Here is a 57,303-nt window from a genome sequence, read left to right as displayed (position 1 = left end):
CATACTTCAAAAGCATTTCCGCGTCCAGCAGTGTTTCAGCATTTTCAGCTGTGATCTCCACACACAGGTCCTTTAATACATCCAGGGCCATATATTCGTGATTTCCCACGATCGGGATGACATTAGGCCGGTACATCATGTCTTTGAGGACTTTGACAGAGGCGTAACCCCGGTCAATGCAGTCACCCAGAACGTACAGAAGGTCACAGTCCTGAAAATTTATTTTCTCCAGAGCTTCCCTGTATTCATCGTAGCATCCGTGAATATCACTGATCACATAGTGCATGGCGCTCCTCCTTTGCCGCTTTTTCTATTAGAACTTATCTCATTATAGCAGAAATGGAGAAATGGAAGAAGAAAAAGTAGAAAGTACATGGAAAAAATGTTACAATTCTTCAACACAACAAAGGAGTAAAACACTATGACGAAGTTTGAAGAATTCCGGCAGGTCATCGCGCGGCTTCGGGAGCCGGACGGATGTCCGTGGGACAGGGAACAGACACATGCAAGTCTTAAGAAGACATGTATAGAAGAAATCAGATTTCAAAGACAGATAATTTTCAGATAAGGAGCGATTATGACAGGTATGATCATAGTGGCGGGCCTGGTTGTTTTTACAGTCCTGGTTTCCGCCTGGAACCACCGTACAGGAAGAAAATGGAAGAGAGCAAGGCTTCTCTCCTCCTTCGGACAGAAGCCGGAGGAGGGGGAGCGCCCCTCTGAGCAGACCAGGATACTCTGGGAGAAGACAAAGGCAGAAAACGGGCTGGACGACATCACCTGGAGCGATCTGGACATGGACGACGTCTTTGCCAGGGTCAACACCTGCTGCTCCTGGATGGGGGAGCAGGTTCTCTACAAGAGAATGAGGGATATGGACACAGAGCCGGACAGGCTGGCGGCACTGGAGGAGGACATCACCTGGCTGGACCGGAACGAAAAGGAAAGGCAGGAGCTACAGCTTCGCCTGTTTGACCTGGGCAAAAGGGAAAACAGCTGCTATGTGCCTGAGCTCATCACAGAGCCGGAGATTTTTGAGCTGGAGCACCCCTGGGTCTACCAGGTGCTGCAGATCCTCCTCATTGCCAGCCTTCTGGGCGGCCTTGGGGCCGCCATTTTCTTCAGAAATATGGAGATGCTGTCGCCCTTCCTGTTCCTTTTTCTCGTCAACATGTGCGTGTACGCGCTGAAAAGGAGCAGCTATGAGATCAATCTGGAAATCATCAGCGCGGTTCAGGCTCTCACCTCACTTGCAGGAAATCTTGCAGAGAGTGACAGGATCTGCGGCGGACATTTCCGGGAAAAGTTCCAGGGGACAAAGGAGGCGGCCGCAAAGCTGAACAAGGTGCTCCGGGTTCTCCGCAAAAGGCAGCAGAGCCAGTACAGCACAGATCTGTCGGAGCTGGTCAGGGTGTATGTGAAGGGAGCCTTCCTGGTGGATTTTGTCCACTACAACAGGGCCATGAAGGAGATCAGCGCCCACAGGGAGGAGGTTCTTCGCATCCTTCTTATCACAGGAGAGCTGGACGTGGCGGTGTGCGCGGCCTCCTTCCGCAGGAGCCTCCCCCTCTTCTGCGTGCCGGAGTATTCCGGACACAGGGAGCTGGAGCTGCGTGATCTCTATAATCCCCTCATCGACGAGCCGGTGTACAATGACCTGTCCCTGAAGACCGGGTGCATCATCACCGGCTCCAACGCCTCGGGGAAATCCACCTTTATAAAGGCGGCGGCCATCAGAACGGTGCTGGCCGCGTCCGTCCACACCTGCGCCGCCTCCAGGGCCCGCCTGTATCCCTTTGACGTGTACACCTCCATCGCCATACGGGACAACCTGCTGGCGGGGGAGAGCTATTTCATCAAGGAGATAAGGTCCATGGAGCGGATCATCCGGAAGGTGGATGAGGGCCGGCCCGTGCTGGCTGTCATAGATGAGATCCTGCGGGGAACCAACACAAAGGAGCGGATCGCCGCCTCCACGGCCGTCCTTCAGTATCTCCGGGAGAAGGGCTGCCTTGTGATCGCCGCCACCCACGACCTGGAGATCGCGGAAAATCTGGTCAGCGGGCCGGCAGGGTATGAAGGCTTCTATTTCTGCGAGGAGGCCTACGAGCAGGGCCTCGCCTTTGACTACAGGATCCATCCCGGCATCTGCCGCCAGACCAACGCAGTGCGCCTGCTGGAGGTGTTCGGGTTCCCGGAGGAGATTACCCGGGAGGCGAGGAGGAGCCTGGAGGAGTAGGAACTGCTGTCAGCGCCCGTAAGGGCGTGTTGTCAGGGAGAGAAGGATCAGAAAGCGCAGGGACGGCGGGGAAAGGTAAAGAGTGCGGGCAGAGAAAAAAGAGAGTATGGCAGAGGTTTTTGACACCAGGTCCGGGTTGCGGGCCTGGTGTTTTTTGATGCCAAATATACATCTGAGAAGACGCAGAAAGGCTGCATTTTCTGTGGGGATGGACTATCCTTTTGGACGGTTGAGTCGTTATATATAATAGAGGGAAGGATAAAAGGCGAAAAGGGGGTGTGTGGACTTGGATCTTGTCCTGATCAGAAGGATGAAGCAGGGGGACGAGGAGGCCTTTGATCTGTTCGTGCGCAAATATTACAGGGATATCCTGGCTTATTGCATCTGCCGCTGCGGGAACAGAGAGGATGCCCAGGATCTGACCCAGGAGACCTTTACCCGCTTTTTCGCCCGGCTGTCTGCCTACTGTCACAGGGAGAAGGCAAAAAATTACCTGTACACCATAGCAAGGCATCTGTGCCTTGACTATCTGAAAAAAAGAAAGGAAATGCCGGCCCCGGAACGGGAGCTGACAGAAAAGCTGGAACAGACAGATCTGAACAGGGAGAGCTCTGCGGACAGGGAGCTCCTTCTGGACAGGATCGCCATAGAGTCCGCCCTGAAAAAGCTTCCGGAGGAGCAGAGGGAGGCGGTGATCCTCTACTATTTCAGCGGCCTGAAGCTCCGGGAGATCGCCGAGACTCTGGGAATTAAGACGCCGCTGGTCAAATACCGCCTGAGACAGGCGAAGAATGTGCTAAGACAGCTGCTGCAGCCAGGAGGTGAAGAGGAAGATGGAATTTGAAAACAAGCTGGAAAAGTACAGAAGTATGCTGCAAAAAGACGCAGAGGAGGAGAGACTGCAGGAGACGGTCAGGAGGTCAAAGGAGGCGTTCCTTCTGTCCGAGCAGGACAGGCTGCTGACCTTCCATGAATTTGTCTGGGGACAGCTGGCGCTGATACGCAAGAGGTGGTGGTTGTGTCAGCTCGCTCTGCTCATTTTGCTGTGGATAGCCCTTGTGCCTGTGGAGGATGACGCCTATGTGCAGAGAAGCATGGGGGTGGCGGCCACACTGTTTGTCATCCTTGTCATTCCGGAGATCTGGAAGAACAGGGCCTGCCAGAGCATGGAGGTCGAGCTGGCCTCCTACTATACACTGAGACAGATTTACGCGGCCAGGATGCTCCTCTTTGGACTGGCGGATACCCTGCTTCTCACCCTGTTTTTCGGCGTGGCTGTGTCCCGGCTGCATGTCCCTGTGACGGAATTGTTGGTGGAATTCCTCTTACCCATGACGGTCACTGCCTGCATCTGCCTGCGCACACTGTGCAGCAGCCGGGTAAATGAGGTGACAGCGGCGGCGCTGTGCATGCTGTGGAGCGCCCTGTGGCTGTTTCTTGTGCTCAATGACAGGGTGTACACGCTGCTCACGGTTCCTGTGTGGCTGTCTCTTCTGGCGGCGGCCGGGGCGTATTTTGGCCTTGTCCTGTACCGGATGCTGAAAACGAATATGTATGATTGGGAGGGAATAGCTGATGGAGCTGAGATTAAATGATCTGACAAAGACCTTTGGGGATTTCACGGCTGTGGACCATGTGGACCTTGCCATGACAAACGGAGTCTATGGACTGCTGGGAGTCAACGGCGCGGGGAAGACTACGCTGATGCGGATGCTTTGCACCCTTATCCGTCCTACAGAGGGAACTATCACCTACAGGGGAAGGGATATTTTTGACATGGACGGGGAATACAGGAAGCTGCTTGGCTACCTTCCCCAGGAGTTCGGGTTTTACCCTGAGTTTACAGTACAGGACTATCTGCTCTACATCGCCTCCATCAAGGGAATTCGCCCTGCTGTTGCCAGGAAGAGGACGAAAATGCTGATCCAGAAGGTGGGACTTGGAAAGGCGGCAAACAAAAAGATGAAGACTTTGTCCGGGGGCATGAAGCGCCGCGCCGGGATCGCTCAGGCAATGCTGAACAACCCGAAAATATTAGTCCTGGACGAGCCCACGGCCGGGCTGGATCCCAACGAGAGGATACGCTTCCGCAACCTGATCAGCGAGCTGTCCGGGGAGCGGCTCGTGCTTCTGTCCACCCACATTGTCTCTGACATAGAGTATATAGCGAACGAAATATGGCTCATGAAGGATGGCAGGATCATCCGGCAGGGCGCCGTGGATCAGCTCATCCGATCCATGCCGGAAAGGGTGTGGAGCTGCCGCGTGGAGAAAAGGAGAGTTCCGCCCCTGGTCGACAGGTACAGGATTTCAAACATGAAGACTGAGGGAGAGAAGGTGAAGCTCAGGGTCATCTCGTCTGAGAGGCCGCTGCAGGGGGCGGTTCCGGTAAAGCCGACGCTGGAGGATGTATTTTTATATTATTTCGGAGAAAAAGCGGGGAGTGAAGACTATGATAAGATTTGAGATTAAAAAAGTATTTTCCAGGACAAGGAGCAAAACAGCGGCCCTGCTCCTTGTCATCGTGCTTTTGGCCGTGTCCATGCTGACTATCAGCAGAGTGGAGTACGTGGACGAGAGCGGAAACCACAGGACCGGAATGGGGGCGGCTGGAAAGCTCAGAGAGGAGAAAAATGTCTGGGCCGGATATCTGACGGGGGATGTCTTTCGGAGTGTTTACCAGGAGAACAGCAGGATCAACGGGGAGTATTCGTCCGGCTCCGCGGAGGGCTCCACAGAGGCTGAAAACCGGATGTTTCAGGAGAAGCAGGGGATCTCGTCCATTGCCGATGTGATCAATCTGGCCAACAGCCCCTGGAGGGAGTATGATTACTACGCCATTGACAATATCACGGAGGACGAGGCCGCAAAGGTCTATGAAAAACGCATTTCCGGACTGGAGGAATGGTTTACCTCCGGGGATGAAGATTTCCCGGAGGCTCAGCAGGCCTTTCTTCTCGACCAGTACAAAAGTCTGGACACTCCCTTCTACTATGAATACTTTGACGGCTGGGGAGCGCTCCTGAAAAACATCTCCACATTTATGATGATCCTGGCGCTTTTTATCGGCTTTTTCGTGTCAGGCATCTTTTCGGACGAATTCCAGCTCAGAGCGGACGCTGTGTTTTTGTCGGCAAAGCTGGGAAGGAGCAGGGCGGTTCTGGCCAAAATTGCGGCAGGTCTATTGATGGCCACCGCACTGTTCGCTGCCTTTATCTTTGCGTACACCTTCATCGTGCTCTTCGTACTCGGCGCCGGCGGGGCGGGCAGTCCCATTCAGCTTGAGCTGTGGAGAGATTTTTACAATGCCACGTTCCTGGAGACCTACCTGCTCATCGTGCTGGGAGGCTATGTGGGAACTATGTTCGCCGTCTCCGCCGCCATGCTCGTGTCAGCCATCACCCGCTCCACTGTGATCGCCATCATGGCCCCATTTGTGGTGCTGTGCGTGCTTCCCTTCCTGAGTCGGATCATTACCCTGCCGACAATCTGCTCCTTCTTCCCAGACCGGCTCATGGATATCTACAATGCAGTCCAGGATTTCAGCCTGCTGGAGATCGGTGGAAAAGTGACGGGCCTCCCGCCGGTTTTGATCTTGGTCTACGCCATAGCTGTTTTCGCCATGCAGCCTGTGATTTATGGGGTGTGCAGGAGGGTGGAGGTTAGGTAGGGGATAAATGTTCCATAATGATCTTCGCTTTGTTTTGGGGAGTGGTTGGGGCAAGGGCTAGGTCGCAAGCGGCGCGCCGCCTTGGATAGAAAAATCAGTTGGCGGAACAAGGGGCAGGTTAAAGAGAGCAGTGATTACTTCAATAGTATTTTCACAATGAAACTACCCCACACAATTCCCATTTTCCTCAATTTTGCGGTACAATAATCTCAGCAAGACAAAGGAGTAAAAACACCATGACAAAGTTTGAAGAATTCCAGCAGGTTATTGCAAAGCTTCGGGGACCGGACGGATGTCCGTGGGACAGGGAGCAGACTCATGTAAGCCTGAAGAAGACGTGTATAGAAGAAGCGGCGGAGGTGATCGGTGCGATCAATATACTGGAGGAGACAGGGGATCCGGAAAATCTGAAAGAAGAGCTGGGCGATCTGCTTATGCAGGTGGTAATGCACGCGCAGATAGCGGAAGAGGAAGGCTACTTTACGATGAATGACGTGATACAGGGGATTACGGACAAAATGCTGCGGCGCCATCCCCATGTATTCGGAGAAGAGATAGTTTCCGATTCGGGCGAGGCGCTGACCAGATGGGATGAGATCAAAAAGCAGGAAAAGGCTGGCAAAGAATGGACAGAGGCCTATCTGCCGGACGCTTTTCAGGAATCAAAGGAGCTGATTGATGCGGCCGCAGAGAGAAAGCGGCTGCAGTAGTCTCAGTGTGGCGGGAACGGCAGGTCGGATTTTGGTAAATATCTGTTAGAATTAGAAAAATTTAAAAATGAGCAATAGTAAGAGGGTTGTGCAGGCGACAACAAAATGTAAATATGATAGAATAGAACATATATTAAACAATCTATGGCAGGGGTGACCATATGCTGATTTATGAAGGAACAAAAGACAATTTCTTAACAAGCGTAGAGCAGGATACAATTGCTGTGGAAATTGAAAACAATATTTATGAAAGAATGCATCGCCACACGGCAAAAAATGAATTTCGTGCATGGGAAAATTCCATGGAATATATGTATAAGGTTCTGAATGATCAAGATATTCCGTCGGATGCAGGGATTGCTATTGAATATAATATTCCCCAGACATCGAAACGTGTTGATTTTTTAATATCTGGTTATGGAAAAAAAGGAGATGCCAATGTTGTCTTGATTGAACTGAAACAGTGGGATGAACTGGAAGCGGTTCCGGGGCGGGATGGCCTGGTACAGACTTATACCGGAAATGCTGTGAGGCAAGTTGTTCATCCTTCATACCAGGCATGGTCATATGCTATGCTGATCAGCGATTACAATGCTTCTGTGCAAGAGGGCATGATTTCCATCTTCCCATGTGCCTATTTACACAATTGCAGACGGCATGAGCAGGATCCAATTGACGCCAAACAGTATGAAATATATCTGGAAAATGCCCCGGCATTTACACGCGGTGAAGTTACAAAACTGAGAGATTTCATTAAGAAGAGTATTCGGCTTGGTGATAAGAAAGAATTGATCTATAAGATTGATTCGGGACGTATTAAGCCATCAAAAAGTTTGCAGGACTCTATTGCCAAAATGCTGAAAGGCAATCGTGAATTTATTATGCTGGATGAACAGAAGGTTGTTTATGAGGAGATTTTGGATGAAGCAAGGCTTTCTGCCAAAGATGACAATAAGCGGGTCGTGATCGTAAAAGGTGGTCCTGGAACAGGAAAGAGCGTAGTAGCAGTGAATCTTCTTGCTGAATTGACGAAAGAGGATCAGTTCTGTCAATATGTATCTAAAAATTCCGCACCAAGAAATGTGTATCGAAAAAAGCTAAAGGGCAGTATAAGGAAAAGCAGCGTTGATAATATGTTCAAGGGCTCGGGAATTTATACAGAAGCAGAAAATAATATGGTTGACACAGTCCTTGTTGATGAAGCACATCGGTTGAATGAAAAATCAGGAATGTTCCATAACATGGGTGAAAACCAGATTAAGGAAATTATCCATGCAGCGAAATGCAGTGTGTTTTTTATCGATGAAAGTCAAAGAGTCACCCTGCAGGATATAGGAAGTGTAGATGAGATTAGAAAATGGGCTGAGGAGGAAAATGCTCAGATTACAGAAATGGAACTGGTGTCTCAATTCAGATGTAACGGATCAGACGGATATCTGGCATGGCTGGATCATATATTGGAAATTCGTGATACTGCCAATTTTGATATGGTTGATATTGATTTTGATATTAGAATACTTGATTCACCTGTGGAAATGCAGAAGATGATCATTGAAAGAAATCGGTCATCGCATAACAGGGCAAGGATTTTGGCGGGATACTGTTGGGATTGGAAGAAAGAAGGAGTGAACGATTCATCTGTATACGATATAAAAATCGGAGATTTTGAAATTAGCTGGAATTTGAAAAATACAACTACTTATGCTATAGATGAAGATTCCGTCCATGAGGCGGGATGTATACATACGTCTCAAGGGTTGGAATTTGATTATGTCGGAGTCATTATTGGAGATGATATGCGATATGAAAATGGAAGGATTGTTACAGACTTTACAAGACGAGCCAGAACAGATCAGTCGTTGAAGGGAATTAAAAAATTATATAAAGAAAATCCGTATCTGGCAGAGAAAGAAGCAGATGAAATCATAAAAAATACTTATCGGACACTGATGACACGGGGTATGAAAGGTTGTTATGTATATTGTACAGATCAACGTTTGTCTGCTTATCTGAAAAAATGTCTGGGCATGCAAAAAGCGAGGGTTAAAGATGACAAAGGAAACAATTGAGCAGGTATTAAAATTCAGAGATGAGCGTAACTGGAAGCAATTTCACAATCCGAAGGATCTGGCAATCTCCATTAGTCTGGAGGCGGCAGAGCTGTTAGAGGTTTTTCAGTGGAGCGCAGAAGATGTCAGGTGTGAGGAGAAAAAAGATAAGATCAGGGAAGAGCTTGCGGATGTGTTGAATTACTGCATTCTGATGGCGGATACCTGTGGGCTGGATATGGATGAGATTATCCAGGAAAAGATAAAGAAGAATGCGGAGAAGTATCCGGTAGAAAAAGCGTACGGACATAAAGAAAAGTATACGGAGCTGTGAGGATATGCAAGTAACAGTATTAGACGTTCGGTATATGGGTTGTTTTTCGAGCGGTAAAAGAGGTGTGTAAAGTAATCTGATGAAATATCCTATAGTAGAAAAAATCAATGACAGTATACAAGGATTAGAAGAGTTAGAGAGAAAACTGGATGTTAAAGATTTGCAGAAAGTCAAGGAAATTCTTTTAGAGTTTCCTACGGTTTATATTCATAGCTGGAAAGATACAGATGATTATGACGTTTATATAGGTGAGACCAATAATATTATTCAAAGAACAAGACAACATTTTGGATCAACTGGTATGAAGGAAAAATGGAACGATTCATTGAGTAAAAATAATGCCAATCTCTATATTATTGGTCATGAGCACTTTAATAAGTCATTAACATTAGATATTGAGAACCGATTAATGCTGTATCTCATGAGTTCGGAACATGTTCGCAAGATACATAATTTGCGTGGGAATCCACAAAGAAAATATTATCCTGATTTTGAAATGGATAGTATTTTTCAAAGGATTTGGAAAAAACTCAGAAGAGACAATAAAGAGCTGTTTCCCCAGGAGAGTGTTATAAAAGATTCTGCTGTTTTTAAAGCCTCACCACTTCATAGATTGACAGGAGAACAGGAGCAGATTAAAGATAAAATAATTGACAGGGTATTCAATGCATTGGATACTGAGATGGAAAATCAGCTGATATTTATTGAGGGGGAAGCGGGAACAGGTAAAACAGTTCTTAACAGCAGCACTTTTTATGACATCTATTCTTATGCGGAAGAAAAAGGAGACAAATCACTCCAATGTTGTTTGATTGTCAATCATGATGAGCAAATAAGAGTTTATAAGCAGATTGCGTTAAAGCTAGGTTTAGAAGACAAATATGGGGAGATTATTTGGAAACCAACGCGGTTTATCAATCATCACACTTCGGAGGCACCGATAGATGTTGCTTTTATTGACGAGGCCCATCTGTTATTGACTCAGGGTAAGCAGGCTTATAAGGGACGGAATCAGCTGCAGGACATTATGTGTCGAGCAAAGGTGACGGTTGTGATGTTTGATGAAAATCAAATATTAACTACGGAACAATACTGGGAATTTGAAAAATTAGAATATTTCCGGGCTTTATCAAAAAAACAAGGGAATTATTTTGTATTAACGAAGCAACTTCGTATCAAGGCGTCTGAAGAAATCATAGACTGGATTGATTGTTTGACTAAGAAGCAGGAAATCCATCCAATCCCTAAAGAAAAGGGGGGATACGAAATTAAAATATTTGATGATCCCTTTCAATTGGAAAAGGCGATAAAAGAAAAGGCCAAGAATGATGATCACAAATTATCCAGAATGATTGCAACATATGATTGGAGCTATAATCCTAAGCCCGTAGCGAAAAAAAGACTGTTAAAATACTGGGAAGTAATTATTGGAAAATGGCATAAACCATGGAATTACGAATTAGAAAAAGATTTGGATAAAAATACAAAAAGGAAGAATAAAAGTCTGGCTTGGGCCGAACAGCCTCAGACGATAGACGAGATTGGGTCAACTTTTACGATACAGGGATTTGATTTAAACTATGCAGGTGTCATTTTGGGACCGTCAGTCAAATATCGTAAAGGGAAAATAGTTTTTGATCCAGCAGAAAGCTGTAATAGAAAAGCAGTGCAAAATCGAACATTATCAGATGGCAGTAGACAAAAATTCGGAGAGATACTCCTTCGGCATGAAGTTCGTATATTGATGACACGAGGTGTCGAAGGAATTTATATTTATGCGTGCGACCCTGAATTACAGGAAGCACTCGTTCGAGCAGATGCTTAATATAAGATAGGTCATATGATTCTGTTTGGAAGTGTTGTATAGAAATTAAATGGGCTTTTTGAATAATATGTAATTGTCTTTAGAGAGATGTCCCCTCCTTTCTGGTTTTGTCCAGCAAGGAGGGGACATCTCTCTATCGGGCTTCAGTCCAGATGGGAGTATCATAAAGCATTGCAGGAGTAAATGCCACCCCATTTTTGCAGGGCTTACTGTAGGTACAAATTCAGGGGGACATTTTTATGTTATCCGTGACCTGCATTTACTTTCTCATTTAACCGTACAATAATGAAAGAGAAAAAGCTACCCCCAGATCAGGGAAAATGTAAGACTAACGTCTACCCATAATTACATAAAATACTTTACTCGACTAAAAAGGTAGAAATAAGTTTTTCATTTAACCGGGTCAAAAATTTTTTAAAAAAATTAGCACTCACCTCTTGACAGTGCTAACAATAAGTGTTATATTACATCTAGAACAAAGGAAAGGAAATAAAAAGATCCCCTTCCAGTAGTTCAAAACCAACACTCCGGTCGCACGGAGTGCCAATATAAATGAATGATCAAAGGAGAGATGACTTATGATGATGCCTAGTATTTTTGGAGAAGATTTATTTAATGACTGGTTTGATTTTTCCTTCCCGGATGTTGACAGAAAGTATTACGGAAGACGCTCAGCAGATCAGGTGATGCGGACAGATGTGAAAGAGAAGGACGACGCTTACGAAGTAGAGATTGACCTGCCGGGATTTAAGAAAGACGAGATCAAGGCAGAGCTGAAGGAAGGCTACCTGACCATCAGCGCGGCCAAGAATGTGAACAAGGATGAGAAGAAGGATGGCAAGTACATCAGGCAGGAGCGCTTCACAGGAAATGTGAGCAGAAGCTTCTATGTGGGCAAGAACCTGACGCAGGAAGATATCCACGCGAAGTTTGAAAATGGTATCCTCACCCTGGATATCCCGAAGAAGGATCAGAAGCAGGTGGAGGAGAACCGCTACGTGACCATCGAAGGATAATGAGATTTCTCCCCGGGCAGCCTGTCCCGGGGAGGTTTTATATGATATTTGGAGTATAGAAAATATTCCGGCTGAAGGGCCGTTCATATAGATTTCAGATATGACAGGTATATTCTATTAAATATATGAATTAGAAATTTATATAGATTTTGACAGTTTACAGATGTGGACGATCGGGAGGTGATAGAGATGGAAGCAAAGAGAGACTACTATGAAGTGCTTGGTGTTGACAGAAACGCAGATCAAAATGCGATAAAGAAAGCGTACCGGAAGCTTGCAAAGAAATATCACCCGGATACAAATGCGGGAAATCCACAGGCTGAACAGAAGTTTAAAGAGGTAACAGAGGCCTACACGGTGCTCAGCGACCCGGAAAAGAAGAAGATGTATGACCAGTTCGGGCATGCGGCCTTTGACGGGACCGGTGGCGGAGCAGGCGCAGGCGGCTACACCGGAGGAGCCTACAGCACCGGCAACGGCGGCTACAGAGAATTCCATTTCGAAAACGGAAATATGGACGATATATTTGATGACCTGTTCGGAGATATTTTCCACGGGAAAAACAAAGGAGGATTTTCCGGCAGCTTCCACACAGGAGACGGAGGCGGCTTCCACCAGTCCTACTACGGAGGAACCGGCGGCTTTGGACGTGGCGGCTTCGGAGGCGGCTCCTTCCGCCAGAAGGGCTCAGACCTGCGGGCGCAGACCGAGGTGTCCTTTGACGAGGCGGCCTTTGGCTGTGACAAGATCATTACCTTCCAGGATCCGTCCGGGTCGGGGAATCCCCAGACTTTGCAGGTCCATATTCCGGCCGGCATTGACAGCGGCAAGAGCATTCGCCTGAAGGGCAAGGGCATGCCGGGAACCGGCGGCGGTGAACCGGGAGACCTTCTCCTGAAGGTACAGGTGGGGACAAAGCCAGGCTTTGAGCGGAAGGGAATGGATGTGTACACTACCGTGCAGATCCCCTTCACGACGGCGGTATTCGGCGGCGAGGCCCTTGTAAACACGCTCTACGGAAATGTCATGTGCAAGATCCATGAGGGCACCCAGTCCGGCACAAAGATCCGGCTGCGGGGCAAGGGAATTGTCTCCATGAAGGATCCGGCTGTGCACGGCGACCACTATGTGACGGTCCAGATCCAGGTTCCAAGGAACTTAAGCCAGGAGGCCAGGCAAAAGCTGAGAGAATATGAGCGGGCAGCAGGCGGCTCTGGAAGCCGGGGAAGCGGCGGCCACAGCACAGGCACCCATGGAAGAAAAAGTGCGGCATAAGCCATTTTGAAATAGATAGAAGGCGTCTGAGTTTTCAGGCGCCTTTTTTATGTCCAGGCGTGCCTGCACATGTTGATTTTGGATTGCAAAAGCCTCACTTTACCTGTAAAATCATAAAAAGACAAAAGAGCGATAAGAGAGGAAGACTATGGTAACCGTTACAAAAGAGCATTTTTCCCCGGGGCAGATCCTGGCTTCCGGCCAGTGCTTCCGCATGGAGGAAGTGAAAGAAGGGATCTGGGAGCTTGTGGCCGGGGACAGGTACCTGAAGATAGAAGAGACAGAGGAGGAGCACGTTTTCCGGTTTCACTGCGGGGAAGAGGAGCTGCGGGATTTCTGGGCCCCCTACTTTGACCTGGAGGGGGATTACGGGGCGTATAAGAAGCGGATAGACCCGGCGGACGCCTACCTTGTCCGGGCGGCGGACTTTGGACGGGGGATCCGCATCCTTAAGCAGGATCTGTGGGAGATGATCGTCACCTTTATCATTTCCCAGCAGAACAATATCCGGCGGATCAGAAGGATCGTGCAGCTCTTATCAGAAACATATGGTAAGAAATGTGTTTCCGGTGAGGGGAAGGTCTACGATTCGTTCCCCGGCCCGGGGGAGCTGGCCCGGGCCACGGAGGCAGACCTGCGGGCCTGTAACCTGGGCTACCGGAGCCGGTATATCCGAAAGACCGTGGAAATGGTCCTTGGGGGTGAGGTGGATCTGAAGGCCCTGGAGGGGATGGACTATCCCGCTGCCAGGGCGGAGCTTATGAGGCTTAGCGGCGTGGGCGGCAAGGTGGCGGACTGTATCTGCCTCTTTGCCCTCCACCACCTGGAGGCCTTCCCGGTGGACACCCACATCAAAAAGGTGCTGGATGAGCAGTACCCGGAGGGTTTCCCCTTTGAGCGATATGCAGGCTTCCAGGGGGTGCTGCAGCAGTATATTTTTTACTATGACCTGCATGGGCGTCCCTGAGGCAGTATTGAGACGGCGCTGAGATGGCACCGGGTTGCGCTGAGACGGCGCCGGGATGGCGCTTCAGGCCGGGACTGTCAGGAGAGCTCGAACATGCCGTGGTAGAGCTGGTAGTACATGCCCTTCTGGTCCAGCAGCTCCTGGTGGTCGCCCCGCTCGATGATGCGGCCGTGATCCAGCACCATGATGGCGTTGGCGTTGCGGACCGTGCTGAGGCGGTGGGCGATGACAAACACTGTGCGGCCCTCCATGAGCCGGTCCATCCCCTTCTCGATGAGGCTCTCTGTCCTCGTGTCGATGCTGCTGGTGGCCTCGTCCAGAATCAGCACCGGCGGGTCGGCCACAGCGGCCCTGGCGATGGCAAGGAGCTGGCGCTGCCCCTGTGAGAGGCGCTGCCCGTCTCCGGTGATCATGGTATCGTAGCCGTCGGGGAGCCTGCGGATGAAGGAGTCGGCGCCGGCCAGACGGGCGGCATTTTCCACCTCCTGATCTGTGGCGTCCAGCTTCCCGAAGCGGATATTGTCGGCAATGGTGCCGGTAAAGAGATGAGTGTCCTGGAGCACCACGGCCATGGAGCTTCGCAGGGCCTCTTTTTTTATGTCTCTTATATCGATGCCGTCGTAGGTGATGGCGCCTCCGCTGATGTCGTAAAAGCGGCTGATCAGGTTGATGATGGTGGTCTTCCCGGCGCCGGTGGAGCCCACGAAGGCAATCTTCTGGCCCGGCTTGGCGTAGAGGCTGACCTTGTCCAGTATCTTTTTGTCCTCCCTGTACCCGAAGGACACATCGTGAAAGCGGACGTCCCCGCGAAGGGGCGTGAGGGCGTGGGTGCGGGTATCCTCCCAGGCCCATTTCCCTGTCCGCTGCGCGCTTTTTTCCAGGTTTCCCTGACTGTCCGCCGTGACGTTTGCAAGGACTACGTGGCCTGCGTCCTCCTCCGGCGTCTCGTCCATCATGTCGAAGATCCGCTCCGCGCCGGCCAGGGCGGCCAGCATGAAGTTAGACTGCTGGGTGAACTGGTTTACCGGCAGGGTGGACTGGCGCACAAAGATGAGATAGCTTGCCAGGGTGCCAATGTCGATGCGGCCCCAGATGGCCATCAGGCCGCCCAGGACAGCCACCACCGCGTAGTTGATGTAGGAAATGCTGACCACCATGGGGATCATGGTGCTGGAGTAGGCGGTGGCCTTTGTCCCCGCCTCCCGCAGGAGAGCGTTTTTCTCGTGGAAGGCCCTCAGACTGTCCGCCTCGTGGTTGAAGACCTTGACCACCTTCTGGCCCCGGATCATCTCCTCGATGTAGCCGTTCAGCTCGCCCAGGTACTGCTGCTGGTGATTGAAATAGTAGGTGCTCTTTTTCCCGCTGTAGCGGATGTAGAGGAACATGGAGGCGTACCCGAGGACAACCAGGAAACTGAGCTGCCAGTTCAGGATGAAGAGGATGGTCAGCGTCCCCACAACCTGGATAAAGCTCTGGATGATCATAGCAAAGCTGTTGTTGAGGGCGTCGGAGATGGTGTCCACGTCGTTGGTGAAGCGGCTCATGGTGTCCCCGTCCGGGTGGGAGTCAAAGTACCCGAGAGGCAGCTTTTCCATGGTGTGGAAGAGGTCCCGGCGGATGTCATAGATGATCTTCTGGGCGGCTTTTACCATGGTCTGGCTGTAGCCGAAGGCTGCGGCCGCCCCGGTCAGGTAGATGGCGGCGGTGACCGCCACGCCGAAGATGAGCCCCTTCAGGTCCCCCGGCACGATATACTGGTTGATGATGGGCTTTACCATGTAGGTGCCAAGCAGGTTGGCTCCCGCGCTGACGGTGACAAGAAGGGCCACCGCCGCCAGCAGGAATTTATGCATGCCCATGTAGGAGAGGAGCTTCCCAAATGTGCGCCGCAGGTTTTTGGGGCGCTTTCTGTTCGCTGTTGCCATGGCCTATCTGCCTCCTTTCTGTGACTCGTAGATTTCCCGGTAAATGGGGCTCTCTGCAAGGAGAGACTGGTGGGTCCCCACCGCGTGTATCCGTCCGTCGTCCAGTATCACGATCTTGTCCGCGTGCATGACGGACAGGATGCGCTGGGCGATGACCAGCTTTGTCATGGAGGGGATGGCCTCCAGAGCCTCCCGTATCCGGCTCTCTGTGGCCGTGTCCACGGCGCTGGTGGAGTCGTCAAAGATGAGGATCTTCGGCCGTTTTAAGAGAGCCCGGGCAATGCACAGGCGCTGCCTCTGCCCTCCCGACAGGTTGACCCCTCCCTGGTCCAGCCGGGTGTCCAGCCCCTCCGGGAGGGTGCGGATGAACTCGTCGGCGCAGGCGGCGCGGCAGGCCGCCTGCAGCTCAGCTTCCGTGGCTCTGGGGTTGCCCCACAGGAGATTTTCCCGGATGGTGCCGGAGAAGAGGACGTTTTTCTGGAGCACAATGCCTACCCCGTCCCGGAGAGCCTCCAGGCTGTAGGAGCGCACGTCCCGTCCTCCCACGCGGACAGAACCCGAGGTGGCGTCGTAGAGCCTGGGGATGAGCTGCACAAGGGTGCTCTTGGAGGAGCCTGTGCCGCCGATGATGCCCACCGTCTCCCCGGCCTCTATGTGGAGGTCGATGTCGGAGAGGGTGTACTCCTTTGCCTCTTTTTTATACTTGAAGGACACGTGGTCAAAGTCGATCTGTCCGTCCGGGATCACCTGGCAGGGATTTTCCGGGTCGGACAGGGTGCTTGTCTCGTCGAAGACCTGGTTGATGCGCCGGGCGCTGGCCAGGGACCGGGTCAGCATGAGGAACACGTTGGATATCATCATGAGGGAGTTGACGATCTGGAGCACATAGCTTAAGAAGCCGGTCAGCTCTCCCACCTGCATGCTGCCGGCCTGGATAAAGCCGCCGCCGAACCAGAGGATGAGCACGATGGAGGTGTACATGGTGAGCTGGAAGGCGGGCAGGTTCAGCACCGCGAAGTGGAAGGTGGTGCGGCTTGTGTCCGCCAGATCCCGGTTGGCCTTTTCAAAGACCTCCTCCTCGTACTCCTCCCGCACAAAGGCCTTGACAGCCCGGATGGCGGTGAGGTTTTCCTGGATGGCCGCGTTGACCCTGTCCATGCAGACCTGCAGCTTCCCGTACAGGGGCGCCACCTTGCGCACGATGAAAAACAGGATGCAGGCCAGGACAGGGGTGCAGATTACAAACACGAGGGCCAGGGCGGCGTTCATCCAGAAAGCCAGGAAGAGCCCCATGATGAGCATCACCGGTCCCCGGACCATGGGCCGTATGCCCCCTGTGATGGCGTTCTGCATGACGGTGATGTCCGTGGTCATGCGGGTGATCAGGGAGGAGGTGCTGAAGTGGTCCAGGTTGGCAAAGGAGTAGGACTGGATCCTGGAAAACTCAGCCTCCCGCACGCCGGAGCCAAAGCCCAGGGCGGCCCTGGCGGCGTATCTGGCGTAGAGGAGCCCTGTGATGAGGGAGAAGAGGGCGCAAAAGCCCATCTGCACGCCCTTCATGCAGATGTAGTGAATGTCCCTTGTCTGGACGCCCACGTCGATGATGTCCGCCATGATCAGCGGTATGGTCAGCTCAAAGCCTGTCTCAGCAATGATGAACAGGATGCTGAGGATAAATTCCTTCTTAAATGGCCCAAGGTGTGTGAAAACGCGTTTCAGGTCCTGCAAGATAATCCCCCGTTTCGTGTAAAATTTCTGTTTCTGTAAAAATCAGACTGCTCTCATTATAGCACAGTCCCGGGAGAAAGACAGAGGCGGATATGCTTGATTTTTCCTGAAACAGATGTGAAAATAGAGTTTAAAAGGGATTTCAGCTCTGGAAAGGAGAACCTGTATGCCGAAAAGCAAAACAAAAGCATCTGCCGAAAAAGCATCTGTCAGCCTGCCGCCCGGCTGTCTGGAGAGCCGGGAGAAAATGAGGAAGTATCTGGAGAGCCTGGGGGAGCCCTCCTATCTGCGGTTCGCCAGCTCCCTGATCCCGGAGCTGCCTGTGGAGCGGTTCCTGGGGATCCGTCTTCCCCTGCTGCGAAAAATCGCCCGACGCATTGCCGCGGACCGGTGGGAGGAGTGGCTTTCCCGGGCCGGGCAGGACAGCTTCGAGGAGGTGATGCTCCAGGGGATGGTCATCGGCTACGGGCTGGATAACATGGAACGGCGGGCAGGCGGAGCGCGCAGGCTGCGAGGCCAGGAGGAGCATGGCCGGGAGGAGCGCGGACAGGAGGAACTCCTGGGGGAGGCCCGGCGGCTGATCTGCTGGTTCCTGCCAAGGATTGACAACTGGTCTGTCTGCGACAGCTTCTGCAGCACCCTGAAGATCGCCGGCAGGCACCGGGCGCAGCTCTGGCCCTTTGTCACGGGCTGCCTCCGGAGCGGGGAGGAGTACACGGCCCGCTTCGGGGCGGTCATGCTGCTGGACTACTATGTGGACAGGGAGTACCTTGGGGAGGCCCTGGCAGAGCTGGAGCAGGTGGACCAGGACTCCTACTATGTGAAGATGGCCGTGGCCTGGGCCCTTTCCATGTTTTACCTGGAGTTCCCCAAGGAGACGGAGGCTTTTCTTGAGGCCTGCCGTCTGGATGACTTCACTTATAATAAGACGCTGCAGAAAATCTGCGAGTCCAGGAGGGCAGACCGGGAGATGAAGGAGAGGGTTCGGGCTATGCGAAGAGGAAAGTTGATAAAAAATGATTGACAAGCCTCGTTCTTCTCCTTATAATGAACAGAAGCGATAAGGGAGTAGTTGGCGCCTGGGGCGCAGTACTGTCAACATACTGATGCTGTCCTGGCATCTGGCATTACTTGAAATAATGAGACTTATCCGCGCAGAGAGTATCTGCCGCGGATGGGTCTTTTTTTACGCGCTGCCCGCGCTGCATCCGCCCGGCCGCTGACAGGGGAGAGGGGCTTTCGGCCCCGGGAGGGACACAAAAGAAGACAAAAGGAGAAGAAAAATGGGACTGATCGAACTTTTTCTGATGGCGGTGGGGCTGTCCATGGACGCCTTTGCCGTGTCAGTCTGTAAGGGCCTCGCCATGAAGAAATGCACCTGGGCCAAGGCGGGGATCGTGGGACTTTATTTTGGGGTATTCCAGGCGGGGATGCCGGTCATCGGGTATCTCCTGGGGAGCCAGTTCAAGGAGATCATCACCTCCATAGACCACTGGATCGCCTTCATCCTGTTGGGACTTATCGGCGCCGGCATGATAAAGGAGGCCTTTGGAGGGGAGGACTGCGAGGCGGACGACTCCCTGGATGTGCGGACCATGCTGCCCCTGGCGGTGGCTACCAGTATCGACGCCCTGGCGGTGGGTATCACCTTCGCCTTTCTGAAGGTGGAGATCGTGCCTGCGGTATCCTTCATCGGCGTGACCACCTTTGTCATCTCCGCGGCGGGCGTAAGGATCGGCAACGTGTTTGGCTCCCGCTGGCAGAAGGGAGCCCAGATCGCAGGGGGCGTGATCCTCGTCTGTCTCGGGGTGAAAATCCTCGTTGAGCATTTGGGGCTCATATGATAAACTGATGTGGAAAGGAATGTTCCGCCGGGAAGAGGCGGGACAGAGGTGAGACGGTATGAAATGGAATAAATTTCGTTTGAAGACAACAACCGCGGCGGAGGAGATCGTCAGCAGTTCCCTCATGGAGCTGGGTATCCAGGGGGTGGAGATCGAGGATAAAATTCCTCTCACCCAGGCGGACAAGGAGCAGATGTTTGTGGATATCCTTCCCCAGACTGAGGAGGACGACGGCGTGGCCTACATTACCTTCTATATGGAGGAGGAAGACGACAAGGAGGAGATGCTGGGGAAGGTGCGCGCAGAGCTTGAGGACATCTCTGCCTTTGTGGATATCGGGGAGGCCTCCATCGAGGAGTCCCAGACAGAGGACGTGGACTGGGTGAACAACTGGAAGCAGTATTTCCACCAGTTTACCGTGGACAACGTGCTCATCATCCCCTCCTGGGAGGATGTAAAGCCGGAGGATGAGGACAAGCTGATCATCCACATTGATCCGGGGACGGCCTTTGGCACAGGTATGCACGAGACAACCCAGCTGTGTATCCGCCAGCTGAAGAAATACGTGGAGCCGGGCATGAGGATCCTGGATGTTGGCTGCGGCAGCGGCATCCTTGGTATGCTGGCCCTGAAGTTCGGCGCGGGCTACTCCGTGGGCACGGACCTGGATCCCTGCGCCATTGACGCCACCCACGAAAATATGGCTGTCAACGGCATTGAGAAGGATCAGTACGAGGTCATGATCGGAAACATCATTGACGACAGAGAGGTTCAGGACAGGGCTGGCTATGAAAAGTACGACATTGTGGCCGCCAACATCCTGGCGGATGTGCTGGTACCCCTGACGCCGGTGATCCAGGCCCAGCTGAAAAGCGGCGGTATTTACATCACAAGCGGGATCATAGAGGACAAGGAGGAGACCGTGGTGGAGGCAGTGAAGGAAGCCGGCATGGAGCTTCTGGAGGTACATCACCAGGGAGAGTGGGTCTCCGTCACAGCGAGGAAACGATAGATGCAGCATTTTTTTGTGACGCCGGATCAGGTGGAAAAGCCATACATTTATATAGAAGGTTCTGATGTGAACCACATGAAAAATGTGCTCCGCATGAAAAAGGGCGAGAGGCTGGAGGTCAGCGACGGCAACAACCGCAAATATATCTGCCAGGTCACAGGCTACGAGGAGGGCCGGGCCCGGCTTGAGATAGAGGAGGAGAGGGAGCTGGACACAGAGCTTCCCTCCTCCATCTGGCTCTTCCAGGGACTTCCCAAGAGCGACAAGATGGAGCTGGTGGTGCAGAAGGCAGTGGAGCTGGGAGCCCGGGGCGTGGTCCCTGTGGCGGCGAAGCGCTCCGTGGTGAAGCTGGACGGACCCAAGGCGGAGAAAAAGGTAAAGCGGTGGAACGAGATCGCCAAAAGCGCGGCCAAGCAGGCGGGCCGGGGCATCATCCCGGAGGTGAAGAGCGTGTGCAGCTTTGACGAGGCCCTGCAGGCGGCGGGCAGTCTGGATGTGATCCTCTTTCCCTACGAGCTGGCAGAGGGCATGGACTACACGCGAAAGGTCATTGAGGAGATACGGCCGGGCCAGTCTGTGGGCATCTTTATCGGGCCCGAGGGCGGATTTGAGAGAGAGGAAGAGGAGAAGGCGCTGGCCGCCGGCGCCAGGGTCATCACCCTGGGCAGGCGGATTTTGCGCACCGAGACAGCGCCCCTCATGGTGCTGGCCATCCTGGGCTATCACCTGGAGCCCTGAGGCGCATAAATTAATAGTAAAAAGTACAGGAGTGATCTTTGATGGAAGTTTATCTTGACAATTCTGCCACCACCCGGGCCTACGACTGCGTGGGGGACCTTGTGCGCAAGGTCATGTGCCAGGACTACGGCAACCCCTCCTCCATGCACGCCAAGGGAGTGCAGGCAGAGCATTATATAAAAGAGACAAAGGAAATACTGGCAAAGCTGTTGAAGGTGAAGGACAAGGAGATCGTCTTCACGTCCGGCGGCACGGAGAGCGACAACCTGGCCCTTATCGGAGCGGCCAGGGCCAACAGGCGCAGGGGGAATCACCTGATCACCTCCTCCATCGAGCACCCGGCGATCCTGAACACCATGCGCTACCTGGAGGAGGAAGAGGATTTCCGCGTCACCTTCCTGCCGGTGGACCGGTACGGGAGAGTGAAGCTGGAGGCTTTGCAGGAGGCCCTCTGTCCGGAGACGATCCTTGTGTCCATTATGTACGTGAACAACGAGGTGGGATCCGTGCAGCCCATCCGGCAGGCGGCGGATATGGTGAAGGCCTATAATAAGGATATCCTGTTCCATGTGGACGCGGTCCAGGGCTTTGGAAAATACAGGATTTACCCGAAGAAGGAGAAGATCGACATGCTCACCCTAAGCGGCCACAAGATACACGGGCCCAAGGGGACGGGAGCCCTCTACTTCGGCGAGCAGGTGAAGATAAAGCCCATCGTCTTCGGCGGTGAGCAGCAGAAGAACATCCGCTCCGGGACGGAGAACGTGCCCGGGATCGCAGGCCTTGGCCTGGCGGCAAAGACTATCTACGACGGGCTGGAGGAGAAGGTGGACCGGATGCGGGCGCTGAAGGCCCGGTTCATAGACGGTGTGCAGAAGCTGGATGACATCACCATCCACGGCCTCTACGACGAGACCAGCGCGCCCCACATCATCAGCGTGGGATTTGCCGGGGTGAGGAGCGAGGTCCTGCTCCACGCTCTGGAGGAGAAGGGCATCTACGTGTCCTCCGGCTCAGCCTGCGCCTCCAACCACCCGGCCATCAGCGGGGTGCTGAAGGGGATCGGGGCACAGAAGGAGTATCTGGACGCCACGCTGCGCTTCAGCATGTCAGAATTTACAACAGAAGAAGAGATTGACTATACGCTGGAAACCCTATATAATTTAGTACCAGTATTGCGCAGATATACGAGACGGTAATGCCAGAGGCGCATAGGGAGCGCCTGGGCCGCAGCCGGGACAGTTCGTCTGCACACCAGGAAGAAAAGAGGAAAGAACCATGACATTTCACACATTTTTGATCAAGTACGGTGAGATCGGGATCAAGGGAAAGAACCGCTATATGTTCGAGGACGCCCTGGTGCGTCAGATCCGCTACGCCCTGCGGGAGGCGGACGGCAGCTTTAAGGTGCATAAGACGCGAGGCCGTATCTATGTGGACTGTGACGGCCCCTACGACTATGACGAGGTGACAGAGGCTCTCCAGAGAGTCTTCGGCATTGTGGGCATCTGCCCTGTGGTGCGGCTTGAGGACCAGGGCTTTGAGCAGCTGAAAAAAGACGTGGTGGCCTACATGGATGAGCTGTACCCGGACAAAAACATTACCTTCAAGGTGGAGGCCAGGAGAAGCCGGAAGAATTATCCGAAGAATTCCATGGAGATCAACTGCGACATCGGGGAGGCTATTCTGGACGCGTTTCCCGGGATCCGTGTGGATGTACACCATCCGGATGTGATGCTGAACATCGAGGTCAGGGAGGATATCTACGTCTACTCCAGGATCATTCCCGGGCCGGGAGGCATGCCTGTGGGGACAAACGGGAAAGCCATGCTCCTTCTGTCCGGCGGAATCGACAGCCCGGTGGCTGGCTACATGATCGCCAAGAGGGGCGTTGCCCTGGAGGCAACCTACTTCCACGCGCCGCCCTACACAAGCGAGCGGGCCAAGGAGAAGGTGGTGGATCTGGCCAGGATCATCGCAGCCTACGCAGGTCCCATCCGTCTCCACGTGGTGAATTTTACAGACATCCAGCTCTACATCTACGACCAGTGCCCCCACGATGAGCTGACCATCATCATGAGAAGGTACATGATGAAGATCGCGGAGCATTTTGCGAAGGAGGACGGCTGCCTGGGTCTCATCACAGGGGAGAGCATCGGTCAGGTGGCAAGCCAGACCATGCAGAGCCTGGCGGCTACCAACGAGGTGTGCACTCTGCCGGTGTACCGTCCCCTGATCGGATTTGACAAGAAGGAGATCGTGGAGGTGTCCGAGAAGATCGGCTCCTACGAGACATCCATACAGCCCTTTGAGGACTGCTGCACCATCTTTGTGGCAAAGCATCCGGTGACAAAGCCGAACATCAACATCATTCACAGGTCAGAGGAAAATCTGGCGGAGAAGATCGACGAGCTGGTACAGACAGCCATCGACACGGTGGAGATCATAGACGTGCAGGGCTAGCATTGCCCTGCCGGGGAGCCCGGAGGGGATCCCCCGGAGCGTTTTTGTTTAACAGGGAACGGAAAGTTTCCTGTTAAATAAAAAATACGCCGGAATGTCAGCGCATTTCGGCGTATTCATATGTTCGCTTTAAACCTGTCCGATTATACAAGGTATGGCTTCAGAGTCTCAAGCACCTCATCGATGCCTGCGTCAGCGTGGATGTTCAGGTCGATAGGCTTGGACAGATCCAGGCTGAAGATACCCATGATGGATTTTGCATCGATCACATATCTTCCGGATACAAGATCAAAGTCATAGTCAAACTTTGTGATGTCGTTTACGAAAGATTTTACTTTGTCGATTGAGTTTAAAGAAATTTGTACTGTTTTCATTGGAATAACCTCCTTGATTTCTTATATCAGTTTCTATAATCATCTTAAGAGCTGAAAGTGTAAAAGTCAAGGAACAATTTGCCAAAGAATTGGGATAAATTTCGTTAAAGCATACAACAATTTACACGAGAGCAACAAGAGAGCAGAAGAAAAGAGAGGTTGGAAATGAAAAAGGCAGCACTTCACAATCTGGGATGCAAGGTAAACGCCTACGAGACGGAGGCTATGCAGGAAATACTGGAGCAGAGCGGCTATGAAATCGTGCCCTTTAATGAAAGGGCGGACGTCTACGTCATCAACACGTGCACGGTCACCAACATGGCGGACCGGAAGTCCCGCCAGATGCTCCACCGGGCTAAGAAGCTGAATCCGGACGCTGTGGTGGTGGCGGCGGGCTGCTATGTCCAGGCCAAGGCGGGGGAAGTGGACGACTGCGTGGACATTGTCATCGGGAACAACAAAAAGCATGAGCTGGCCCGGATCCTGGAGGAGTTTTTCCGGGAGAGACAGGCGGCCGGTACAGACGGGGCGGAGGCTGAGAAGACAGGCCCGGGCAGAAAAGACATCATCGACATCAGCCGTACGCCGGAGTACGAGGAGCTGCGCCTGACCCGGACCGGGGAGCACACCCGGGCCTACATCAAGGTGCAGGACGGCTGCAACCAGTTCTGCTCCTACTGTATCATCCCCTACGCCAGGGGACGGGTCCGCAGCAGGCGCATGGAGGACGTGGTGGACCAGGTGCGCACGCTGGCTGACAAGGGCTACAAGGAGGTGGTGCTGACGGGCATCCACTTAAGCTCCTACGGGCTGGATCTGGATCGGGGGGAGGATCTTCTCTCCCTCATCTGCGCTGTCCACGAGGTGGAGGGTATCTGCCGGATCCGCCTGGGCTCCCTGGAGCCCCGGATCATCACGGAGGAATTTGCGCGGACGCTTGCCTCCCTTCCCAAGATCTGCCCCCATTTCCACCTCTCTTTGCAGAGCGGCTGCGACGAGACGCTGCGGCGTATGAACCGGAGGTACACGACTCAGGAGTACTATGAGAAGTGCCAGCTCCTTCGGCAGTATTTTGACCACCCGGCTCTGACCACGGACGTGATCGTGGGCTTCCCCCAGGAGAGCGAGGAGGAGTTTGAACAATCCATGGCCTTTGTGGACAAGGTGGATTTCTACGAAACCCACATTTTCAAGTACTCCCGCCGGGAGGGGACAAAGGCGGCCTCCATGGAGGGACAGGTGCCGGAGCAGGTGAAGAACGCAAGGAGCGCTCAGCTCATTGCCCTGGGAAGACGCAAACAGCAGGCCTATGAGGATCGGCTCATCGGGACGTGCGTGGAGGTCCTGATGGAGGAGGCCGTGGAGAGAGAGGACGGCATTTACCAGGTGGGGCACACGAAGGAGTATGTGAAAGTCGGACAAAAAACGACAGAGAATCTGGCAAATCAGTTGATAAATGTAGAAATTGAGAACCGTTTACAAATAATTCATTGAATTTCAGAATGGAATAGAGTAGAATAAATATGAAGTATTTTTGGAGGACGTGAGTATATGAAAGAATTAACCAACACCCAGTTTTTCCAGGTAGAAAGCGGCCCACAAATTCAGGCAAAAGATATACTTGAAATTGTGTACAAGGCACTGAGCGAGAAAGGCTACAATCCGGTCAACCAGATCGTCGGCTACATCATGTCAGGGGATCCTACTTATATTACAAGCCACAACGGCGCCAGGAGCCTGATCATGAAGGTGGAGAGAGACGAACTGGTAGAAGAGATGCTGAAAGCGTATATCAAGTATCACGGATGGGAATAATTTTGTATGAGAGTGATGGGACTGGACTACGGCTCTAAGACAGTGGGAGTGGCGGTGAGCGACCCCCTTGGTCTTACAGCACAGGGGATTGAGACCATCTGGCGCAAGGATGAGAACAAGCTTAGAAAGACGTGTGCCCGCATCGAGGAGCTGATACGGGAGTATGAGGTCGAGAGCATTGTACTCGGACTGCCGCGCCACATGAACAGCGACGTGGGAGATCGGGCGGAAAAATCTTTGGAATTCGGTGAGATGCTGCGCCGGCGTACCGGCCTTGAGGTCATTATGTGGGACGAGCGTCTGACCACGGTAGAAGCAGAGCGGACTTTAATTGAGAGCAACGTGAGAAGGGAAGACCGCAAGAAATACATTGATAAGATTGCGGCTGTTTTTATATTGCAGGGATATCTGGACTCGAAATACCATGAGGCGGCCATTAGAGAGGACCGTCTTTAAGTACTGTCTTAAGTACTGTCGTTAAACTACTGGATTTTTTGAGGTGTATTGTAATGGAAAAGATCAAATTTCAGTCTGACGGGGCGGAGACGGCGGAGTTTTTTGTCCTGGAGCAGACGACTATCAATGGAACGTCCTACATTCTGGTCACGGACTCGGAGGAGGGAGACGCGGAGTGTCTCATCCTCAAGGACAGATCAGAGGCAGAAGATACAGAAAGCATTTACGAGATCGTAGAAGATGACACAGAGCTTTCCGCTGTGTCGAAGGTGTTCGAAGAGCTGCTTGAGGATATCGAGATAGAAAGGTAATATACTATGTCTATAAGCCAGGAAAAATTCAAAGAGATGCTGAAGGAAAAGGGTCTGAAGGTGACCAATCAGAGGCTTCTTGTTCTGCAGGTGCTTGCGGAGCACGGGGACGAGCATATGACCGCGGAGGATATCTTTGAGCTGGTCAAGGAGGACTACCCGGAGATCGGTCTTGCCACCATTTACCGGACAGTCCAGCTTCTCCTGGACATGCAGCTTGTGGATCGGATCATGCTGGACGACGGATGCGTGCGGTATGAGATCGGTGATTTCCTGGATGAGCAGGAGGGACACCGTCATCATCACCATCACCTGATCTGTACGGAGTGCGGAAGTGTCTCTGCGTTCAGAGACGATCTTCTCGAGGATCTGGAGGCCTACATTGAAAAGAAGACGGGCTTTCAGGTGACTGACCATGAACTGAAATTTTACGGCGTGTGCAGAAAATGCCGTGAAAAAGAAAAATAACGGAAAAATAAACCTATGGAGGTGTAAGCTTGAAAAAAGAAAACAATGGAAAACTGCGCATCATTCCGCTCGGAGGCCTGGAAAAGATCGGAATGAACATTACTGCCTTTGAGTACGGAGACAGTATTATTGTGGTGGATTGCGGTCTGGCCTTCCCGGAGGACGATATGCTGGGAATTGACCTGGTCATCCCGGATATTACCTATCTGAAGGACAATATCCAGAAGGTCAAGGGCTTTGTCATCACCCACGGACATGAGGACCACATCGGAGCCCTCTCCTACGTGCTCAGGGAAATGAATCTTCCTATTTACGCTACAAAGCTGACAATGGGTATCATTGAGAAGAAGCTGACAGAGCATAATCTTTTGAGGAGCACAAGGAGAAAGGTGGTCCGGTTCGGTCAGTCCATCAATCTGGGACAGTTCCGAATCGAGTTTATCAAGACAAACCACAGTATCCAGGACGCCTCAGCCCTTGCCATCTACTCGCCGGCGGGCATTGTGGTGCACACAGGAGACTTTAAGGTGGACTACACACCGGTCTTTGGCGACGCCATCGACCTTCAGAGATTTGGTGAGATCGGGAAAAAGGGCGTGCTGGCCCTCATGTCGGACAGTACCAACGCGGAGCGTCCCGGATTTACCCAGTCCGAGCGGACTGTGGGACGCACATTTGACCACCTCTTCGCCGAGTACAAGAATACAAGGATCATCATTGCCACCTTCGCGTCCAATGTGGACCGTGTGCAGCAGATCATCAATTCTGCCTACAAGTATGACAGGAAGGTGGTTGTGGAGGGCCGGAGCATGGTGAACATCATCTCCACGGCCCAGGAGCTGGGTTACCTGAACGTGCCGGACAAGACCCTTATCGAGATCGACCAGCTGAAGAACTATCCGCCGGAGAAGACGGTGCTCATCACCACAGGTAGCCAGGGAGAGTCCATGGCGGCCCTGTCCAGAATGGCGGCGGACATCCACAAGAAAGTGACCATTATGCCGGGAGACACGGTTATTTTTAGCTCCAATCCCATTCCGGGAAATGAGAAATCCGTCTCCAAGGTCATCAACGAGCTCTCCGAGAAGGGGGCCAACGTGATCTTCCAGGATGCCCACGTATCCGGACATGCCTGTCAGGAGGAGCTGAAGCTGATCTACTCCCTTGTGAAACCAAAGTACGCCATCCCCATCCACGGCGAGTTCCGCCACAGGAAGGCTAACGCGGGCCTGGCACTGTCCCTTGGAATCCCCAAGGAGAACGTCTTTATGCTGCAGTCCGGCGACGTGCTGGAGCTTGATAGCAAGGAGGCCAAGGTGGTGGACAAGGTCCACACCGGCGAAGTGCTGGTAGACGGACTTGGCGTTGGCGATGTGGGAAATATCGTTCTTCGCGACCGCCAGCACCTGGCGGAGGACGGTATCCTCATCGTGGTCATGACCCTGGAGAAGAGAACCAACCGTCTCCTGGCCGGCCCGGATATCGTATCCCGCGGCTTTGTCTATGTGCGCGAGTCAGAAGGGCTGATGGAGGACGCCAGAAAAGTCCTCGTGGACGCGGTAGATAACTGTCTCCATCGCCAGAGAGGCGCAGACTGGAGCAAGATCAAGCTGGTTGTCCGCGACACGATGAACGAGTTCATCTGGAAGAGAACAAAGAGAAGACCCATGATTTTACCGATAATTATGGATGTAGACAGATAATTTAAAAAAGTGTAAAGAGGGACGTAATACTTTTTAAAAGTATTACGTCCCAAATTAACGTAACTGGTGTGTAATTGTGTATAAACTGGTGTGTAAATATGTTTATTGATGAGAGAATTACGACATTTATCCATTCCCTGGAGACGCCGGAAAGCCCGCTTTTGGAGGAGATCGAGGATAAGGCGCTGGCGGACCGGGTGCCAATCATCCGCAAGGAGACCCAGAGCTTTCTGAAGGTGCTGCTGCAGATCGAAAGGCCCGGCAGCATACTGGAGCTTGGCACGGCGGTGGGCTTCTCCGCTCTTCTGATGAGCGCCTACGCCCCGGAGGGGTGCCGGATCACTACCATAGAGAACTATGAGAAGAGGATCCCCATTGCCAGAGAGAATTTCCGCCGGGCCGGAAAAGAAAAGGACATCACCCTCCTGGAGGGGGATGCCCTGGAGGTAATGCGGGGGCTGGAGGGGCCCTTTGACCTCATCTTCATGGACGCGGCCAAGGCACAGTACATCCACTATCTGCCGGAGGCGCTGCGGCTTCTGGAGGAGGGCGGCGTCCTTGTGACGGACAATGTGCTCCAGGACGGGGACATCATGGAGTCCCGCTTTGCGGTGGAGAGGCGCAACCGGACCATCCACAAGAGAATGAGGGAGTACCTCTACCAGCTGAAGCACGATGAACGGCTCCTGACCAGTATCCTCCCCCTGGGGGACGGGCTGGCAGTCAGCGTAAAGAAAGGAAAGACACTATGAACAGATATCCTGAACTGCTCATCCCGGCCAGCAGCCTGGAAGTGCTGAAGACAGCTGTGATCTTCGGCGCGGACGCAGTGTATATAGGCGGCGAGGCCTTCGGCCTCCGGGCCAAGGCGAAAAATTTCTCCCGGGAGGACATGGCGGAGGGGATCCGCTTTGCCCACGACCACGGCGTGCGGGTCCATGTGACGGCCAATATCCTGGCCCACAACGGTGATCTCCCCGGCGTGCGGAAATATTTTGAGGAGCTGCGGGAAATGCAGCCGGACGCCCTCATCATCGCCGATCCGGCGGTCTTTGAGATCGCGAAAGAGGTGTGCCCGGAAATCGAGCGGCACATCAGCACCCAGGCCAACAACACCAATTACGGGACCTTTAATTTCTGGTGGAAGCAGGGAGCCAAAAGAGTTGTCACAGCCCGGGAACTCTCCCTGAAGGAGATAAAGGAAATCCGCCGGAACATACCGGAGGAGATGGAGATTGAGAGCTTTATCCACGGGGCCATGTGCATTTCCTACTCAGGCAGATGCCTTCTGAGCAGCTATTTTACCGGAAGGGACGCCAACAGGGGAGCCTGCACCCACCCCTGCCGCTGGAAATACTCCATCGTGGAGGAGACAAGGCCCGGGGAGTATATGCCTGTCTATGAAAATGAGAGAGGCACATTTATCTTTAACTCCAAGGATCTGTGCATGATCGAGCATATACCGGAGCTCATCGACGCGGGCATCGACAGCTTCAAGATCGAGGGAAGGATGAAGACAGCCCTCTACGTGGCCACAGTGGCCCGGACCTACCGGAAGGCCATAGACGATTATCTGGAGGATCCGGCTCTCTACGAGAAAAATATGCCCTGGTATCTGGACCAGATTTCAAACTGCACCTACCGGCAGTTCACCACCGGATTTTACTTTGGAAAGCCGGATGAGAGCGCCCAGATCTACGACAACAATACCTACGCAAAGGACTACACTTATCTGGGCATCATCGGCGGGGAGAAGGACGGGCTCTACCAGATCGAGCAGAGAAATAAGTTTTCCGTGGGTGAGCAGATCGAGATTATGAAGCCGGACGGGAGAAATGTGGAGGTGACTGTCCACCGCATCGTGAATGAGGACGGACAGGAGCAGGAGAGCGCGCCCCACGCAAAGCAGACCATCTATGTGGACCTGGGGGCGGAGGCGGATCTTTGCGACATTCTGAGAAGAAAAGAAGAGTAAAGAAAATAGACAGAGGAAGCTGCGGGTTTAAAAATAGTCCCGCAGCTTTTCTATTGCGCTCTTCTCGATCCTGGAGACATAAGAACGGGAGATCCCAAGCTTCTTGGCAATCTCCCGCTGTGTGAATTCATCTCCGTTATAGAGACCGTACCGCATTTTCAGAACAAGCCGTTCCCGGGGAGAGAGAACGGTTTCTATCCTGGAATAGAGGAGCCGGATATCGTCGCCAAGGGCGACCTTTTCATGCGCGTCAGCTGTGTCCGACTCGATGATGTCAAAGAGCTGGATCTCGTTGCCCTCCCGGTCTGTGCCGATGGGCTCGTAGAGGGACACGTCCCGGGCAGACTTCTTCCGGGTGCGCAGGTACATGAGGATTTCGTTTTCAATACACCTTGCGGCGTAGGTTCCAAGCCGTACAGCCTTGTCAGGGTTAAAGGTCACAACTCCCTTGATCAGACCGATGGTTCCGATGGAGAGAAGGTCCTCTGTCTCCTCGTCCATGGACTGATATTTTCGGACAATATGCGCCACAAGGCGCATGTTCCGCTCGATCAGAATGTGCTTCGCTTCCTGGTCACCTTCCGTATATTTCTGCAGATAATACTGCTCCTCGGCCGCTGTCAGTGGTTGTGGAAAGGATTTCAAATGAAGCACCTCTCTGGCGTGGTTAATTACAGTCTATGTCAAAATGAGGAGTTTTGTGCTTTTCCAAAAGGAAGAAGAAATTATTGTTGGACTGCAGCGCCGGGGGAGACTATAATGGTAGAGAGAATGAAAGAGACAAAGATGAAACCTGTGACAGCCAAAAGATAGCGGAGGGATGAGAATGAGCAGGATATGTCCGAAATGCGGAAAGGAAATGAGTGACACAGCAAAATTTTGCAACCAGTGCGGGTACAGATTTGAAGAGAGACAGCTCTTCTGCCTCTGGTGCGGGGCAAAGGTGGAGAGCGGCGACAGGTTCTGCCCTGAGTGCGGCAGAAGCCTGAGCCAGGGCGGGCCCCGGCAGAGCACAGCGCAGCAGAACACAGGCCAGCAAAATAAAGGCCAGCAAAATACAGGCCAGCAGAGCGCGAGCCAGCAGAACGCAGGCCAGGCCGGCGGATTTACGAAGGATGAGTTTATATCCATGTCCAAGAGCGGGATGGGAAAATTCGTGGACGCCATCAACGACATGACAGGCCAGGAGGGAAAGACGGACATCCGCCTGCGGGAGCTGGTGAGCGAGGTGTTCAGGCACCACACAGTAGAGGAGCGGGAGGAGCTCTTCATCAGCGGGACAAAAAAGACTACTCCGGCGCCGGAGAATATGACGGCGGACTGGCCCCATCCATGGCTCTTCGCCAGGATCTTCCTCATGTTCCTGGTGGTGTTCATCGGGCTTCTTGTGATGATATTGGAATTTACCAACACCAATGCCATCCCCGGCGCTATGTTTATAGGGGCCCTCATCGTCCCCTTCTCCCTGGTGATCTTCTTCTGGGAGACCAATATCCCGAGGAACATCAGCATTTTTGACGTGGTGAGCATTTTCTTTATAGGCGGGGTTATGTCTTTGATCTTTACGCTTATACTGTACGGCTACATCTATGTAGGGGAGCTGAACTACACCGGTGCCATCCTGGTGGGGATCGTGGAGGAAATCGGCAAGATCGTTGTGGCAGGACACTACGTGAAGAAGCGGAATACCTCCTACATTCTGAACGGACTGCTCCTGGGGGCCTGCGTGGGCGCCGGCTTTGCGGTGTTTGAGACCGCCGGCTACGCCTTTTCCTCCCTGATGTACGGAGGCGTCCAGGGCATGATTGACGTGCTGGTCCTGCGGGGAGCTCTAGCTGTAGGCGGACATACGCTGTGGGCGGCTATCTCCACGGCGGGCCTTGTCATTGCCAAGGGGGAGAGGCCCTTTGACAGGAAAATGTATCTGGATCCGAAATTCCTGAAATTCCTGCTCCTTGTGATCGTGCTCCACGCTGTCTGGGACATGCCCATCACGCTGGGACGCTCTGTCCACCTTGTGCAGTGGGTGCTCTGCGCTGTGGCGGTGATTATTGTCCTTGTGCTGCTCAGCTCCGGCCTGCGGCAGGTGTCCGCGGTGTCAGAGAGAGCCAGACGGCAGAAGAGAAATGTAAATATGTGACAGAGGGGAAGCAAACGGTAAATAGGACAACGGATAAAAGGAGCAACAGGGCCTGCTGTTATAGTGGCCCTGTTGTTTTGTGTTCGGAGAAATGTCAGTGCCAAGAAAAACATAACAATATCAGAGAAAATATCGACATTCGAGAAAAATATCTATATCTGAGGAAATACCGGTTGACAAGTTAACGTAACGGGTGTATCATGAAAACATTCTAAAAACAATCGATCTATATTCAGGAGATTTCATTTATGTATTCCAGGGCAGTTCGCCCGGAGGATTTCAGAAGGAAGCAGACAAAAGAGCAAAAGCGCGATAGGAGCGCAGTGTCAGTGCGTTCTGAGCGGTAAAGGAGGAATGCCTATGAGTCTTGGCATGGTATATTCCGCGGCCCTTCACGGCATGGAGGTGAAATTCATCCGCGTGGAGGCGGATCTGAGCAACGGCCTGCCCATGTTCCACATGGTGGGCTATCTGTCCTCAGAGGTGAAGGAGGCGGGGGAGCGGGTGCGCACGGCTATCCGCAACAGCGGTCTGGAGGTTCCGGTCAAAAAGACGGTGATCAACCTGTCGCCAGGCAGCGTGCGAAAGAGAGGGGCCTCCTTTGACCTGCCCATTGCCCTGTCCATCCTGGCATCCCAGGGACTCATCGGGCAGGAGGCGCTGGAGCAGGTGCTGGCGGTGGGTGAGCTGGGACTGGACGGCAGCATCCGGGACGTGCCAGGTGTGCTGCCCATTGTGTGGGAGGCAAGGAAGCAGGGATACAGGCTGTGTATTGTGCCGGCAGGCAACGAGGCGGAGGCGGCCCTCTTGGAGGGGATCCCTGTTCTGGCAGCAGGCAGCCTTGCCCATCTTCTGGATCTGCTGTCAGGAAAAGAGCTGCCCCAGCCCAGGTCTGTGAACTCTCAAAAGGCCGACAGCGTGGAGCCAGCCTTCGAGGGCGATTTCCAGGAGGTGAAAGGGCAGGGAGCCGTGAAGCGTGCGGCGGAGATTGCCGTGGCGGGAGGCCACAATTTCCTTATGATCGGCCCACCAGGAAGCGGAAAGTCCATGATCGCCAGGAGAATTCCCACCATCCTGCCGCCGCTTGCGATGGAGGAGGCTTTGGAGATCACAAAGATCTACAGTGTCCAGGGAATGCTGGAGAAGGAGACGCCCCTCATTCGGCGGCGGCCCTTCCGGGAAGTGCACCACACGGCCACAAAGGCGGCCCTAATCGGAGGAGGGCTAATCCCGGCCCCGGGGGAGATTTCCCTGGCCCACAAGGGTGTCCTTTTCCTGGACGAGCTGACGGAGTTTCCACGGTCTGTCCTGGAGGTGCTGCGCCAGCCCCTGGAGGAGAAGAAAATCCGCCTGACAAGGAAGCAGGGCGTCTACGAGTTCCCGGCAGATTTCATGCTGGCGGCAGCCATGAACCCCTGCCCCTGCGGCTACTATCCGGACCTGGACAGGTGCACCTGCACCCCTGCCGGTATCAGCCAGTATCTGGGAAAGGTCAGCCAGCCCTTCCTTGGCCGCATCGACATCTGCATGGACACCCCTGCTGTGGATTACAGAAGCCTGCAGAGCAGCGGGCAGGAGGAGACATCGGAGAAGATACGGGAGCGGGTCTGTATGGCAAGAGAGAGACAGCTCGGGCGGTACAGAGGGGAGAAGGGAAAGACGAACGCCTCCCTCCCGGCCAGGCTGATACCCAAATACTGCTCCCTGGGAACAAAGGAGGAGAGGATCATGGAGAGCGCCTTTGAGCAGATGGGGCTGACTGCCAGGACCTGCCACAAGGTGCTGAAGGTGGCCAGGACCATCGCGGACCTTGACGGAAAAGAGAAGATTCAGACCAGTCATCTGGCGGAGGCCATCGGCTACCGTCTGCCGGACGCGAAATATTGGGGAAATCTGCGCTGACAGCGCCCGGGATCAGGCCAGAGAAATAAGACATAGTAGGACAGAGAGTGACAGAGAGTGTGAAAAGAGGAGGGGATGGGGATGAAGTACGAGTACTGGCTTGCCTGTGTCCGCCCGCTGGCGGGAGGGAAAAAGGAGAAGCTGAGAAGCCGCGCGGGCAGCGGGGAGGCGGTATATTATATAGAAGAGAAAAGGCTGCAGGAGATGGAATTTCTGACAGAAAAGGACAGGCAGGTGATCCTGAGCTTCCAGAAAAAGAAAGACCTGTCGACAGAATACGGCAGGCTTCTGGAAAAAGAAATCCGGCTTGTGCCCTGCCATGATCCGGCCTACCCCAGGCGGCTGAGAGAGTGCGCCGGGCACCCCTACGCCCTGTTTGTGAAGGGCCGCCTGCCTGCCGATGACAGACTCTCGGTGGCCATTGTGGGCGCCAGGCAGTGCAGCGCCTACGGGGAGAGACAGGCCCTTGCGTTTGCGGAGTATCTGGCGGGCCGGGGCGTCCAGGTCATCAGCGGTATGGCCAGGGGCGTCGACGGGGCGGCGGGAAGAGGAGCCATAAATGGGGGAGGAGACACATATGCTGTACTGGGATCCGGAGTGGATGTGTGCTACCCTGCTCAGAACAGGGGACTCTACGGCGATATTCTGAAAAAGGGCGGCATCCTGTCGGAGCAGCTTCCGGGAGCAGCCCCAAGGAGAGAGAACTTCCCCGCCAGGAACAGGATCATCAGCGGTCTGGCAGACGCGGTTCTTGTGCTGGAGGCAAGGGAGCGCAGCGGCTCCCTCATCACAGCGGACATGGCGCTGGAGCAGGGGAGGGACGTGTACGCCCTTCCAGGGCCCGTGGACAGTCCCCTGAGCCGGGGCTGCAACCAGCTGATCAGGCAGGGGGCAGGACTCCTTATCGGGCCGGAGGAACTGCTGGAGGAGCTGGTCAGTGAGCCCGCCTTGGCGGCTCTTCTGCCGGGCCGTATGAGGGGAAAAGGAGAATGTGAAAAATCAGACAAAAATAAAAAAGTGCTTGAAAGTGCCGAAAATATAGTGTATAGTTGCCTTGGTCTGTATCCCAGGGATATCAGCTCGCTGCTGGAGGAGACAGCTCTTGCGCCGGCGGTCCTCATGGAGACGCTGGTAGCTCTCCAGATCAAGGGATACGTAAAGGAAATTTCAAAAGGCTATTACATCCGCGCCGAATGACCGGACGGGGAAAGCAGATGGAAAATCGGGCGGGGGGAATGGCACCAGGAAGTATTGGAGGAAGAAAGTTAAAATGGCTCATTATCTTGTAATCGTGGAGTCTCCGGCAAAGGTGAAGACGATCAAAAAATTCCTTGGAAGCAACTACACAGTCATGGCTTCCAACGGACATGTGAGGGACCTGCCCAAAAGCCAGCTCGGAATTGACGTGGAGCATGACTTTGAGCCCAAATATATCACCATACGCGGAAAGGGAGAGATCCTCGCGGCCCTCAGGAAGGAAGTCAAGAAGGCTGACAAGGTCTATCTGGCAACCGACCCGGACCGGGAGGGGGAGGCTATTTCCTGGCATCTGTGCAAGGCTCTGAAGCTGGAGGACAAGAAGACCTACCGCATCAGCTTTAACGAGATCACAAAGAACGCGGTAAAGGCGTCCATCAAGAACGCCAGGGAGATCGACATGGATCTGGTGGACGCCCAGCAGGCCCGCCGCGCCCTGGACAGGATCGTGGGGTACGAGATCAGCCCTCTTCTGTGGGCCAAGGTCAAGAGAGGCCTTAGCGCCGGCCGCGTGCAGTCCGTGGCACTGCGCATCATCGCGGACAGGGAGGATGAGATCAATGCGTTCATACCGGAGGAGTACTGGACGCTGGATGCCATCCTGAACGTAAAGGGGGAGAAAAAGCCCCTCCGGGCCAAATTCTACGGCACGGAAAAAGAAAAAATGACCATCCACTCCAGGGAGGAGCTTGATAAGATCCTGAAGGATCTGGAGGGGGCCGACTATAGTGTGGAGGAAGTGAAGAAGGGGGAGCGCTTCAAGAAGGCTCCCGTGCCCTTCACCACCAGTACCATGCAGCAGGAGGCGTCCAAGGTTCTGAACTTTGCCACCCAGAAGACCATGCGGATCGCTCAGCAGCTCTACGAGGGAATTGACATTAAGGGCAACGGAACAGTGGGTCTGATCACTTACCTGCGTACAGACTCCACCCGCGTGTCCGAGGAGGCGGAGAGCAGTGTCCGGGACTTTATCGGAAAGAGCTACGGGGAGCAGTTTGTGGCCACCGGAACGGCAAAGCAGGCTGACAACAGGAAGATCCAGGACGCCCACGAGGCTATCCGTCCCACAGATGTGACCAGAACCCCCGCGGCCATGAAGGATTCCCTCACAAGAGATCAGTTCCGCCTGTATCAGCTTATCTGGAAACGGTTCGTGGCAAGCCGCATGCAGCCCGCCAAATACGAGACTACCTCCGTGAAGATCGATGCCGGAGATTACCGGTTTACCGTGGCTGCCTCCAAGATTGTATTTGAGGGCTTCCGCACGGTGTACACTGAGTCCGACGAGGAGAAGGAGGAGTCCAACGTACTGCTGAAGGGACTGGATGAAAATTCTGTCCTCACGAAGAAGGAGTTTGACACAAAACAGCATTTCACACAGCCTCCGGCACACTACACAGAGGCGGCCCTTGTAAAGACGCTGGAGGAGCTGGGCATCGGGCGGCCAAGTACCTACGCCCCCACCATCTCCACCATCATTGCCAGAAGGTACGTGGCAAAGGAGAACAAGAACCTGTATCTGACAGAGCTGGGGGAAGTGGTGAACAACATTATGAAGCAGTCCTTCCCGGCCATTGTGGATGTGAACTTTACCGCCAACATGGAGGGGCTCCTGGATAAGGTGGCAGAGGGAAAAGTGGAGTGGAAGTCAGTGATCGAAAACTTCTACCCTGACCTTGACCAGGCGGTGAAGACAGCGGAGAAGGAGCTGGAGACCGTGAAGATCGAGGACGAGGTCACAGACGTGATCTGCGAGGAGTGCGGCCGCAACATGGTCATCAAGTACGGCCCCCACGGCAAGTTCCTGGCCTGTCCCGGCTTCCCGGAGTGCCGCAACACAAAGCCCTATCTGGAGAAGATCGGCGTCAAGTGTCCCAAGTGCGGCAAGGACATTGTGATTCGCAAGACGAAGAAGGGAAGAAGGTACTACGGATGCGAGGACAATCCGGAGTGCGATTTCATGTCCTGGCAGAAGCCCTCTGAGAAGAAGTGCCCGAAATGCGGCGGCTACATGGTGGAAAAAGGCAGCAAGCTTGTCTGCATGAACGCAGAATGTGGGTATAATGAAAACAATAGAGAAAATTCATAGAAATTATTTATAAAAAATGCGCAAAAATTAACAGAAGATTGTTGATATTTCCAGAATTGTATGATAATATATTCAACAAAGGATGGAGGTTGCGTATGAGTGTACAATTATTAGATAAAACAAGAAAAATCAACAAATTACTGCACAACAACAACTCCAGCAAGGTTGTCTTTAATGATATCTGTGAGGTGTTGACGGAAATCCTGAATTCCAACGTGCTGGTCATCAGCAAGAAGGGAAAGGTCTTAGGTGTCAGCAGGTGCAGTGGTGTAGGTGTGATCACGGAACTCATCAAGGGAGAGGTCGGATGCCATATAGACGAGATGCTCAATGAGCGTCTGCTGAACATCCTCTCCACAAAGGAAAATGTCAATCTGGAGACCCTGGGCTTTTCCCAGGAGACAGCGAAGGGCTACCAGGCTATTGTCACGCCCATCGAGATCGCGGGAGAGAGGCTTGGAACTCTGTTTATCTACAAGCAGGGCGAGGACTACGAGATTGACGACATTATTTTAAGTGAATATGGAACGATGATCGTGGGGCTTGAGATGCTCCGGTCCGTCAATGAAGAAAACGCAGAGGAGACACGCAAAGAACATATCGTCCAGTCAGCTATCAGTACACTCTCCTTTTCTGAGCTGGAGGCCATCATCCATATTTTTGACGAGCTGGAGGGCACAGAGGGCATCCTGGTCGCCAGCAAGATCGCTGACCGCGTGGGCATCACAAGGTCCGTCATCGTAAACGCGCTGCGCAAGTTTGAGAGCGCCGGCGTCATCGAGTCCAGGTCATCCGGCATGAAGGGGACATATATCAAGGTAGTCAACGACTATGTCTTCACAGAGCTGGAAAAGATCAAGGCTGAGAGAAACAAATAATCTTTTATAAAAATAAGACGAATGATGAAGAGAAAGGGTATCGGGAAACTGATGCCCTTCTTTTGGGAAGGAGGACGACTATGTACGAGGGAAGCACTGCAGTGCTCAGGATGCTCCACGTCTACCTGGAGGGGGAGCTGATGGATGAAAGAGAATATGTCTGCAGGATCACTGCATATGACCCGGACAGAGAGTATATGTATATGACAGTGGAGGAGGGGGAGCTGACGGACCTCTCCCTGGATGCAGAGTACGACTGCAGCATAAGGCCGGAGGAGGTGAGCTGTCAGGGCTCGGTGAAGGAGCGGTATTTCGACAGAGAGGGGAGCCGGCTCGTTTTCTCTGTGGAAAATGGATTTTATAAAAATAATATAAACTGAAATAAAGTGTGTTGACAAAACAAATGGAGAGTGCTATTTTATTACTAGAGTTTATTAGCACTCTCCATTTAAGAGTGCTGACAAATATAAAATTTATATAGATAGCTTAAAGGAGGAACCATTCATGAAATTAGTACCATTGGGAGACAGAGTTGTATTGAAACAGTTAGTTGCTGAAGAGACTACAAAGTCCGGTATCGTCCTGCCGGGACAGTCCAAAGAGAAACCCCAGCAGGCTGAAGTGATCGCAGTTGGCCCGGGCGGAGTAGTGGACGGCAAAGAAGTGGAGATGCATGTGAAGGAAGGCCAGCAGGTTATCTATTCCAAATATGCGGGAACAGAAGTGGAGCTGGACGAGGAGTCCTACATCATCGTAAGACAGAGTGATATCCTTGCAGTGATCGAGTAGGATCAGCTTAGTGCATCAGAATTTTAACATCAAATCTGAGAATAAAACTTAAATCAGAAAACAGGAGGATTGATTATCATGGCAAAGGAAATCAAATACGGAGCAGATGCCAGAGCAGCACTGGAGTCAGGTGTAAATCAGCTGGCAGATACAGTAAGGGTGACACTTGGACCGAAGGGAAGAAATGTTGTCCTTGACAAATCATTCGGAGCACCCCTCATCACAAACGACGGTGTGACTATCGCAAAGGAGATCGAGCTTGAGGATCCGTTTGAGAACATGGGCGCACAGCTCATCCGCGAGGTTGCTTCCAAGACAAACGATGTAGCTGGTGACGGTACTACAACAGCTACAGTTCTTGCACAGGCAATGGTTCACGAGGGAATGAAGAACCTGGCAGCAGGCGCTAACCCCATCGTGCTGAGAAAAGGTATGAAGAAAGCTACAGATAAAGCTGTTGAGGCCATCCAGGGTATGAGCAGCAAGGTGACAGGAAGAGACCAGATCGCCAGAGTTGCGGCAATCTCAGCCAGCGATGACGAAGTGGGCGAGATGGTAGCAGAGGCCATGGAGAAGGTTTCCAACGACGGTGTCATCACCATCGAGGAGTCCAAGACCATGAAGACCGAGCTGGATCTTGTAGAAGGTATGCAGTTCGACCGCGGTTATGTATCCGCTTACATGTGCACAGATATGGATAAGATGGAGGCCAACCTGGAGGATCCTTACATCCTCATCACAGACAAGAAGATTTCCAACATTCAGGAGATCCTGCCTCTGCTGGAGCAGGTTGTGCAGGCCGGCGCAAGACTTCTCATCATCGCTGAGGATGTAGAGGGCGAGGCTCTGACAACTCTGATCGTCAACAAGCTGAGAGGAACCTTCAACGTAGTGGCTGTCAAGGCTCCGGGCTACGGCGACAGAAGAAAAGCCATGCTGGAGGATATCGCTATCCTGACAGGCGGACAGGTGATCTCCGACGAGCTGGGCCTGGATCTGAAGGAGACTACAATGGATCAGCTCGGACGCGCGAAATCTGTAAAGGTTCAGAAGGAGAACACAGTCATTGTAGACGGACTTGGAGAGAAGGACGCTATCCAGGCGCGTATCGCTCAGATCAAGGCACAGATCGAGGAGACGACATCTGACTTTGACAGAGAGAAATTACAGGAGAGACTTGCCAAGCTGGCAGGCGGCGTTGCTGTTATCCGTGTAGGCGCTGCCACAGAGACTGAGATGAAAGAGGCCAAACTCCGGATGGAGGATGCCCTGGCAGCTACAAGAGCAGCTGTTGAGGAAGGCATCATCGCAGGCGGCGGTTCCGCATACATCCACGCTTCCAAGGAAGTGGCAAAACTTGCTGACACGCTGGAAGGTGACGAGAAGACAGGTGCAAACGTAGTGCTGAAAGCTCTGGAGGCTCCTCTGTTCCACATCGTTGCCAACGCCGGACTGGAGGGCGCTGTCATCATCAACAAGGTAAGAGAGTCCGAGCCGGGACAGGGCTTTGACGCTTACAAGGAAGAGTATGTGGATATGGTGAAGTCCGGTATCCTTGATCCTGCAAAGGTTACAAGAAGCGCTCTTCAGAACGCCACAAGCGTTGCCTCCACTCTGCTGACAACAGAGTCCGTTGTTGCGAACATCAAAGAAGAGACTCCGGCAGCACCGGCAGGCGGCGGAATGGGCATGATGTAATCACGCTTCTTTATAAAGATGAAAATTTAGAAAACTCCCCCCGGGGAGTTTTCTTTTTATATTTGGATGTGCTATAATGTCCACAGGCAAATCCTGCCTGAGAAACTGACATTGGAGGAAGAAAGATGGGTGACTTCTATACAGAGCAATTGGTCAAGAAGAAGACAGACGGGAAGGATATAGCGATGAAAATCCTGCTGATCGTGCTGACAGTAATCAGCTTTTTTATCGCTTTTTTAGTGCCCCTTTTAATTCTTGTGCCTATACTGTTTGTTGTGGCTGACGTATTTCTGTTCAGGAGGATGGATGTGGAGTACGAATACATTTACATTAACGGAGACCTGGACATTGACAAGGTGATGCACAAGGAGCGCAGGAAGCACATGCTCTCTGTAAATGTGAAGGATATGGAGCTGCTTGCCCCGGAGGGAGCCTTCCAGCTGCAGTCCTACAAAACAGGAAAGATCTATGATTACAGCAGCGGCATCACATCTGCCCCGAACCGCTATGTCCTCGTATTTACAAGGGCAGGGGAGACGGCAAAGATACTTATTGAGCCAAACAGCGACCTGGTGGAGGGCTTTTTCCTCATGGCGCCAAGAAAAGTTATCCGGAAATAGCAGGCACGACAAAATTGGTGCAATAAAGGAAAAGTTATTGACAAAGACAGCAGTCTTTGGGTATGATAGCAGTTAAACATGACAAAAGAAAGAGAGGAATAAACGATGGGTAAAATTATCGGAGAGGGAATCACATTTGACGATGTGCTTTTAGTGCCAGGATACTCAGAGGTAATCCCAAATCAGGTAGACTTGTCCACATATCTTACAAAGAAGATCAGACTGAATATTCCCATGATGAGTGCCGGAATGGACACGGTCACAGAGCACCGCATGGCTATCGCCATGGCGCGCCAGGGCGGCATTGGTATCATCCATAAAAATATGTCTATTGAACAGCAGGCGGAAGAGGTAGACAAGGTAAAGCGTTCAGAGAACGGCGTTATCACGGATCCATTCTATCTTTCCCCGGAAAACACACTGGCAGACGCCAATGAGCTGATGGGCAAATTCCGGATTTCCGGTGTCCCCATCACCGAGGGCAGAAAGCTGGTGGGTATCATTACCAACCGTGACCTGAAGTTTGAGGAGGACTTTACAAAGAAGATCAAGGAGTCCATGACATCTGAGGGACTGATCACCGCAAAGGAGGGCATCACCCTGGAGGAGGCCAAGAAAATCCTGGCCAAGGCGAGAAAAGAGAAATTACCCATCGTTGATGATGATTTTAACCTGAAAGGCCTGATCACCATCAAAGATATAGAGAAGCAGATCAAATATCCGCTGTCTGCCAAGGATGAGCAGGGACGTCTCCTGTGCGGCGCTGCCCTTGGGATCACAGCCAACTGCCTGGAGAGAGCCCAGGAGCTGGTGAATGCCAAGGTGGACGTTGTGGTGCTTGACTCTGCCCACGGACACTCTGCCAATGTGCTGCACACCATTGACATGGTCAAGAGCAAATTCCCGGATCTGCAGGTCATTGCAGGTAATGTGGCAACAGGCGCGGCTGCTGAGGCCCTCATCAAGGCCGGCGCTGACGCGGTCAAAGTCGGCATCGGTCCGGGGTCCATCTGCACGACACGTATCGTGGCCGGTATCGGCGTGCCCCAGATCACGGCGGTCATGGACTGCTATGAGGTGGCGGACAAGTACGGTATCCCGATCATTGCCGATGGAGGGATCAAGTACTCCGGCGACATGACAAAAGCCATTGCCGCAGGCGCCAATGTATGTATGATGGGAAGCATCTTTGCGGGATGTGACGAGAGCCCGGGAACTTTCGAGCTGTTCCAGGGAAGAAAGTACAAGGTATACAGGGGCATGGGATCCATTGCAGCCATGGAGAACGGAAGCAAGGACCGCTACTTCCAGGAGAACGCCAAGAAGCTTGTTCCCGAGGGCGTAGAGGGCCGTGTGGCATACAAGGGAACCGTGGAAGATACGGTATTCCAGCTCATGGGCGGACTCCGGTCCGGTATGGGATACTGCGGAACATCTACCATTGAGGAGCTGAAGACAAATGCCCGCTTCATCAAGATTTCAGCAGCATCCTTAAAGGAGAGCCATCCCCATGATATCCATATCACGAAGGAAGCTCCCAACTACAGCGTGGACGAATAGAAAGAGATTTCAGGACGAAGCCTGCCCTTTTTGGGCGGGCTTCTGACAGACAGGGGGTAAAGCATATGACAGAGACATTTGGAAAGACATCCGCAGGGTGGGAGACCACTCTGTACACACTGGATAATAAAAACGGCATGCAGATCGCAGTATCAGATTACGGCGCCACTCTGGTGAAGGTGCTTGTGCCGGACCGGGAAGGAAAGCTGGTCGATGTAGTTCTTGGCTATGATGATGCGGCTGGATATGAGGCCGGAGACAAATTTTTCGGAGCTATCGTGGGAAGAGTGGCCAACCGCATCGGAGGCGCCTCCTTTGAGCTGAATGGAAGGACGTATCAGCTGGACAAAAATGACAATGGAAACAATCTCCACAGCGGCATGGACTTCTACAGCAAGCGGATGTGGAGAGTGGAAGAGTACGGGAAGGATCACATCGTGCTGAGTCTTCACAGCCCGGACGGAGATCAGGGATACCCGGGAGAAGTGGATATCACAGTCACCTACACTCTGACAGGGGACAATGAGGTGAAGATCCACTATCACGCTGTGCCAAAGGAGGATACCCTTCTCAACATGACCAACCACAGCTACTTCAACCTTGCAGGGCAGAGCTCGGGCACTATCCTGGACCAGGAGGTGTGGATCGATGCGGACGCCTACACAGAGGCGGACGCCCAGTCCATCCCCACAGGAGAGATCACACCAGTGGAGGGAACTCCCATGGATTTCCGGGAGAGCAAAGAGATTGGCAGGGATATCGAAGAAGACTACCAGGCGCTGAAGTTCGGCGGCGGCTACGACCACAACTGGGCCCTGAATGGCTCCGGCTTCCGGAAGGTGGCCGGTCTGAGCTGTGAGAAGAGCGGCATCTCCATGGAGGTGTACACGGACCTTCCAGGCATGCAGCTCTACTGCGGCAATTTCCTGGAGGGAGATGCGGGAAAGGGCGGATGCGCTTACGGAAAGCGGAGCGGCGTCTGCTTTGAGACCCAGTATTTCCCGGACGCTGTGCACAAGGAGGATTTTGCCGGTCCCGTGGTGCGGGCGGGGGAGACATACGACACAGTCACCAGCTATAAATTTACATTCGGCAGATAAAATTTATAAAATCATAAGTAAGTCTTCATATTTTCTTACTCTGAATATGATAGAATGAACAGGTAAGGAAGATGGAGATCCTATGATGAGCAGGCGAACAGGAAGAATAAAGAAGAGAAAGACAAAGGTACAGCATCAGAGACAGATGAAAACATATTGGAAGGCAGGGCTGATCATTCTGGCAGCCCTGCTTGCCGTGTTGGCGGTCATCCGGGTGGCCCGTCCCCAGTGGCTGGGCGGCGGCTACATAGAGTACGACAACGCCCAGGTGGACGCCACCAGGCCGGATATAGACGTGGAGCTTCTGACCGTCAACCCCTACTCCAGGCCGGGGGACGCCACACAGCGCATCACCGGTATCGTGATCCACTACACGGCTAATCCCGGCTCTACGGCCATGGACAACCGGAACTACTTTGAGGGGCTCAAGGACAGCCACGAGACCCAGGCCAGCAGCAACTTTATCGTGGGCCTGGACGGGGAGATCGTCCAGTGTGTGCCCACCTGGGAGGTGGCCTACGCCTCCAACTCCAGGAACATCGACACTGTGTCTATCGAGTGCTGCCATCCGGACGAGACGGGGAAGTTTAACGACGCCACCTACCGCTCCATGGTGCAGCTCACCGCCTGGCTCTGTCTGAAGTTCGGGCTGGATGAAAACGATGTGATCCGTCACTACGATGTGACGGGAAAGATCTGTCCCAAATACTTTGTGGAGCATGAGGACGCCTGGGATCAGTTCCGGGTGGATGTGGGAGCGGCCATTGACCGGACCTAGAGGAGCTGTCTGTTTCCGGGATAAAAGGATTGACTTTTTCCGTCAGATGGATATAATAAAAATAGCTGGCAGGTCCAAAGCACGGACAGAAAGGCCGGCGAGGAACAAAAACACAATCTCAGACAGGAAAGGCACAGACGGAAACGAGTAGTCCTCCGGAGCTATCCAGAGAGAGGGGCGTGATGCTGGAAGTCCCTTATAGCAGATGGACGATGAAAACCATTCCCGAGCCGCACTGCGGAACAGCCCAATGGCTCAGTAAGTGGTGACGCAGCCCGCGTTAAGGGACAGGATTTTGTTTTCAGGAAATCCTTTTGAGTGAAAAATAAAGGTGGAACCGTGCAGAGAAAAGATGCACCCTTGCGGAGGACGAAGAGGCAGTCCCGGCAGGGGCGCTTTTTAATTTGGAGAAAAGTCCTCCGGCGGCTGTCTGGATGAAAGCAGAGAAAGGAGAAAAAGACTATGAAAGTAAGCATGAAAGACGGGTCTGTTCAGGATCTGACATTCGCGGACGAAGTGGGACAGGAGGCGTTCCGCCACACCACATCCCACATCCTTGCGCAGGCAGTGAAGCGCCTCTGGCCGGACACAAAGTGCGCCATCGGACCGGCTATCAAGGACGGCTTTTACTATGACTTTGAATTCAGCTTTCCGTTTACCACGGAGCACCTGGCTGAAGTGGAAAAAGAGATGAAGAAGATCGTGAAGGAGGCCCTTCCTCTGGAGAGGAGCGCGGTCAGCAGGGAGGAGGCCTTAAAGCTCATGGAGGACAGAGGAGAGCCCTACAAGGTGGAGCTCATCCAGGATCTCCCTGAGGGAGAGGAGATCAGCCTCTACAGGCAGGGCGAGTTCGTGGATCTGTGCGCAGGCCCACACGTGTCCAACACAAGCGTGATCAAGGCCCTGAAGCTTCAGAGCGTGGCAGGCGCCTACTGGCACGGCGATGAGCACAACCAGATGCTGACAAGGATTTACGGCACCTCCTTCCCCAAGGCGGCGGAGCTGGACGAGTATCTGGCCAAGATCGAGGAGGCCAAGAAGAGGGACCACAGAAAGCTTGGAAAGGAGCTGGGACTCTTTGCTATCATGGAGGAAGGCCCGGGATTTCCGTTCTTCCTTCCCAAGGGAATGGTGCTCAAGAACCTGCTCATCGACTACTGGAGAAAGCTGCACACAAGAGAAGGCTATGTGGAGATCTCCACACCTATCATCCTGAGCCGCCATCTCTGGGAGAATTCCGGACACTGGGATCACTATAAGGACAATATGTACACCACAGTCATTGACGGCGAGGACTATGCGGTGAAGCCCATGAACTGCCCCGGCGGCATGCTGGTCTACAAGGTGGAGCCCCGCTCCTACAAGGACCTGCCTATGCGGGTGGGCGAGCTGGGACTGGTACACCGCCATGAGAAATCCGGACAGCTCCACGGTCTGATGCGGGTGCGCTGCTTCACACAGGACGATGCCCACATCTTCATGACAGAGGATCAGGTGCAGGACGAGATCAAGGGCGTGGCAAAGCTGATCGACGAGGTGTACTCCAAATTCGGCTTTAAATACCACGTAGAGCTCTCCACAAGGCCCGAGGACAGTATGGGTACGGACGAGGAGTGGGAGATGGCTACAAACGCCCTCAGAGGCGCTCTGGAGTCTCTTGGACTGGACTATGTAGTGAACGAGGGAGACGGCGCCTTCTACGGCCCGAAGATCGACTTCCATCTGGAGGACTCCATCGGAAGGACCTGGCAGTGCGGAACCATCCAGCTTGACTTCCAGATGCCCCAGAGATTTGACCTGGAGTACACGGGGGCAGACGGAGAGAAGCACCGTCCCATCATGATCCACAGGGTGGCATTTGGCTCCATCGAGCGCTTCATCGGTATCCTCATCGAGCATTACGCCGGAAAATTCCCGGTATGGCTCTCACCTGTGCAGGTGAAGATCCTTCCTGTGTCCGAGAAGTTTGCCGACTACGCGAAGAAGGTATCTGACGAGCTGAAGGCAGCAGGCGTCCGCGTGGAGACAGACTTAAGGAGCGAGAAGCTGGGCTACAAGATCCGCAGCGCCCAGATGGAGAAGGTTCCCTATATGCTCATCGTCGGCGAGAAGGAAGTGGAGGGAGAGTGCGTTTCCGTCCGCAGAAGAGACGAGGGAGATATCGGCAGCATGAGTGTGGACGAGTTCGCAAAGCTTGTGCTGGAGGATCAGTAGGACGCTTCAGGACCGCAGTAAAGCATGGGACTGAAATATAAGATAGAAAAAGGCGGCAGCGCCCGGGTGAACATGCCATGTGCATGACCCGGCGCTGCCGCCTTTTTTTGGGCTGTTTTCTGTTATTCCTGTCTTTTGCTACTCCATCATGACCATGTGGGCGATGGAGGCCGCATCGTCAGAGTGGCTCTGGCGGCAGACGAGGATGCTGCTGATGTAGTCCTCCTCCAGCTCCAGCGCCTGGCTGATCTGCTTTATGGTCTGGCCTGCGTCGTTAAACTTCAGAACCTGCTCTATCTCCCTTGTGACCTGTTCCAGTGTCTTTTCTGCCATTGGTTTATCCTCTCTTTTGCCTGAAATGTAGTTTCTATTTTAAAAGAAAAGGGTGGAAATGTCCAGAGGGAGATTGTAGCTGTCTGCCCTAGCTGTTATATACATCCTCGTCCAGCATCTTCAGGCTCTTCGACACAAGCGTGGTGCCGGTCAGGTCTCCCACGTTGTTGGCCATGGTGGCGAATGGATCGAGGATCGGCCATACTGCGGCCAGGATCGGGATGAGCGTCAGGCCTGCATCTCCGATGATGGTCTGGATGATGATAGTGGACATGACAATGCCGGAGCCCTTTACGCCGGCTGCGCCGATGGAGAGGATCAGGCTTAAGAAAATAAACTGGAAGATCCTTTCCGGCGTGATGTCAAGCCCAAACAGGTTGCAGGCAAAGATTGCGATGACACTGTACTGGATGGCGGCTCCATCCATGTTGCATGTATTTCCCAGAGGAAGGGTAAAGCCGTAAACCTTCTCTGAACATCCCAGCCTTTCCTCCGCAATCTTGATGGATACCGGAAGTGTGGCCGCTGATGAGGTTGTGGTAAAGGCAACCAGCATGGATGTGGATATCTTTTTGAAGAATTTGCCCACATTTACCCTGGCCAGAAGCTTCAGCACCGTGGGATAGAATACAACCATGAACACAAGGATGGTGATATCTATCGTGAGGATAAATACGATTACTTCCTTTACCATTGCTCCGGATAAGGTTGAAACCATGGAGGCCATCAGGGACAGGATACCGATGGGGGAAAAGCCAATCACGTAGGATGTGATCTTCAGCATGATATCGTTGCCTTCCTTGATGATCTTTACAAAGGTGGATGCCTGGTCGCCCAACGCCAGCAGGGCCACACCTAAGAACAGACAGAACACGATGATCTGGATCATGTTGGCGTCCACCATGGCCTTGACGATGTTGTCCGGGAACCAGGAGATGATGTTCTCCACCATATCAAAGTCAGAAGCCTCCGCGGCCTCTCCTGATAAAACGAAATCAGATACGTTTTTGCCCGGCTGGGTGATCATTCCGCCGATCACGCCGAAGATGGATGCCGCCACAGTTGAAAGCGTGTAGTAAATGACAATCCTTCCGCCGACAGAGCGGAGCTGTTTGGCATCCTTCATGGAGCAAATGCCGTTTGTAATACTGAAGAGCACAAGCGGTACGATCAGCATTTTCAGCAGGTTGAGAAAGATGTCGCCCAGCGGAGAAATAAAATCTGCTGCTTTCGGGGACACAATACCGATTATGATACCGATTATGATACCAGCGAGAATTTGTGCCCACAGAGGTGTCTTTAAGAGTTTTTTCATTTTCTCTCACATTCCTTTCTGTAAATCATTACATACGAGGAGTTACAATGTTCTGGTAAATCGGCCGTCCTACCTAAAACTATTCGATTGTACCACAGGTTAAACTGTTTTAAAAATTCATATTATTTATAAATATTATTTAAAAACGTTTATTTATGCATCGCCTTCAGCCGAGGAAAAAGAAATGATCCCGCGAAGTTCCGGAGACTGAAAGAGGTCCGGATCCCGCGGGATCATTTCTCTGCGAACACGAATGTGTTCATTTATTCATTATTCATAGGATAAGGATGTTTTTGACTGTACCCGGAGCATTTTTCGGGGTGCGCTCTACAGGTATCCCAGTCTGTCTAATGTGGCAAGCACCATGTGGCGCCCTGCGTCTGTTCCGTCTATGATACGGCGGGCGCGAACGGAGTCGCCGATGTTGAGGATCTCTGTGTCCTCGCCGTCAAAGCCCTCTGCGATCTCATTCCAGAGAGGAGCGTAGGCCTTCATGCCGAGGCAGACAAAGCCGTAGTCGAAGGGGAGCTCCTCCTCCTTGCCGTCGCGTTTTACGGTGAAGGAGTGGGGATTTACCTTCTGCAGGGCTGTGTTTACGAGCTGCGTTACATTGTGCTTTCCCATGCACTCGTTCATGCTGGAGGTAGTGGAAGCGTCCAGACCCTTTCCGATCACAGGCATCATCTCGATGATGGTCGTCTCGGCTCCGCGGGGAGCGAAGAACTCTACCACGTCAAGTCCCACAGCGCCGCCGCCGATGACGATGACCTTCTTGCCAGTCATGTCCTTGTCAAAGGCCGGGATGTCGCCCATCAGATCCTTGATGCCGTACACTCCTGTGCCCTCCTTGCCCAGGTTCTCATGGAGTCCCTCGATAGGCGGAAGGAGCGGTACGGAACCGGTGGAGTTTACAACCAGATCCGGCTCATAGGATTTGATCATGTCCACAGTTACGTCCACGCCTGTCTTGATGGTCAGGTTCGAAAGTCCCTCTGCCCGGTGCTTCAGGTAGGTGGGGAAGTCCGCCAGACGCTTCTTGGCCGGAATTCTGGAAATCTCCACGGAAAGTCCGCCGATGTGGTCCTGCTTTTCCAGAAGTGTAACATTGCAGCCCACCTCAGCGGCTGTGCAGGCAGCCTCAAGTCCGGCGGTGCCGGCGCCCACTACAACTACATTGCAGGGCTTGTTTACCTTCTGTTTCTTGTAGGCTTCTCCGTTTATGAGGTCCGGGTTCACGGTGCAGCGCAGAGGCTTGTTGCCTCCGATACGGTTGCCCACGCAGCCGATGTTGCAGGAGATACACTTGCGGATGTCTTCCACATGTCCGTATCTTGCCTTGTTGCACCAGTCGGGGTCTGCGATCAGTCCGCGGCCCATACCGATCAGATCCGCGTCGCCCCGATCCAGGATGTCCTCAGCCACCTGGGGATTGCGGATGTTTCCGATAGCGATGGTCGGTTTGTGGAATTTGTCACGGACAGCCTTTGCCATGTAGGAGCGCCATCCGTCCTCCAGATAGTTGGCGTCGATCTGGTACTGGATGGAGGGGTTCAGGGCGGAGGAGGTGTCGAACATGTCCACACCGTCATTTAAGAACTCCAGGTATTCCAGGCAGTCTTCCACTGTGTTTCCGCCTTCTACAAGCTCGTCCACGCTCAGACGGAGGGAAATCGGCACTCGCGGTCCGACGGCCGCGCGCACTTCATCGATGACCATGCGGCAGAAGCGGGCGCGGTTCTCGGCGCAGCCTCCGAACTCGTCTGTACGGTCGTTCATAGTCGGTGAGAGAAACTGGCTGATCAGGTAGGAGTGTCCGGCGTGGATCTCCACCATGTCAAAGCCTGCGTTTACCGCGCGGCGTGCGGCAGCGCCGTAATCCTTTGCGATACTCTCGAGCTCCTCCCTTGTCAGCGGGCGGGGTCTCTCTCCGCCTTCCTTGGAGGGAAGAGTGGAGGCGGAGACGGGCTGCATGCCGATCCTTGAGGACATGGCGGAAGCGCCGGCGTGGTTCAGCTGTACACCCATGCAGGCGCCGTATTTGTGACAGGCCTCTGTCAGATTGAAAAGACGGGGAATGTAGCAGTCCTTGTCAATGCGCAGCTGGGTTGTCCCGTTGGAGCCCTCCGGATATTTCACACATACATTTTCCACGATGATGAGTCCTGTGCCGCCTCTGGCGCGCAGCTCGTAGTATTTGATGTGCTCATCGCTCAGCTCTCCAGTGTGTCCGGCAAAGTCGCTTCCCATGGGCATCATGACAACGCGGTTCGGCAGTGTCATGCCGTTGATCGTGAGGGGGCTGAAGATGTGTTTGAAGTTGTTCTTCATTTAATATACCTCCGTTATTTTGGTTTTTCAGATAATCTGAACTTGCTATGATACTATTATAAAATATTGTTAAAGATAAAACAAATTCATGTTTTTGTGGCGGATGATAGAATATATCTATGGTTTCTGCCAAAAGATTAAACGTAAGGAAGGAAAGCCCGCTTTTTCGCCTATACTCATTGAAAATCTGCATGTGTTTTGCTATAATATGAAAATGTATTTTGGGATAATATAACAGGAGAGAAAAGCGATGAACGATTTGGAGATGTACCGTGAACAGCTTGCGCTGTGCGACGACAAGATTATTGATGCGCTGGTAGAGAGAAACGCCATAGTGGAGAAGATCATGGCCTACAAGGAAGAGTACGGCATGCCCATTCTCCAGCCCCAGCAGGAGGCAAAGCAGGCGGCGCGTCTGAAGGAGAAGCTTGGTGACAATAAATACAGAGAAGAGATCTACGATGTCTTCCGCCGGATCAACCGCAACAGCAAGCGTATCCAGGCGAGAAAGCTGTTTGACTACAATATTATCCTCATCGGATTTATGGGGGCCGGAAAGACAACCATCTCCGATTATCTGAGCACCATGTTCGCCATGAATATCGTGGAGATGGACCAGGTGATCGAGGAGCGGGAAGAGATGAGTATCCAGGATATCTTCGCCACATACGGTGAGGAGTATTTCCGCGAGCTGGAGACGAACCTGCTGATCGAGATGCAGTCCAGGAAGAACACGGTTATCTCCTGCGGAGGCGGCGTAGCCATGCGGGAGAGAAATGTGGCTGAGATGAAGAAGAACGGCCGGGTCGTTCTTCTGACCGCAAGTCCGGAGACCATCTATGAGAGAGTGAAGGACAGCAACAACCGCCCAGTGCTCAACGGGCGGAAGAATGTGCAGGGGATTTCAGAGCTGATGGAGCAGCGCCGGGAGAAATATGAGGCGGCCGCGGACATTGTGGTGAACACAGACGGAAAGACTGTGCTCCAGGTGTGCGAGGAAATGATCCAGAAGCTGACGGAGATGGAAGATAAATAATGTTTGATCGATTTTTTCCCGACAGGTATGTGGCTTCCACATACGTGATAGATTTTGAGAAGCTGTACGAGGAGGGTGTGCGGGGCCTGATCTTTGACATCGATAACACCCTTGTCCCCCACGGGGCGCCTGCCGACGAGCGGGCGGTGCGTCTCTTTGCAAGACTCAAGGATATTGGCTTTCGGTGCTGCCTGATCTCCAACAACCAGGAGAAGCGGGTGAAGACCTTCAATGAGCCCATCCAGGTGGACTATGTCTACAATGCCCATAAGCCCTCTGTGAAAAATTATCTCAGGGCTATGGAGATTATGGGCACGGACAGGGAGAGCACGGTGTTCATAGGGGATCAGCTCTTTACCGACGTGTGGGGAGCAAAGCGGGCGGGGATCCCGAGCATCCTCGTAAAGCCCATCCACCCCAGGGAGGAGATCCAGATCGTCCTGAAGCGCTATCTGGAAAAAATCGTGCTCCATTTTTACAGAAAGAGCCTGAATGGAAAAAAAGGTTGAAAAAAGTACCAGAGTATTATAAAATGGAACAAGTGAAAAAGAACGACATGTGCTATCTGAAGGTACAGTTTAAGGAGGATTATAATGGTTTCAGCAGGAGATTTTAAAAACGGATTAACTGTGGAGATTGAGGGAAACATTTATCAGATTCTTGATTTCCAGCACGTAAAGCCGGGTAAAGGCGCGGCTTTTGTTCGTACAAAGTTAAAGAACATTATCAACGGCGGCGTTGTTGAGAAGACATTCCGCCCCACAGAGAAATTTGAGACAGCTCATATCGACAGAAAGGATATGCAGTATCTGTACTCAGACGGAGATCTCTACAACTTCATGGACATGGAGACCTTTGACCAGCTGGCTGTCAACGCGGACGTTGTGGGCGACTCCCTCAAGTTCGTAAAAGAGAACGACACAGTAAAGGTGATCTCCCACGAGGGAAATGTGTTTGCTATCGAGCCGCCTATCACAGTTGAGCTCCGCGTGACAGAGACAGAGCCGGGCGTGAAGGGCGATACAGCCACAGGCGCTACAAAGCCGGCTATCGTGGAGACAGGCGCGCAGATCATGGTTCCCCTCTTTGTGAACCAGGACGATGTGCTGAAGATCGACACACGTACAGGCGAGTATCTGTCCAGAGTATAATCTGCTCTGAAAATTAAAAAGAATGTCTGAAAAGCCTTGCATTTTTTGCAGGGCTTTTTTATAATATAAGTCACCATAATATTCGTTCCGGGAGCCCGGGTCATGGGAGCTCTGAATATCTTTTTTCAGATCAGCCTGTTTCAGGCAGCACTTCACAAGTTGACATGCAGGGAAAGGAGAACTATGTCGTATGAACAGTTTATAGAGCGGATGGAAGAGAAGTTAAGAGGCAGTCTTGACGGGGGAAGATCTCTCTACGTCAGACAGGTGACAAAAAACAACGGGATGAAGAGGAAGGGGATCGTGTTCTGCGAGCCAGGCGTCAATGTGTCCCCCACCATCTATCTGGAGGAGTACTATGAGCGGTACAGGCAGGGCTGTCCCTTTGAACAGGTGGCGGACCAGATCCTGAGCCTCTACGCCCATGTGCGGACGCGGCATTCCTGGGAGGGGGAGTTTGTGACAAAGTACGTCAATGTGCGGCCCAGGCTGATTTATCAGCTCATCAACAGGGAGAAGAACCGGGAGCTGCTCCGGCAGGTGCCCTACGTCCCCTATCTGGATCTGGCCATCGTCTTCCACGTGCTGGTGGACATGAAGGAGGATGACAGGATCGCCACCATGCTTGTGAGGAACGAGCATCTGGAGTGGTGGAAGGTCACCAAAGAGGAGATCTACGAGGAGGCCCGCGCCAACACAGAAAGGCTCCTCCCGGAGGAGTTTACAACGCTGTACGCCCTCCTGACGGAGGAGGAGGGGCCGGCCGCCCCGGAGGAGGATCCGGATGAGCGGCGGGGATACAGCATGTACATCCTCACAAACCGCATTCGGAACTTCGGGGCAGCGGCAGTCCTATATAAGGATGTCCTGAAGCATATCGGAAGCTATCTGAAGGAGGACTTCTACGTGCTTCCAAGCAGTATCCACGAGGTGATCATCGTGCCTGACAGCAGCGCCCCCTCCTGGCGGGAGACGGCCATGATCGTAAAGGAGATCAATGAGACCCAGGTGAGGGAGGAGGAGGTTTTGTCAGACATTCCCTACCACTACAAGCGGAAGGAAGACAGGCTGAGCCTGCCCCTCTGGGCGATGGACAGGCCGGAGAGCTGAAGGAGACGTCCTCGGGGCGTATCCCACAAAAAAAGAGGAACAGCCGTTGAAGCTGTTCCTCTTTACGTCTCTGACCAGAGTCGAACTGGCGCACCTGCCTCCGGAGGGCAGTGCTCTATCCACTGAGCTACAGAGACAAATAGTATAATAGCACAACCAACTGGAAAAAACAAGGGGAAATTTGAAAAAAACTGCCTGATGGACCTGCCTTGACTTTTTAAATGTTTGCGAGTATCATTTGTAGTGCCCCTTGTCTGCCGGCGCCTGATGATCACAGATGTAATGGAGGTTATCATGAAAGAAAACAGAAAAAAGGGCAGCCAGGACGCGGGAAGCAGAAGTCGCATGACAGTGATCGCTGTCTGTGCGCTGCTGGCCGTGGCCGCAGCAGCTGCCGGAGCTGTTTACGGAGGGGACAAAGCTGCACAGGACAGTGCCAGGGACAGGAAGGCCCAGGCCGTATCCGTCCAGAGTGAAGACGTGCAGACAGAGAACAAAGGATGGCAGGAGGCGGAGAGCAATCCGCTGACGGAGGAGACAGACTCCCAAATTACAGAGGCAGTCCGAAGGTACTATGAGGAGAGGACTGCGCAGAGCCCCTTCGCGGAAGGATACGAAAATCTGAGGATCTACACGAAGCGGGGAAAATACAGGGACACATATCTGGCGTTCGTCCGCTATGATATGAAGATAAAGGATATCTACACTATGGTTCCCGGCCTTGAGACTCTCTATATCGGGGAGGACAAGGAGACAGGGAAGCCCTGTGTGGAGGAGGAGCTGCCGGATGAGGACACGAAGGATGCGGCGCAGCTTTTGGCATCCCAGGAGGATGCGGCCCGGCTGATGGACCAGGTCCAGGCGGCCTACGACCAGGCTGTGGCGTCGGACGCTATCCTGGCGGAGGCTCTGGCCGATCTGGAGGCGGCCTCGACGGGGCAGCAGTAGATTGAATATACGAGAAGGATAAAAAGGACGCAGGAAGTATGAGAGGATACAGACATGCATTTCGGAAGGCGTTCCCGTACACGATACCGGTTCTGACAGGGTATCTGTTTATCGGGATCGCCTTCGGCGTGATGTACGCGGAAAAAGGGTATAATTTTTTGTGGGCTATGCTGATGAGCCTTCTGGTGTACGCGGGCTCGGGACAATATCTGGCGGTGAATTTTTTCGTGCCGGGTATTTCTTTTGTCCAGGTCGTTTTTATGACGCTGATGGTGAATATAAGACATATTTTCTATGGGATATCCCTGCTGGACAGATTTCACTCCATGGGAAAAAAGAGATGGTATATGATTTTCGGACTGACAGATGAGACCTACTCGCTTTTGTGTACCACAAAGGTGCCGCCGGATGTGGACGAGGAGAAATTTCTCTTTGCCATCTCCATCATGGATCAGTCCTACTGGGTTATCGGCTCAGTCATCGGTTCCCTTGCGGGGACGCTGATCCCCTTCAACTCGGAGGGCATTGACTTTGCCATGACAGCCCTCTTTGTGGTGATCTTTGTGGAGCAGTGGATGGACGCGAAGAACAGGGCGCCGGAGGTGATCGGCGTGGCGGCGGCGTTTATCTGTCTGCAGATCTTCGGGGCGGACAGCTTTGTCCTGCCCTCCATGCTGCTCATTGTCCTTGTCCTCTTTGTGGGGCGGACCCGCCTTGAGAGAGAGGGGGCGAGAGTATGCCGTTAAGTGTGGGAATGTCGCTGCTTATTATCCTTGCGGTGGCTCTGACCACCTTTGCCACCAGGGTGGTCCCCTTCCTCATCTTTCCAAAAGGGAAGGAGATACCGGATGTGGTCCAGTACCTGGGAAGGGTGCTGACGCCGGCTGTCATCGGCATGCTGGTTGTCTACTGCCTAAAAACAACGCCGGTGCTCTCGGCTCCTCATGGGATACCGGAAGCAGCGGCGGTGCTGGTCACGGCCGGGCTCCATGTGTGGAAGAGGAATAACCTTCTCAGCATCGGAGCCGGCACAGTGCTCTATATGTTTCTTGTGCAGGCGGTCTTTTGAAAGACCTCCTGCCGTTTTGTGTGCCCGGCGGGCACACGTTCTAACGGGTGAAAGTCCCTGACCCGCCCGGCAGTGGGAAGGGTGCAGCTAAT

At 53.0% G+C, this 57,303-nt stretch carries 54 protein-coding genes, 1 tRNA gene and 1 pseudogene (1 of these 56 only partly in view); 47 read left to right on the top strand and 9 right to left on the bottom strand.

Features of this window, described 5'->3' with window-relative positions; genetic code table 11:
* Positions 1–286: the beginning of a metallophosphoesterase gene (locus FGQ86_RS11400; protein ID WP_138304115.1), read on the bottom strand. Its footprint begins 446 nt before the window's first position; 286 of the gene's 732 nt are visible here — the first part of the coding sequence; the start codon lies at positions 284–286; the stop codon falls past the left edge of the window.
* 162 nt (positions 287–448) lie between these two features.
* Here FGQ86_RS11400 and FGQ86_RS16705 point away from each other — a divergent pair.
* The 13 genes and pseudogenes from FGQ86_RS16705 to FGQ86_RS11340 all read left to right on the top strand — a co-directional run.
* Positions 449–535: pseudogene (locus tag FGQ86_RS16705) on the top strand (nucleoside triphosphate pyrophosphohydrolase); the annotation flags it as partial.
* 42 nt (positions 536–577) lie between these two features.
* Positions 578–2,239 (top strand): hypothetical protein, encoded by a 1,662-nt coding sequence (locus FGQ86_RS11395; protein WP_138304113.1) that lies wholly within the window; start codon positions 578–580, stop codon positions 2,237–2,239.
* Between the two features lie 280 nt (positions 2,240–2,519).
* Positions 2,520–3,083 carry an RNA polymerase sigma factor gene (locus FGQ86_RS11390; RefSeq protein WP_138304111.1) on the top strand — a complete coding sequence of 188 codons (564 nt, stop codon included), beginning with the start codon at positions 2,520–2,522 and terminating at the stop codon, positions 3,081–3,083.
* The gene (locus FGQ86_RS11385) at positions 3,073–3,834 is read left to right on the top strand and encodes a hypothetical protein (protein WP_138304109.1); all 762 of its coding nucleotides are present in this window, start codon (positions 3,073–3,075) and stop codon (positions 3,832–3,834) included. The genes FGQ86_RS11390 and FGQ86_RS11385 overlap by 11 nt, the downstream gene beginning before the upstream one ends.
* Complete coding sequence (locus tag FGQ86_RS11380; RefSeq protein WP_138304107.1) at positions 3,815–4,705, top strand: ABC transporter ATP-binding protein; 891 nt, start codon at positions 3,815–3,817, stop codon at positions 4,703–4,705. Before FGQ86_RS11385 ends, FGQ86_RS11380 begins: the two co-directional genes overlap by 20 nt.
* Positions 4,692–5,909: an ABC transporter permease gene (locus FGQ86_RS11375; protein ID WP_138304105.1), complete on the top strand. Its 1,218-nt coding sequence runs from the start codon at positions 4,692–4,694 to the stop codon at positions 5,907–5,909. The genes FGQ86_RS11380 and FGQ86_RS11375 overlap by 14 nt, the downstream gene beginning before the upstream one ends.
* Before the next feature lie 236 nt (positions 5,910–6,145).
* Positions 6,146–6,619, top strand: a complete 474-nt coding sequence (locus tag FGQ86_RS11370; protein ID WP_033125886.1) for a MazG family protein — start codon at positions 6,146–6,148, stop codon at positions 6,617–6,619.
* A 161-nt stretch (positions 6,620–6,780) separates the two neighbouring features.
* Positions 6,781–8,688 carry a DUF2075 domain-containing protein gene (locus tag FGQ86_RS11365; protein ID WP_138304103.1) on the top strand — a complete coding sequence of 636 codons (1,908 nt, stop codon included), beginning with the start codon at positions 6,781–6,783 and terminating at the stop codon, positions 8,686–8,688.
* Positions 8,669–9,001 (top strand): nucleotide pyrophosphohydrolase, encoded by a 333-nt coding sequence (locus FGQ86_RS11360; protein ID WP_033125884.1) that lies wholly within the window; start codon positions 8,669–8,671, stop codon positions 8,999–9,001. Before FGQ86_RS11365 ends, FGQ86_RS11360 begins: the two co-directional genes overlap by 20 nt.
* A gap of 79 nt (positions 9,002–9,080) precedes the next feature.
* Positions 9,081–10,826, top strand: a complete 1,746-nt coding sequence (locus tag FGQ86_RS11355; RefSeq protein WP_138304101.1) for a DUF2075 domain-containing protein — start codon at positions 9,081–9,083, stop codon at positions 10,824–10,826.
* Between the two features lie 578 nt (positions 10,827–11,404).
* Entirely contained in the window at positions 11,405–11,842 is a 438-nt protein-coding gene (locus FGQ86_RS11350) for an Hsp20/alpha crystallin family protein (RefSeq protein WP_033125882.1), read from the top strand.
* 189 nt (positions 11,843–12,031) lie between these two features.
* On the top strand, positions 12,032–13,117 hold the full coding sequence (locus tag FGQ86_RS11345) for a DnaJ C-terminal domain-containing protein (protein WP_033125881.1): 1,086 nt from the start codon (positions 12,032–12,034) through the stop codon (positions 13,115–13,117).
* Positions 13,118–13,265: 148 nt separating this feature from the next.
* Positions 13,266–14,084, top strand: coding sequence for a DNA glycosylase (locus FGQ86_RS11340; protein ID WP_033125880.1), 819 nt, complete (start codon positions 13,266–13,268; stop codon positions 14,082–14,084).
* A 77-nt stretch (positions 14,085–14,161) separates the two neighbouring features.
* Here FGQ86_RS11340 and FGQ86_RS11335 read toward each other — a convergent pair whose 3' ends face one another.
* Both FGQ86_RS11335 and FGQ86_RS11330 read right to left on the bottom strand, forming a co-directional pair.
* Complete coding sequence (locus tag FGQ86_RS11335; RefSeq protein WP_033125879.1) at positions 14,162–16,009, bottom strand: ABC transporter ATP-binding protein; 1,848 nt, start codon at positions 16,007–16,009, stop codon at positions 14,162–14,164.
* Positions 16,010–16,012: 3 nt separating this feature from the next.
* The gene (locus tag FGQ86_RS11330; protein WP_033125878.1) at positions 16,013–17,737 is read right to left on the bottom strand and encodes an ABC transporter ATP-binding protein; all 1,725 of its coding nucleotides are present in this window, start codon (positions 17,735–17,737) and stop codon (positions 16,013–16,015) included.
* Between the two features lie 166 nt (positions 17,738–17,903).
* Here FGQ86_RS11330 and FGQ86_RS11325 point away from each other — a divergent pair, with 166 nt between their 5' ends.
* The 6 genes from FGQ86_RS11325 (at position 17,904) to thiI (ending at position 23,794) form a co-directional block, all read left to right on the top strand.
* On the top strand, positions 17,904–18,761 hold the full coding sequence (locus FGQ86_RS11325) for a DNA alkylation repair protein (RefSeq protein ID WP_052084026.1): 858 nt from the start codon (positions 17,904–17,906) through the stop codon (positions 18,759–18,761).
* A 259-nt stretch (positions 18,762–19,020) separates the two neighbouring features.
* A complete protein-coding gene (locus FGQ86_RS11320) occupies positions 19,021–19,581 on the top strand; it encodes a manganese efflux pump MntP family protein (RefSeq protein WP_033125877.1) in 561 nt (186 codons plus the stop codon).
* Positions 19,582–19,639: 58 nt separating this feature from the next.
* Positions 19,640–20,593 (top strand): 50S ribosomal protein L11 methyltransferase, encoded by a 954-nt coding sequence (gene prmA / locus FGQ86_RS11315; protein WP_033125876.1) that lies wholly within the window; start codon positions 19,640–19,642, stop codon positions 20,591–20,593.
* A complete protein-coding gene (locus FGQ86_RS11310; protein WP_138304099.1) occupies positions 20,594–21,331 on the top strand; it encodes a 16S rRNA (uracil(1498)-N(3))-methyltransferase in 738 nt (245 codons plus the stop codon).
* Positions 21,332–21,372: 41 nt separating this feature from the next.
* Positions 21,373–22,530 (top strand): cysteine desulfurase family protein, encoded by a 1,158-nt coding sequence (locus FGQ86_RS11305; RefSeq protein ID WP_033125874.1) that lies wholly within the window; start codon positions 21,373–21,375, stop codon positions 22,528–22,530.
* Between the two features lie 79 nt (positions 22,531–22,609).
* A complete protein-coding gene (gene thiI / locus FGQ86_RS11300; protein ID WP_033125873.1) occupies positions 22,610–23,794 on the top strand; it encodes a tRNA uracil 4-sulfurtransferase ThiI in 1,185 nt (394 codons plus the stop codon).
* A gap of 143 nt (positions 23,795–23,937) precedes the next feature.
* Here thiI and FGQ86_RS11295 read toward each other — a convergent pair whose 3' ends face one another.
* Positions 23,938–24,168 carry an HPr family phosphocarrier protein gene (locus FGQ86_RS11295; protein ID WP_033125872.1) on the bottom strand — a complete coding sequence of 77 codons (231 nt, stop codon included), beginning with the start codon at positions 24,166–24,168 and terminating at the stop codon, positions 23,938–23,940.
* Between the two features lie 165 nt (positions 24,169–24,333).
* On the opposite strand from FGQ86_RS11295, the gene mtaB reads away from it, so the two are divergent.
* The 8 genes from mtaB to FGQ86_RS11255 all read left to right on the top strand — a co-directional run bounded on the left by mtaB (position 24,334) and on the right by FGQ86_RS11255 (position 30,896).
* Positions 24,334–25,662 carry a tRNA (N(6)-L-threonylcarbamoyladenosine(37)-C(2))-methylthiotransferase MtaB gene (mtaB, locus tag FGQ86_RS11290; RefSeq protein WP_138304097.1) on the top strand — a complete coding sequence of 443 codons (1,329 nt, stop codon included), beginning with the start codon at positions 24,334–24,336 and terminating at the stop codon, positions 25,660–25,662.
* 57 nt (positions 25,663–25,719) lie between these two features.
* Entirely contained in the window at positions 25,720–25,983 is a 264-nt protein-coding gene (locus FGQ86_RS11285; RefSeq protein WP_033125870.1) for an IreB family regulatory phosphoprotein, read from the top strand.
* A gap of 6 nt (positions 25,984–25,989) precedes the next feature.
* Positions 25,990–26,439, top strand: coding sequence for a Holliday junction resolvase RuvX (ruvX, locus tag FGQ86_RS11280; protein WP_138304095.1), 450 nt, complete (start codon positions 25,990–25,992; stop codon positions 26,437–26,439).
* Between the two features lie 53 nt (positions 26,440–26,492).
* A complete protein-coding gene (locus FGQ86_RS11275) occupies positions 26,493–26,750 on the top strand; it encodes a DUF1292 domain-containing protein (protein WP_033125868.1) in 258 nt (85 codons plus the stop codon).
* Between the two features lie 36 nt (positions 26,751–26,786).
* Positions 26,787–27,218, top strand: a complete 432-nt coding sequence (locus FGQ86_RS11270; RefSeq protein ID WP_347562509.1) for a Fur family transcriptional regulator — start codon at positions 26,787–26,789, stop codon at positions 27,216–27,218.
* 29 nt (positions 27,219–27,247) lie between these two features.
* Entirely contained in the window at positions 27,248–28,921 is a 1,674-nt protein-coding gene (locus tag FGQ86_RS11265) for a ribonuclease J (protein ID WP_033125866.1), read from the top strand.
* A 98-nt stretch (positions 28,922–29,019) separates the two neighbouring features.
* The gene (locus FGQ86_RS11260; protein WP_033125865.1) at positions 29,020–29,673 is read left to right on the top strand and encodes an O-methyltransferase; all 654 of its coding nucleotides are present in this window, start codon (positions 29,020–29,022) and stop codon (positions 29,671–29,673) included.
* Positions 29,670–30,896: a U32 family peptidase gene (locus tag FGQ86_RS11255; protein ID WP_033125864.1), complete on the top strand. Its 1,227-nt coding sequence runs from the start codon at positions 29,670–29,672 to the stop codon at positions 30,894–30,896. The genes FGQ86_RS11260 and FGQ86_RS11255 overlap by 4 nt, the downstream gene beginning before the upstream one ends.
* Positions 30,897–30,923: 27 nt before the next feature.
* Here the strand turns inward: FGQ86_RS11255 and sigK are convergent, their stop codons facing one another.
* Positions 30,924–31,541: an RNA polymerase sporulation sigma factor SigK gene (sigK, locus tag FGQ86_RS11250; protein WP_033125863.1), complete on the bottom strand. Its 618-nt coding sequence runs from the start codon at positions 31,539–31,541 to the stop codon at positions 30,924–30,926.
* 181 nt (positions 31,542–31,722) lie between these two features.
* Between sigK and FGQ86_RS11245 the strand changes: the two genes are divergently transcribed.
* From FGQ86_RS11245 to thrS, 13 genes are all read left to right on the top strand, one after another.
* On the top strand, positions 31,723–33,036 hold the full coding sequence (locus FGQ86_RS11245) for a PrsW family glutamic-type intramembrane protease (RefSeq protein WP_033125862.1): 1,314 nt from the start codon (positions 31,723–31,725) through the stop codon (positions 33,034–33,036).
* Positions 33,037–33,396: 360 nt separating this feature from the next.
* Complete coding sequence (locus FGQ86_RS11240; RefSeq protein ID WP_033125861.1) at positions 33,397–34,938, top strand: YifB family Mg chelatase-like AAA ATPase; 1,542 nt, start codon at positions 33,397–33,399, stop codon at positions 34,936–34,938.
* A gap of 81 nt (positions 34,939–35,019) precedes the next feature.
* Positions 35,020–36,135: a DNA-processing protein DprA gene (dprA, locus tag FGQ86_RS11235; protein WP_033125860.1), complete on the top strand. Its 1,116-nt coding sequence runs from the start codon at positions 35,020–35,022 to the stop codon at positions 36,133–36,135.
* A gap of 73 nt (positions 36,136–36,208) precedes the next feature.
* Positions 36,209–38,284, top strand: coding sequence for a type I DNA topoisomerase (gene topA / locus FGQ86_RS11230; RefSeq protein WP_033125859.1), 2,076 nt, complete (start codon positions 36,209–36,211; stop codon positions 38,282–38,284).
* A 95-nt stretch (positions 38,285–38,379) separates the two neighbouring features.
* Positions 38,380–39,162 carry a GTP-sensing pleiotropic transcriptional regulator CodY gene (codY, locus tag FGQ86_RS11225; RefSeq protein WP_087172742.1) on the top strand — a complete coding sequence of 261 codons (783 nt, stop codon included), beginning with the start codon at positions 38,380–38,382 and terminating at the stop codon, positions 39,160–39,162.
* 80 nt (positions 39,163–39,242) lie between these two features.
* Positions 39,243–39,542: a hypothetical protein gene (locus FGQ86_RS11220; RefSeq protein ID WP_033125857.1), complete on the top strand. Its 300-nt coding sequence runs from the start codon at positions 39,243–39,245 to the stop codon at positions 39,540–39,542.
* A gap of 124 nt (positions 39,543–39,666) precedes the next feature.
* The gene (locus FGQ86_RS11215) at positions 39,667–39,951 is read left to right on the top strand and encodes a co-chaperone GroES (RefSeq protein WP_033125856.1); all 285 of its coding nucleotides are present in this window, start codon (positions 39,667–39,669) and stop codon (positions 39,949–39,951) included.
* A gap of 78 nt (positions 39,952–40,029) precedes the next feature.
* Positions 40,030–41,649, top strand: coding sequence for a chaperonin GroEL (groL, locus tag FGQ86_RS11210; protein WP_033125855.1), 1,620 nt, complete (start codon positions 40,030–40,032; stop codon positions 41,647–41,649).
* 125 nt (positions 41,650–41,774) lie between these two features.
* Positions 41,775–42,269: a DUF6106 family protein gene (locus tag FGQ86_RS11205; RefSeq protein WP_033125854.1), complete on the top strand. Its 495-nt coding sequence runs from the start codon at positions 41,775–41,777 to the stop codon at positions 42,267–42,269.
* Positions 42,270–42,374: 105 nt separating this feature from the next.
* Complete coding sequence (guaB, locus tag FGQ86_RS11200) at positions 42,375–43,829, top strand: IMP dehydrogenase (protein ID WP_033125853.1); 1,455 nt, start codon at positions 42,375–42,377, stop codon at positions 43,827–43,829.
* A 65-nt stretch (positions 43,830–43,894) separates the two neighbouring features.
* On the top strand, positions 43,895–44,929 hold the full coding sequence (locus FGQ86_RS11195; protein ID WP_138304093.1) for an aldose epimerase family protein: 1,035 nt from the start codon (positions 43,895–43,897) through the stop codon (positions 44,927–44,929).
* 85 nt (positions 44,930–45,014) lie between these two features.
* A complete protein-coding gene (locus FGQ86_RS11190; protein ID WP_171031557.1) occupies positions 45,015–45,707 on the top strand; it encodes a peptidoglycan recognition family protein in 693 nt (230 codons plus the stop codon).
* A gap of 462 nt (positions 45,708–46,169) precedes the next feature.
* Positions 46,170–47,921, top strand: a complete 1,752-nt coding sequence (thrS, locus tag FGQ86_RS11185) for a threonine--tRNA ligase (protein ID WP_033125850.1) — start codon at positions 46,170–46,172, stop codon at positions 47,919–47,921.
* A 138-nt stretch (positions 47,922–48,059) separates the two neighbouring features.
* Here the strand turns inward: thrS and FGQ86_RS11180 are convergent, their stop codons facing one another.
* The 3 genes from FGQ86_RS11180 to FGQ86_RS11170 form a co-directional block, all read right to left on the bottom strand.
* A complete protein-coding gene (locus FGQ86_RS11180; protein ID WP_033125849.1) occupies positions 48,060–48,254 on the bottom strand; it encodes a hypothetical protein in 195 nt (64 codons plus the stop codon).
* Between the two features lie 88 nt (positions 48,255–48,342).
* Positions 48,343–49,569 carry a dicarboxylate/amino acid:cation symporter gene (locus FGQ86_RS11175; protein WP_033125848.1) on the bottom strand — a complete coding sequence of 409 codons (1,227 nt, stop codon included), beginning with the start codon at positions 49,567–49,569 and terminating at the stop codon, positions 48,343–48,345.
* A gap of 327 nt (positions 49,570–49,896) precedes the next feature.
* Positions 49,897–51,897 (bottom strand): FAD-dependent oxidoreductase, encoded by a 2,001-nt coding sequence (locus FGQ86_RS11170; RefSeq protein WP_033125847.1) that lies wholly within the window; start codon positions 51,895–51,897, stop codon positions 49,897–49,899.
* A gap of 250 nt (positions 51,898–52,147) precedes the next feature.
* On the opposite strand from FGQ86_RS11170, the gene FGQ86_RS11165 reads away from it, so the two are divergent.
* The 4 genes from FGQ86_RS11165 (at position 52,148) to FGQ86_RS11150 (ending at position 55,194) form a co-directional block, all read left to right on the top strand.
* Positions 52,148–52,933 (top strand): shikimate kinase, encoded by a 786-nt coding sequence (locus FGQ86_RS11165; protein WP_033125846.1) that lies wholly within the window; start codon positions 52,148–52,150, stop codon positions 52,931–52,933.
* Positions 52,933–53,442, top strand: coding sequence for a YqeG family HAD IIIA-type phosphatase (locus FGQ86_RS11160; RefSeq protein ID WP_033125845.1), 510 nt, complete (start codon positions 52,933–52,935; stop codon positions 53,440–53,442). The genes FGQ86_RS11165 and FGQ86_RS11160 overlap by 1 nt, the downstream gene beginning before the upstream one ends.
* 84 nt (positions 53,443–53,526) lie before the next feature.
* Complete coding sequence (gene efp, locus FGQ86_RS11155) at positions 53,527–54,084, top strand: elongation factor P (protein ID WP_033125844.1); 558 nt, start codon at positions 53,527–53,529, stop codon at positions 54,082–54,084.
* A 183-nt stretch (positions 54,085–54,267) separates the two neighbouring features.
* On the top strand, positions 54,268–55,194 hold the full coding sequence (locus FGQ86_RS11150; RefSeq protein WP_033125900.1) for a DUF5688 family protein: 927 nt from the start codon (positions 54,268–54,270) through the stop codon (positions 55,192–55,194).
* Positions 55,195–55,259: 65 nt separating this feature from the next.
* Here FGQ86_RS11150 and FGQ86_RS11145 read toward each other — a convergent pair.
* Positions 55,260–55,331: transfer RNA gene (locus tag FGQ86_RS11145), tRNA-Arg, on the bottom strand.
* 157 nt (positions 55,332–55,488) lie between these two features.
* On the opposite strand from FGQ86_RS11145, the gene FGQ86_RS11140 reads away from it, so the two are divergent.
* From FGQ86_RS11140 to FGQ86_RS11130, 3 genes are read left to right on the top strand one after another with little or no spacing between them, the layout of a single operon-like run.
* Positions 55,489–56,142, top strand: a complete 654-nt coding sequence (locus tag FGQ86_RS11140; protein WP_052084024.1) for a hypothetical protein — start codon at positions 55,489–55,491, stop codon at positions 56,140–56,142.
* A 38-nt stretch (positions 56,143–56,180) separates the two neighbouring features.
* On the top strand, positions 56,181–56,888 hold the full coding sequence (locus tag FGQ86_RS11135) for an AzlC family ABC transporter permease (RefSeq protein WP_033125843.1): 708 nt from the start codon (positions 56,181–56,183) through the stop codon (positions 56,886–56,888).
* A complete protein-coding gene (locus FGQ86_RS11130) occupies positions 56,879–57,211 on the top strand; it encodes a branched-chain amino acid transporter permease (RefSeq protein ID WP_033125842.1) in 333 nt (110 codons plus the stop codon). The genes FGQ86_RS11135 and FGQ86_RS11130 overlap by 10 nt, the downstream gene beginning before the upstream one ends.
* The last annotated feature ends 92 nt before the right edge of the window (positions 57,212–57,303 follow it).

This window comes from Clostridium sp. BSD2780061688st1 H5 (genome assembly GCF_005845155.1).
Lineage (GTDB): Bacteria > Bacillota > Clostridia > Lachnospirales > Lachnospiraceae > Claveliimonas > Claveliimonas intestinigallinarum.
Note: the sequence above shows the minus strand (reverse complement) of the source record. Positions and strands in the feature narration are given on the sequence as shown.

Excerpts from the sequence above, each read along its gene's own strand:
- FGQ86_RS11395 (WP_138304113.1), top strand. The coding sequence starts at position 578 with ATGACAGGTATGATCATAGTGGCGGGCCTGGTTGTTTTTACAGTCCTG.
- FGQ86_RS11385 (WP_138304109.1), top strand. The coding sequence starts at position 3,073 with ATGGAATTTGAAAACAAGCTGGAAAAGTACAGAAGTATGCTGCAAAAA.
- FGQ86_RS11380 (WP_138304107.1), top strand. The coding sequence starts at position 3,815 with ATGGAGCTGAGATTAAATGATCTGACAAAGACCTTTGGGGATTTCACG.
- FGQ86_RS11375 (WP_138304105.1), top strand. The coding sequence starts at position 4,692 with ATGATAAGATTTGAGATTAAAAAAGTATTTTCCAGGACAAGGAGCAAA.
- FGQ86_RS11370 (WP_033125886.1), top strand. The coding sequence starts at position 6,146 with ATGACAAAGTTTGAAGAATTCCAGCAGGTTATTGCAAAGCTTCGGGGA.
- FGQ86_RS11365 (WP_138304103.1), top strand. The coding sequence starts at position 6,781 with ATGCTGATTTATGAAGGAACAAAAGACAATTTCTTAACAAGCGTAGAG.
- FGQ86_RS11360 (WP_033125884.1), top strand. The coding sequence starts at position 8,669 with ATGACAAAGGAAACAATTGAGCAGGTATTAAAATTCAGAGATGAGCGT.
- FGQ86_RS11355 (WP_138304101.1), top strand. The coding sequence starts at position 9,081 with ATGAAATATCCTATAGTAGAAAAAATCAATGACAGTATACAAGGATTA.
- FGQ86_RS11350 (WP_033125882.1), top strand. The coding sequence starts at position 11,405 with ATGATGATGCCTAGTATTTTTGGAGAAGATTTATTTAATGACTGGTTT.
- FGQ86_RS11345 (WP_033125881.1), top strand. The coding sequence starts at position 12,032 with ATGGAAGCAAAGAGAGACTACTATGAAGTGCTTGGTGTTGACAGAAAC.
- FGQ86_RS11340 (WP_033125880.1), top strand. The coding sequence starts at position 13,266 with ATGGTAACCGTTACAAAAGAGCATTTTTCCCCGGGGCAGATCCTGGCT.
- FGQ86_RS11335 (WP_033125879.1), bottom strand. The coding sequence starts at position 16,009 with ATGGCAACAGCGAACAGAAAGCGCCCCAAAAACCTGCGGCGCACATTT.
- FGQ86_RS11325 (WP_052084026.1), top strand. The coding sequence starts at position 17,904 with ATGCCGAAAAGCAAAACAAAAGCATCTGCCGAAAAAGCATCTGTCAGC.
- FGQ86_RS11320 (WP_033125877.1), top strand. The coding sequence starts at position 19,021 with ATGGGACTGATCGAACTTTTTCTGATGGCGGTGGGGCTGTCCATGGAC.
- prmA (WP_033125876.1), top strand. The coding sequence starts at position 19,640 with ATGAAATGGAATAAATTTCGTTTGAAGACAACAACCGCGGCGGAGGAG.
- FGQ86_RS11310 (WP_138304099.1), top strand. The coding sequence starts at position 20,594 with ATGCAGCATTTTTTTGTGACGCCGGATCAGGTGGAAAAGCCATACATT.
- FGQ86_RS11305 (WP_033125874.1), top strand. The coding sequence starts at position 21,373 with ATGGAAGTTTATCTTGACAATTCTGCCACCACCCGGGCCTACGACTGC.
- thiI (WP_033125873.1), top strand. The coding sequence starts at position 22,610 with ATGACATTTCACACATTTTTGATCAAGTACGGTGAGATCGGGATCAAG.
- FGQ86_RS11295 (WP_033125872.1), bottom strand. The coding sequence starts at position 24,168 with ATGAAAACAGTACAAATTTCTTTAAACTCAATCGACAAAGTAAAATCT.
- mtaB (WP_138304097.1), top strand. The coding sequence starts at position 24,334 with ATGAAAAAGGCAGCACTTCACAATCTGGGATGCAAGGTAAACGCCTAC.
- FGQ86_RS11285 (WP_033125870.1), top strand. The coding sequence starts at position 25,720 with ATGAAAGAATTAACCAACACCCAGTTTTTCCAGGTAGAAAGCGGCCCA.
- ruvX (WP_138304095.1), top strand. The coding sequence starts at position 25,990 with ATGAGAGTGATGGGACTGGACTACGGCTCTAAGACAGTGGGAGTGGCG.
- FGQ86_RS11275 (WP_033125868.1), top strand. The coding sequence starts at position 26,493 with ATGGAAAAGATCAAATTTCAGTCTGACGGGGCGGAGACGGCGGAGTTT.
- FGQ86_RS11270 (WP_347562509.1), top strand. The coding sequence starts at position 26,787 with ATGCTGAAGGAAAAGGGTCTGAAGGTGACCAATCAGAGGCTTCTTGTT.
- FGQ86_RS11260 (WP_033125865.1), top strand. The coding sequence starts at position 29,020 with ATGTTTATTGATGAGAGAATTACGACATTTATCCATTCCCTGGAGACG.
- FGQ86_RS11255 (WP_033125864.1), top strand. The coding sequence starts at position 29,670 with ATGAACAGATATCCTGAACTGCTCATCCCGGCCAGCAGCCTGGAAGTG.
- FGQ86_RS11245 (WP_033125862.1), top strand. The coding sequence starts at position 31,723 with ATGAGCAGGATATGTCCGAAATGCGGAAAGGAAATGAGTGACACAGCA.
- FGQ86_RS11240 (WP_033125861.1), top strand. The coding sequence starts at position 33,397 with ATGAGTCTTGGCATGGTATATTCCGCGGCCCTTCACGGCATGGAGGTG.
- dprA (WP_033125860.1), top strand. The coding sequence starts at position 35,020 with ATGAAGTACGAGTACTGGCTTGCCTGTGTCCGCCCGCTGGCGGGAGGG.
- topA (WP_033125859.1), top strand. The coding sequence starts at position 36,209 with ATGGCTCATTATCTTGTAATCGTGGAGTCTCCGGCAAAGGTGAAGACG.
- codY (WP_087172742.1), top strand. The coding sequence starts at position 38,380 with ATGAGTGTACAATTATTAGATAAAACAAGAAAAATCAACAAATTACTG.
- FGQ86_RS11220 (WP_033125857.1), top strand. The coding sequence starts at position 39,243 with ATGTACGAGGGAAGCACTGCAGTGCTCAGGATGCTCCACGTCTACCTG.
- FGQ86_RS11215 (WP_033125856.1), top strand. The coding sequence starts at position 39,667 with ATGAAATTAGTACCATTGGGAGACAGAGTTGTATTGAAACAGTTAGTT.
- groL (WP_033125855.1), top strand. The coding sequence starts at position 40,030 with ATGGCAAAGGAAATCAAATACGGAGCAGATGCCAGAGCAGCACTGGAG.
- FGQ86_RS11205 (WP_033125854.1), top strand. The coding sequence starts at position 41,775 with ATGGGTGACTTCTATACAGAGCAATTGGTCAAGAAGAAGACAGACGGG.
- guaB (WP_033125853.1), top strand. The coding sequence starts at position 42,375 with ATGGGTAAAATTATCGGAGAGGGAATCACATTTGACGATGTGCTTTTA.
- FGQ86_RS11195 (WP_138304093.1), top strand. The coding sequence starts at position 43,895 with ATGACAGAGACATTTGGAAAGACATCCGCAGGGTGGGAGACCACTCTG.
- FGQ86_RS11190 (WP_171031557.1), top strand. The coding sequence starts at position 45,015 with ATGAGCAGGCGAACAGGAAGAATAAAGAAGAGAAAGACAAAGGTACAG.
- thrS (WP_033125850.1), top strand. The coding sequence starts at position 46,170 with ATGAAAGTAAGCATGAAAGACGGGTCTGTTCAGGATCTGACATTCGCG.
- FGQ86_RS11180 (WP_033125849.1), bottom strand. The coding sequence starts at position 48,254 with ATGGCAGAAAAGACACTGGAACAGGTCACAAGGGAGATAGAGCAGGTT.
- FGQ86_RS11175 (WP_033125848.1), bottom strand. The coding sequence starts at position 49,569 with ATGAAAAAACTCTTAAAGACACCTCTGTGGGCACAAATTCTCGCTGGT.
- FGQ86_RS11170 (WP_033125847.1), bottom strand. The coding sequence starts at position 51,897 with ATGAAGAACAACTTCAAACACATCTTCAGCCCCCTCACGATCAACGGC.
- FGQ86_RS11165 (WP_033125846.1), top strand. The coding sequence starts at position 52,148 with ATGAACGATTTGGAGATGTACCGTGAACAGCTTGCGCTGTGCGACGAC.
- FGQ86_RS11160 (WP_033125845.1), top strand. The coding sequence starts at position 52,933 with ATGTTTGATCGATTTTTTCCCGACAGGTATGTGGCTTCCACATACGTG.
- efp (WP_033125844.1), top strand. The coding sequence starts at position 53,527 with ATGGTTTCAGCAGGAGATTTTAAAAACGGATTAACTGTGGAGATTGAG.
- FGQ86_RS11150 (WP_033125900.1), top strand. The coding sequence starts at position 54,268 with ATGTCGTATGAACAGTTTATAGAGCGGATGGAAGAGAAGTTAAGAGGC.
- FGQ86_RS11140 (WP_052084024.1), top strand. The coding sequence starts at position 55,489 with ATGAAAGAAAACAGAAAAAAGGGCAGCCAGGACGCGGGAAGCAGAAGT.
- FGQ86_RS11135 (WP_033125843.1), top strand. The coding sequence starts at position 56,181 with ATGAGAGGATACAGACATGCATTTCGGAAGGCGTTCCCGTACACGATA.
- FGQ86_RS11130 (WP_033125842.1), top strand. The coding sequence starts at position 56,879 with ATGCCGTTAAGTGTGGGAATGTCGCTGCTTATTATCCTTGCGGTGGCT.